This is a genomic window from Shewanella sp. 10N.286.52.A9, assembly GCF_041468985.1.
GTDB classification, from domain to species: domain Bacteria; phylum Pseudomonadota; class Gammaproteobacteria; order Enterobacterales; family Shewanellaceae; genus Shewanella; species Shewanella japonica.
On sequence record NZ_JBFRJQ010000031.1, the window covers coordinates 1 to 57,671 of the forward strand.

The following is a 57,671-nucleotide window of genomic DNA, read 5'->3' on the forward strand; positions in this document are numbered from 1 at the left end:
TAGAGGCTTTTTTCGTTTTGAGTCGAAATTTACGTGCTGCGTTAAACTTAAATTCTATTACGCTTTAATTGAATGCTGTCATCGTTTGTTCTTGTTAGCTTAATAACGGGCTATTGTGTCGTGTCACTTTTTTCGCATATAGCTTAACTAACAGAAACATCATTGATAGTTAACGCCATATAGCGCCATCACAATGCATTGAATATCAGGTTATAATTTCTACGTAACTCTCATTTTTTACTTAAAGATGTATTTTGAGTGCGTTTTATAGAAAAGATGATTCTATATTAGCCATTAGTAAGATATATTGCTGCTTTAACACTTAGGTACTTTTATGGACTGCCGTCTTGGTTGTGGTGCTTGCTGCATCGCACCTTCTATTACAAGCCCAATTCCAGGAATGCCAGATGGTAAACCTGCTGGAGAACGTTGTATTCAGTTAAATGATGACAACCTTTGTAAACTGTTCGGCGACCCCTCTAGACCTAAAGTATGCTCGGATTTTACTGCCACAATCGATGTGTGTAGTACGTCAAATGAACAAGCGCTTTGGTTGATTACTGATCTTGAATCATCCACTTGTTGATTATGTATTTAAATGTTGGAACTAACTCATGCAACTAACTCGCTATACTGATTATGGCATTCGTATTCTAATGTACCTTGCTGCACAGCCAAAAAGAGAGACATTATTTCGTATTGCGGAAGTGACTACGGTGTTTGAGTTATCTTCAAACCATGTTGCGAAGATTATTCATCATTTAGGTAAGCTTGGCTACATCCAAACCATACGTGGTAAGAGTGGCGGATTTAAATTGGCAGTGGCGCCAGCTGACATTAATTTAGCTAAATTGGTCGGTGAATTAGAGCCGTCATTAGCGCCAGTTAATTGCACTGAGCCTTATTGCCGATTCACGCCGGCATGTAGCTTAAAAGGTATATTGGCTAAAGCGGTAGCGGCTTATATGGCGGTGCTTGCTGAATCAACGTTGGCTGACATTGTCGCAAATGCAGATGAATTACTTGAGACGTTACCTGATCTCTCTATCTCAGTACTTGAGTTGAGCTAGCCCCCTCGCTTTTTGCCATTGTGACAGGCAGTAATGTCGATGTATGAACTAGGTTAATGCCTTTTGCTTCTAATCGATGTAAGTTTTGATTTAAAAAGCGTACTGTTTCAGGATAAGGGTGCGCTATAACAACTAGACTTCCTTGCTGTTTTGCTTTCTCAATGATTTGTGAAAATTGCTCTTCAAGTGCAACTTCACTGACATCGTTATCTAAGAATATCTCTCTACGTAGCAGTGGAACACCGTGTTTCTCAGCCTTACTACTGGCTTTGCTGTAACGTGTAGTCACACTATCGACAAAATAAAGCTGTTTCTGTTTTAGGCTTTCCATTAACCAGTTCATCGGGTTGTCTAACTGAGTTAGCAAGCTGCCCATATGGTTATTTGCACCTTTGGCATATGGGATATTGGCAAGCGATGCCGTTAACTCTTGTTTGAGTTGTTGTTCGCTCATTTGATTAGTAAGTCCACCATTACCCAGTTTTTTACCGTTCAAGGCCTGCATAGGAATATGCAGCATGATTTCATTTCCTTGATGATGTCCTTGCTCGGCAAGTTTTTGACCTAATGGTGTATGAGGTAATACTGACAGTGTCACGCTATTTGGTAGTGACAACACGGCCTCATCTGATTGACGATAACCGATATCGTCAATGATGATTGCTATGTTGACTGCTTGAACTGGACCAATAAAAAGTAACGTTAATACAAAAAATAAGTAGCGCACTGAGTCTGCTTTTTAGTTATGTGTTGTTATCCATGCAATAGCTGAAGAAATCTGGCCATCCTGTGGCTCATCATATTGCGCAGTTGATTGCTCAATTATATCCAGATATTCAGAATTTAGAATAGCTTCGTTAGAAATTTTGATGTCAGGTTCAATTCCTTTGCTGTGGATATCATTACCATCTGGCGTACTATATTTGGCGATGGTGAGTTTAATGGCATTCCCCATTTCTAACATAGGGATCAGGCTTTGTACTGTGCCTTTACCAAAACTTGTTTCACCGACTAAAGTTGCGCGGTTATTTTCTTGTAGTGCCGCTGCAAGCACTTCTGATGCAGATGCTGAACCCTTATTAATTAATACCACCATAGGAACGTGCTTAAAAATGGCTGGCTGGGATGCGTAATACACTTCGTTGGCATCAAAAAATCTTCCTTCGGTAGAAACAATGAGTCCATTTTGTAAAAACAAGTCAGCGATACTGATGGCCTGTCCTAATAACCCACCAGGATTATTACGCACATCCAGAATAAGCCCTGTTAACTCAATGTCCTTCCAAAGTTTAGATTGTCTTATGATGGCGCTTGTTGCATCTTCTTGAAATGAGTTCAATTGGATATAACCAATATTACCTTTGAGTATTTTGGCATTGATAGATTCTATATGAATAAGTTCAGGGTTAAGTGACAACTCGAACGGCGCATTTTCTTCACGCTCGATGGTTAAATTAATGGTCTGTTTGGCGTTGCTGTTTTGTTTAATATCCATTAGCACATCAGTTAAATTTGCACTGTCAATGACAGTATCGTTTAGCTGAAGTACTTTATCACCAGGCTGCAAGTTGGCTCTAGCTGCAGGAGAGTTAGGATAAGGAGTAATAATCGTGATCTGGTCATCATCGGTGGCCACTTCGAAACCGTATCCAAAGTATTGACCACTATTATTGTCATTGATGCTTTGGTAATCGTTAGCGTCTAAAAAGCCTGAATATGGGTCGAGATTTGTAAAAATGCCATCAATGGCAAACTCGATCAGTTGTTCGCGATTGACGTCATTAAAGTAATAAGTGTGGATGGTATCTATCACATCAAGTAGCAGGCTGTAGCTGTACTCAGAATCTGATTTATAATGTTGCTCAGAGCTAGACAAGCTCATCGAAAGCGCAACCGAAATACCCAAGAAAAAACATAATAAATAGCGTGCAAATTGCATCATAACAGCCCCTTAATACCGTCAAGGTACATACAGGGCGTCGGTTAGTTCAGCGAGTTAGGCTTCCTAGCCAGTTGTTTATCGACAATATTTCGCTGGGTTAACGGCTTGCCCTTTGTGTCGTATTTCAAAGTATAGGCCAGATTCTGTCTGTCCGCCTGAACTCCCGACAAGAGCAATAGATTCTCCTTTCTGTACAGTTTCTCCAGGCTGAATTAACAGTGCTTGAGCGTGACCGTACAGGCTCATGTAGCCTTCACCATGATCGACAACCATGACCATGCCAAAACCACGTAGCCAATCAGCATAAATGACGGTACCTGGCGCAACAGCGGTAATACTCCGCCCTTCTGGTGCAGCGATAACGACGCCTTTCCAGCGTATTTGTCCTGAGCGGCGACTGCCAAATTTAGATGCTAAATGCCCTTTTGTAGGCCAGTTTAATTTGCCTCGTCGTTTAGCAAGGCCGTCCATTTCAGGATTGTCTTTAGCTGCAAGTAACGCTTGCTCGATAAGCCGCTTTAAGCTGGCTTCTTCGATTTGCATTTGCTCAAGTTCAGCCCCTTTACTCGTTAAGGTTCGCTGAATTTGTGCCAACGTTTGTTTACGTTGGCTTTGCTCTTTACTCAGTTGTTCAGCTTGTTGCTTTTGCTCAATAATAAGTGCATTAAGCTTTTGTTGTTCTGTGACTTGCTGCTGCTTGACTGTGTCTAATTGCTCTATGGTCGCCTTTAAATCTGTAATGGCTTTAATTCGAGCATTATTAAGGTACTGATAGTAAGCCAGCATACGTTCAACAGTCGCTGGATTCTGCTGGTTTAACATCATTTTTGAGTAGTCATGATTACCAGCTAAATAGGCACTAGATAATTGCTTTGATAAGGTTTTTTGTTGCGTAGTTCGTCGCTTGTCTAATTGAATCGTTTCAGTCTCTAACTCACTAAGTTTACTGTTAACTTGAGTTAGTGAAGATTGGGTTTGATTGACTTTTTGAGCTGCATTTGAAATAGCTTGCTCATCACGCTTAAGCAGCGAGATGAGCTTTTCTCGTTGACGACTGGTGTCTTTCAAAGAGTTTTGTTGTTGATTGATCTGCGCTTGAATGGCTTTAAGCTCTGACTGACGCTTATTCAGATCGGCACTTTGAACTGATGATGAAATTATCAGAAAGCCAGCAAATATGCTGGCTTTGAACTGTTGTCGTCTATTCACGAGTGGCTATTTACTCTTTGAGATTAATAATTGAGCGGCCTGTCATTTCTGATGGCACGTCTTGTTCCATCAAGGTTAACATAGTTGGCGCGATATCGCTCAATCGGCCACCATCTTCAATTGTCGCGTCACGACCGACGTAGATAAATGGCACTAACTCACTTGTGTGAGCAGTATGTGCTTGGCCTGTGGTTTCATCAGTCATTTGCTCAGCATTACCATGATCGGCTGTAATTAAGCATTCGCCGCCAACTTTTTGTAATGCATCAACAACTCGGCCAATACAAGCATCAACCGCTTCACATGCTTTTACTGCAGCATTGAAGTTGCCAGTATGACCAACCATATCGCCATTAGGGTAGTTACATATGATGACATCAAACTCGTTAGACTCAATTGCAGCAACCAATTTATCGGTTAGTTCAGTTGAGTTCATCTCTGGTTGAAGATCGTAAGTTGCTACGTCAGGAGACTTAATTAACTCGCGGCTTTCACCTTCAAATGGCTGCTCTTTGCCGCCATTAAAGAAAAATGTTACGTGAGCATATTTTTCGGTTTCAGATATACGTAACTGAGTCTTGCCTAGGTTTTGTAATGTTTCACCTAAGGTATTTACTAAGTCAGTAGATGGGAAAGCGACGGGAGCTTTAATGTCGTTGGCATAGTTCGTCAACATGACAAAGTTCACACTAGGCGTGACCTGGCGCTTAAAACCGTCAAAATCGGCATTAACAAAACTGCGAGTGATTTGGCGAGCTCGGTCAGCACGGAAATTCATAAATATCAGTGCGTCATTGTCTTCTAATGACACAGTATCACCGATGGTCGTAGCAGCTACAAACTCATCGTTTTCATCACGCGCATATGCCGCCTCTAATGCATCGACAGCACTTGAGAAGTTAAATTCAGCTTGGCCTTGGGTGATAAGGTTATAAGCCTTCTCAACACGATCCCAGCGGTTATCACGGTCCATTGCATAATAGCGACCAAGTAGTGAGGCTATTTTACCGTGACCTAGTGATTTAAACAGTTCGTCAAAGTGCTCTAGTGAGCCTTTAGCGCTGCGTGGAGGCGTATCACGGCCATCTAAAAATGCATGCAAGTACACTTTTGTGGCACCACGCTCTACAGCCATACGACACATAGCTTCAATATGCTCTTCATGGCTATGTACACCACCTGGCGACATTAACCCCATGATATGCACAGCGCCATCTTTACTGATGGCTTTATCAATGGATTCGCACAGTGCAGTGTTTTGTGCAAACTCATTGTCAGCAATAGACTTACTGATACGAGTCAGCTCTTGATAGACAATGCGGCCAGAACCAATATTGATATGGCCGACTTCTGAATTACCCATTTGACCGTCAGGTAGGCCAACATCCATACCTGAACCAGAAATCAGGCTATGGGGGTAAGTAGCATTAAGTTTATCTAGAACAGGGGTGTTGGCATGATAAATCGCATTATTATGCGTATTTTCACGGTAGCCCCAGCCATCTAAGATAAGTAATGCCAGTGGACGCTTTTGAGTCGCCATGGAAGTACCTCTATTTTTAAAGTTAAAGTGTAAAGTTTATGAGAAAGTAAAATTTAATTGATATGGATATTACTACTTATGCTGGCGCTGAAAAAGATATTTACCTTATATAGCCTGTTCTTCATGCCGATTTATATAGCAATATCGGAGCTGGTATACCGGTTAGCCAAGATGAATTTTTTGCAATGAAAGCGAAATCATCATGATTTTGGCGCTGGCTTGTTAATTTTATGCAACCTTTAATGTGTAAAGTGTCACTAATAAGCCCCCATCGGTGATGATTAAGCGTGAACTTGCTGCATTATAAAGACGCAGTCGGTATACTCTGTGGCTTATTAATTTTAGCCAATCTAAAAGTAGGCAGAGAAGATGCAAGAATATATTGAATTTTTTCAGGCGAACCCAGTTTTAAGTATCGCTTGGGTTGGTTTGTTCATCGCTGTAGTTGTGACGACAATTAAGACAGCAACATCTAAAGTTATCAACGTCAACACACAAGAATTGACCATGCTGATGAACAAGCAAGGCGGTAAAGTAATTGATGTTCGTTCGCAAGAAGAGTTCCGTAAAGGGCATATCGTAGATGCGTTAAACGTGCCTTTGTCTGAAATTAAAAATAATAAAGCCACAGCCCTTGAAAAGTATAAAAGCAGTCCCATTATTACTGTATGTAATGCTGGAATGACATCTGCGCAAGCAGCTCAACTTCTTGTTACACAAGGCTTTGAAAATGTCAGCAACTTAAAAGGCGGTATGGGCGACTGGACTGCTGCAAACTTACCAACAGTAAAAGGTAAGAAGTAAATATATCCAGCGACTTGCTAATGAATGTTAGCGGGTCCAACAAGATCCTACTTGTATAAAGGGCTTTAAGGCGTTTTGTTAACTAGTTAGATCAACTTTAATCGGGATGGACTAATATCTAGGCTTTGGCTAGGTTTTAGGAATAAAAGCCCAAATTTAAAATTAGCCTCACAGAAGAGCTAAAACACATTTGAAGGTAGGAAATCATGGCTGAAGTAGCAAACAACGAAGAACAAGCACCACAATTCAACATTCAACGCGTATTCACTAAAGATGTTTCATTTGAAACGCCAAACAGCCCAGCTGTTTTCCAAAAAGAATGGAACCCAGAAGTTAAGCTAGATCTTGATACTCGTAGCAACAAACTTTCTGACGACGTGTATGAAGTTGTTCTTTCGTTAACCGTCACTGCACAAAATGGCGACGAAACCGCTTTCTTATGTGAAGTACAACAAGCTGGTATTTTCTCTATCACAGGTTTAACTGAGCAGCAATTGGCTCACTCTTTAGGTGCATACTGCCCTAACGTTTTATTCCCATACGCACGTGAAACAGTAGGTAACTTAGTTTCTCGTGGTACGTTCCCACAGCTTAACCTTGCTCCAGTGAACTTTGACGCGTTATTCGCTCAATACGTTCAACAGCGCCAGCAAGAAGCTGCTGCAGCACCAGCTGCTGAAGAAAACGCTTAATATTTATGAGTAACGCTACCGAAATTACGGTATTAGGGGCGGGGTCTTATGGCACCGCCCTTGCCATTTCTCTCGCCAGCAGTGGTCATAAGACCTTGCTATGGGGTCATGAGCCTGAGCACATGGAAGCCCTTGCTAAAGACAGAGCCAACAGCGCATTTTTACCAGGGATCGCTTTCCCTGATACGCTTGAGCTAGAGTCTGACTTAAGTAAAGCATTAGCAGCGAGTAAAAATGTGTTGGTTGTAGTACCAAGCCATGTATTTGGTTTAGTTCTCAGTCAAGCTAAACCATTGCTTCGAGATGATGCTCGCATTGTCTGGGCAACTAAAGGTTTAGAGCCAGAAACAGGTCGATTATTGCAAGATGTTGCTCGAGAACAATTAGGGGATGATATTCCTCTCGCTGTGTTATCTGGGCCAACATTCGCTAAAGAGCTTGCTGCAGGAATGCCAACAGCAATCTCAGTTGCAGGTACCTGTGCCGACTTTACCAGTGATTTAGTAGAGTTATTGCATAGTCCTAAACGCTTACGTGTTTATGCAAATGATGACTTTACCGGTTTACAATTAGGTGGCGCGGTAAAAAACGTTATCGCAATTGGTGCTGGCATGTCTGATGGTATTGGCTTTGGTGCCAATGCGCGTACAGCATTAATCACTCGTGGTTTGGTTGAATTGACTCGTCTTGGTGTGGCACTGGGTGCCGACAGTAACACCTTTATGGGAATGGCAGGTTTAGGTGACCTAGTGTTGACCTGTACCGATAACCAATCACGTAACCGCCGTTTTGGTTTAGCATTAGGTAAAGGCAGTGATGTCGATACTGCGCAAACAGAAATTGGCCAAGTGGTTGAAGGTTATCGTAATACCAAAGAAGTTTACACATTAGCGAAACGACTTGGTGTTGAAATGCCGATAACTGAGCAAATTTACCAAGTGCTTTATCAAGGTAAAACGCCAGTTGAAGCGGCTAAAGAGCTACTAGGGCGAGACCAAAAGTCTGAGACCATCTCTGAGTAGCGTGAGTGTGAATACGACTGAAAGGGTGCTAATATAGCGCCCTTTTTTGTGTCTGATGATAAAGTAGTCTGTTATGAATAGCGCTTTATTTTCGGCAGATAGTTAACCCGGCTTGTTGGCCAATGCCTTATTAGCAACACCCAAAGTGAGAGAGTAAACAAGTGATACATCATGACGTAATTATTATTGGTGCAGGAGCTGCGGGCTTAATGTGTGCGGCAACTGCAGGCTATCGAGGTCGTGACGTACTGGTATTGGATAATGCTAAACAAGCGGGTAAAAAAATTCTGATTAGTGGTGGTGGGCGTTGTAACTTTACCAACCAAAAAGTTGAACCGCACAATTTTATCTGTGGTAACAGCCACTTTGTAAAGTCTGCACTGGCAAGGTATCGTTCTTCAGATTTTATCGAACTTGTGGAACGTCATGGTATTGATTATCACGAGCGAGATCATGGTCAACTGTTTTGTAATGACTCAGCGAAAGACATCGTCAATATGCTCATGACGGAATGTGAATGGGCTGGCGCCAAAGTGCAATTACGTACAGAAATGACCAAAGTGAGCAAGAATGCTCAAGGCCAATTTGAAGTGCTGACGTCAAATGGTGACTTTAGCTGTGACTCACTGGTTATCGCAACGGGTGGGTTATCTATGCCGAAACTTGGTGCGTCGCCATATGGCTATAAGCTTGCTGAACAATTTGGATTATCGGTGCTGCCAACCCAAGCGGGTTTAGTACCTTTTACATGGCATAGTGATCAAAAGGCACGTTTTGAGCCGCTATCAGGTATTGCAGTACCGTCAACGATTACAGCAGAAGACGGCACGCAGTTTAGTGAAGCGTTGTTGTTTACCCACCGTGGTTTATCAGGGCCAGCTATTTTACAAATTTCAAATTATTGGCAAGCGGGTCAAGCTATTAGTATTGATTTATTGCCTAATGAAAGCGCGGCTGAAAAGCTTGAAATTGCTTTAGCTAATAGCCCTAAACAAAGCTTACGCAATACCATTAGCCAATGGTTACCAAAGCGTTTGGTTGAGGCGTTATTTGATGCCGCACAACTTGATAAAGCCCTAAATCAATTAGGCCATGGCGAACGAGAGCAAATAGCTAAAGACTTAAATGAGTGGTCAATTGTGATGAATGGCACAGAAGGTTATCGCACTGCAGAAGTGACGTTAGGTGGCGTTGATACGAATGAATTGTCATCGAAAACCATGGAAGCGAAATCGGTTGCTGGTTTGTATTTTATCGGTGAAGTCATGGATGTCAGTGGCTGGCTCGGAGGGTTCAACTTTCAATGGGCTTGGTCATCTGGTGTTGCAGCAGGAATGGCTGTTTAGTTATTTCAATCGAAAAATCACCATTATTTCAATGAGTAATGACTAAACAGCTATTGATTTTATGATGCTGGTTTTAAGATTATGGGTATTTATTTCCATAACATTAACGTTTGATTCATCGTTATTTCCTTGGTTTTTAATATCGACATTTGATGGACTCAAGTGCGTTAATACAGCTAAGTGTCATGAATAAAATTGAATCGTTAAGTGATTAGTCAAGCTTTGCTAATCGCTCAATATGGATTGGTTTTAATATTAATGATTAAAAAATAACATGGGGGATGTGGAAGAAAAGTGATTGAAATTGATCGTGATTACTTAATCGAACCTGTGTCAATGACTGGTATGAAGAGTGTTTAGTCGTAGCTATCATCTCGAAAATTGGTTTTAATGAATAGTCGGTTAACTCGCTATTAATCTTTATGGTCTATGAGCTGGTTAGCTGATATGTACGCTTTATGCATTGAAATTGACAAAGATACTGGCTGTAGTCTGAATTAAGTTACTGCTGCCACAAAAGGATTTGGAGCGTGGTCATGGAATTAGAAATATATGTCGTAGATGCTTTCACTGACAAACAATTTAAAGGTAATTCAGCCGCGGTCGTCCCTTTAACCGATTGGCTTGATGATGAGTTAATGCAACATATTGCAGCAGAAAATAACTTATCAGAAACGGCTTTTATTAAATTCTTTTCTCACAATCGCTATGAGATCCGCTGGTTTTCTCCATTAACAGAAATAGACTTCTGCGGTCATGCTACTTTGGCTGCCTCCTTTGTTTTATTTGACCATTTAGGTTGTGAAGGCGAGCTGCAGTTTATGACGACCCATGCTGGCAGTTTATCCGTGACGCAATTGGCTGATGGTCGAATTCAAATGAGCTTTCCTAACAGGGCGCCCGCACCGCTTAATAAAGTCCCTGAAGCATTAATTGCTGGTTTGTCTATTACGCCGCGAGCTGTGTTAAAAAGCGGACAGGCTTATTTTGCGATCATGTCATCAGTTGATGAGGTAGAGCGGCTGCAATATCAATCTGACATTCTAAAAACGCTTGCGCCCTTAGATGTTGTGGTAACAGCACAAGTCGATGTTGCTGAGTCCGAGTATGACTTTGTTTCTCGTTACTTTTGGCCTGCAAACGGCGGTGATGAAGATCCTGTCACAGGGTCTATTCACGCTGGTTTAGTTCCATATTGGGGCGCTATTTTAGAGAAGCAAACCTTAGTCGCAAGACAAGCCTCTGCACGAGGAGGAGTGCTTTATTGTCAGCTTGAAGGTCAGCGAGTATTGGTATCAGGTTACGGGGTGTTATACCTGTTAGGTACCATTTATGTTTAGTATGAGCTTGTCGATGAATTGATATTGAGTGTCGCCGTAGTTATATGAGGCCAATGCTGGTGGTAGTAAGGTGTGGGCTCTACAACAGTTGATTGAATTGATATTAAAAAGGCCATCACAAGATGGCCTTTTTTGATTGTATAGCGTTATTGCATCAAGCCGATAAAATAAGGAATGATTAACGCATTAGCGAGATCGATAAAGAATGCACAAACCAGTGGCACAATAATAAAGGCTTGAGCTGAATAGCCGTAACGCATAGATACGGCTGACATGTTTGCCATTGCGGTAGGAGTAGAACCTAATGAAATACCGCCAAAGCCAGAACAAATAACGGCAGCGTCGTAGTTTTTACCCATTGCAGGAAATACGACAAATAGATTCACTAAAATAGCGACAATAAACTGCATACCTAGAATGGCGAAGATAGGGCCTGCTAAATCAACAAGCGTCCACAATTGCATACTCATTAATGACATAGCTAAGAAAGTACCTAATGCCATATCTGCGATTAAATCGACAGCCGCAGTACGTGTAGGCCAAGCTGTACCTGTCAGTCTTGGGTAACTTTTTGGGGTTAAGTTGGTGACCACAATACCTGCAAATAAGCAGGTAACAAATAAAGGTAAATCTAGACCAAAATTACTGACGACTTCATTAAGGATAAAGCCGAGGATGACACAAATATGAATAGCAAGCAGGGCGTCTAAAAAATCAAAAGATGTCATTTTGACAGGTGTTTCGGTTTCTTTACCTTGCGTGTTTGATGCATCTAAATCAACCGAAGGTTTTAATTGGTGCTTATTAATTAGGTATTTAGCAATTGGACCACCCATTAAACTGGCTAATATCAGGCCGAATGTTGCACTAGCGATACCGATTTCCATTGCGCTGGTTAGGCCGAACTGTTCTTGAATTTTGGGCGCCCAGGCGATAGCCGTGCCGTGACCACCAATTAACGAGACACTGCCTCCTAATAAGCCAACAACTGGTTCTTGGTTAAACAATGTGGCAACGCCAATACCTGTTAAGTTTTGCAAAATCATGTAGCCAATGGTCACTACCAGTAAAATGGCTAAGGGTTTTCCACCTTTCTTTAAATCCCCTAAGCTTGCATTAATCCCAATCGTGGTAAAAAAGTACACCAAGAGAATATCTCGAGCCATTAAATCAAAAGTCACCTCAACACTGGCGATGGCGTAAATGAGGGTAAACATTATCGAGAAAACAATACCGCCAGAAACAGGCTCCGGAATACTGAACTCTTTTAAAAAACCTACGACCTGATTTAAGCGTCTGCCAACAAACAGCACGATAATACCGATAGTGACGGTAAAAAATGAATTCAGCTGTAAAATGCCGTCAGAAAAGTCCATATAACTTCCTTGTGATTTATGTGTGGTGTGTCAGTGACTAACGTATAACAGCACCAATACTCAATGTAATTCTGGCTCAGTTGCTCAATCCTGAATTACAGCCAGTAAGGTGAAACAATATTTTTACATACCTTGGTAATCAATTGATACCACGATTGATTATTAATCAATAAAAAAGCTTCACCCTTACAAGGTTTCATTAAAATGAAGCTTTGTAAGGGTGAAGCTCAAAAGGGTGACTCCTCAAAGGTTTGTATATCAATGACAACCAATGAGGCTGTTGTTTACGTTAGCAAATGCTTACTGAGAGCTAAGACTTCAACAGCTGTTTTACCTAAGGTATAACGACCAGCAATCGCATATTGATGGTTATAGCGGTTGAGCCATTTTTGCAGTTGGGTATTGAGCTCTTCGATATCGGTAATGCGATGATTTTTTAAAAAAGGCGCATAAAATTCATCGTAAGCGAGCTGTTGAAAACGTGCCGCTAAACCATTAACTACAGGTCCGTTGTATGCACGCATTTGAATATGGTTTATCTCGGTTTGTTCAAGCAGCTGCTTAAACGGCGCCGCCGACTGTTTGCCTGAAAACTCCGCCCCTCTATCGGTCAGTAGACTATTGATGGGGATCTTGTGTTCTTGATACCAAGGCATAACCGTGGTTGATAAAAATTCAGCCGCAGTCGCAGACTCTTTATTATCAGTCACAATTGCAATGGCATATTGGCTGTAGGCATCGATAAAGGTGTGCTGAAATAGCTGACCGATAGGCTCAACAACTCCGATACTAAACGTATCTTGTACACAGACATCGCCAGGATATTTACAGTCTAAAGCCGTTTCATTTTGTTCAAGCTTGTAGAGCTGCTCCATATCATGCTGGCTTTTGAAGCTAAGCTGGTTTTGTTGTCGTAGGTGGCTGTTTAAAGCAACTAAGCGATTTTTTTTGGTTTCAAGATTATGCCTAACCCAAATAGTGCGAACGCCACTGGCTGAAATCGTACACCCTCGAGCAGTTAGCAGCTCAGCGGCTTTGGCTTGGCCGTAATTAGGATAATCGAGTGCAATCTCAATCACTTGATCTTCAACTTCTTGAGAGACTCGATTTTTAAGGGCTGGTTTTTTACGAGAGAGGTTTTTTAACCCTCGCTCACCAGCCTCTTCATATTGTTTTTTAAAGCGGTAATAGCTATCACGGCTATAACCCATAATATCGCAGGCTTTACTGATACTGCCAAGTTCAGTTGCTAGCTGAAGCAGAGCAAGTTTACTGCGAATTTCATTTTTATTTGAATTCATATCTGCTTATTATCATTAAGTATTTACCATCTAACAACATCTTACCAAAAAACGCCGTTAGGGGTATAACCTAACCACCTAAACCAGGTTTCACCCATTAGAATGCTGGTGGCCCAGCCTATCATTAACATCGTAAAGCCAAACTTAAAGCTATCGCTCAGACTGTACTGATCTGTTGAGTAAAGCAACAAGGCTGGTTTACTGTTAAAGGGAAGCACATATACATGCTCAATCAATAACGCGACAGGCAATGCCAAGCTCATGATTGGGAAATCAAATCGCTGTGCAATCCCAATTGCGATAGGCACAAACAACATGGTTCGCATCGTTTTAGACTGAAATACTAGCGAGCTCAGTAACATGGCGCCAGTGAGGGCAATGTAAAACACACTGAATGGGGTTGATTCATCCATGCCAAAATATTCTAGGCTAAAATTTACTGCCAGATTAGGTAAGTCAGTTTGTTTAAAACCTGCGCCTAAGGTGTAAGCACCTGCTGAGAATAGGAGTAAATGCCAAGGGACATCGACTTGGTTCCAGTTCACCACTCCAATACGTGGGCATAAGGCGACGATGGCACCAATAAATGCTATCGCTGTTGCGCTCACGCCATGATATTTATCCGTTGCCCAAAAAACCAAAATGGTGACGAAAATGACGATCGATTTTATCTCACGGAATGAGACTTTTCCCATTTTTTCTAGTTCTTCTTTTAAGCGCTCCATACCGCCTTCAATTTGCGGTAAGCGTTCTTCTGGTGCCAACGGAAAGAATATTTTAGTTGCTAGCAGCCAGCCAATAACAATCATACAAACCACAATGGGTAATGCGACAATCATCCAGTCAGCAAAGAAAAAACTTACCCCTATCGCGCCAGCAATTAAACTTGCTGCCAATAAGTTTGCTCCTGAGCCAGTAACAAATGCACCTGCACATAAGTTGATTTGTAGTAAGTTTTGTAGCACTAAGTTACGGCCAAAATTATTCTTATTGTCACCGCCTCTGGCACCATACACCGCAGCGATTACCATAAAAATGGGCATCAAGATGGCGGCTTTTGCTGTGGTGGCTGAAATGAATGCTGATAGCACTAGGTTGATCACCATAAAACTATAAAAAATGGGTGTAGCGCTTGTGCCAAAGCGGCATATAAACCATAAGGCGAAACGCTTGGCTGCGCCTGAGGAGACCAACATAGATGCCAAGATGAAAGAGAGAATGTTAAGCCACATAATAGGGTGGCCTAATTGAGCGTATGCTTGACGCTCGGGCAGAACGCCAGTTAACACTAAGGCGATAATGACCATTAGCGAAGTAAGGTAGTTAGGAATAGGCTCGGTAATCCATAGAATCACCGCCGCACAAAAGATAGCTAACATGGCTTGGCCGTGCCAACTAAACTCCGTTAAGCCCACTTCATGAAAGTGTTCTGCTGCCGAATGACTTAGCATAGCGGGATCAAATTGAGTTAAAAATGAGGCTGGAGCACCGGTTAATATCGCAACAAAAACCACCAAGGCAATCCATATACCGCTTCGTGCTAGCCACAACTCAAAGTTTGATTTTGATCTGACAGGCAACCTTTCCATTCGATATTGATTCATGTCTAGGGGGTCTATCCGTTCCGTAACTTCTTTGCTCATTTTCTTATGACCTTTAGCTGAAATCCTTATGGGCTAACCATACCCCTTAACGTGAGGATAAAACTGGATCAAGATCAATAAAATAACCAATTAGTTTTTAATTAATATTTTTTGATTTTGTTTGAGGTAACTCTAGTGTCATTCTAATACGTTGATTTTATTGAGTTATATTTGTTGGGTGTTATTTTGTTTTTGTTATCGTGTAAGATTAGGTTGAAACTAAAATTGATAAAAGTTGATCTAGATCTGTTTTTTTTGTCAATCACAGGAGTACTGTAAAAGGGTACTCAATAACAACGACTTGATATGAAAGGAAACAGTATGTCTGAATTAACAATTGGTGAAATTTCGAAACCACGCTTTGAGTTCCGTACGTTTGGGCAGGACTTTACTGAAGCAGCAGAACGTATGGCGCGTTTATCTGTACCGGTTCCAGAAAAGGTATGGCGTCGTGAAAGTGATGAGATTTACATTATGTCTCGCACCAATGATTTGAATAACACCAAAATTCGCGATGGCAAAATGGATGTTAAAAGTTATGTGCAAACGGTAGATGGTCTAGAACAGTGGGATCCTAAGTTAAAAGCAGAATTCCCGATTGCTAAATCTCAGCTTGTAGAAGAGATTTTCCCTGCATTTATGGTAGAACAACCTGCATTAGCGAAAGAAACCTATAGCTTTGAAGAGTTTATCGATATCATCGATGCCCACCCAGATCTTCAAGCAGTAAAAATTCACAAAGAACGTTTTGGTTACATGGTCAATAACACCATTTGTGAGGTCGCCAATGTATTAGTGAACGGTGCGCGCTTAGTCAGTGTAAACAGTGAATCTACGGAGCTTGATGATATCCAAACAACAGTAAAAGATTTGCGTTTAGAAGGGGTTGAAAACATTAACTACCTTCAAGCTATTAAGCGTGTTATCGGCATGAAAAACTTGCCATTAGCGAATTAATTCACTTGGGCAACTTAATAGGCAAAAGTGGTAACAGCGACAAATTCATTTTTAGGGAATAGCTATCATGGCACAAGAAATTGAACGTAAATATTTAGTCTCAAGTGACGAATTTAAAGCTCAAGCAGCTAAGTCTGTGCGCATTATTCAAGGTTATTTAAGTAGTGTGCCGCAACGTACTGTGCGAGTTCGGGTAAAAGGCGATAAAGGGTTTTTAACCATTAAGGGAATTGGTAATGAGTCAGGTGCGTCGCGTTATGAATGGGAAAAAGAAATCACTGTTGAAGAGGCGCAAGAACTACTGAAAATCTGTGAACCAGGCGTCATCGACAAAACTCGTTATCTTGTCGATTTCGAAGGACACATCTTCGAGGTTGATGAGTTCTACGGCAGCAACCAAGGGCTGACTGTCGCAGAGGTTGAATTGACAGATGAAGCGCAAACCGTTCATAAACCAAGTTGGTTAGCAGAAGAAGTCACTGGTGATGCGCGTTACTATAACTCAATGCTAATGAAGCAACCTTTCACTCAATGGTAGGGTGAATGTCATGTTGTCGCTATCGATAGCCGATGAGTACCACTTAACGATTCAGCTGGAAATTCCACCTGAGTTAAGTCGAGTGCAATTGCAGGTGTATTTCTTCTATCCTGCTAAATTGGCTGACAATAGCGACGTCATGAATAAAAGTAGTTTTTATCATAATCTCCTACAGCAACAGCAGCTTATTAAAGTTGACCCCATCAGCTGTAATACTATTGATCGTGATTTATTGATCATTAAGCAAACTGCTTATGCTACAGCTAAGGCCAACCAACGTCGTTATGTGTTGGCCTTATCTGAATTTGTTTGCGGGTTACTCGATTTACAACCTGAAGACTTTTTACCTACCCATCAAATGACAGAGCAAGATCTTACCATTGGCAGTGCTCGGCGATTACGGTTTATGGGGGACAGAATAGAGCAGTTCTCACAGGTTCATGACAATGAAGCGGGTGTTACCCAAAGTAAATTATTTAAATTGGCATTGCATGTCATTAGCTACCACTATCACCAGTGTTTACTAGAAGCGAAACATAAGGCATCTAAAGAAGAAAAAGCTTGGCTTAATACTCACATTCATCGGTTAACCGAAGAGACTGAACTGCGTAATCTGACGTTAATGCCTAAATCAGAAGCTGGCAGAGAAAAGTTACTTAACCGCTTACATATTGCAAAACGAGTCATTCATAGACCTTATCAATTATCTCGTAAGCGACTTAAAAACGGCGAAGTGGCAGAGCAACTTATTTTTGGTTTTGCTGCAGCATTAGCAATGGCGTTTGCCACGGGAGTGGCTTTTGCAACCCAAAGGGCTTTTGGCAATTTCTCGACTCCTTTTTTCTTTTCATTGGTGTTGTCATATATTTTTAAAGACCGCATCAAGGAATTGGGGCGTAACTATTTTATGGAGAAGTATTTTTCTAAATACTCTCAGCATCATTATCGTTTTCATCAAGCCGACTCTGGTCAACTTGTTTTTGATGCCAAAGAAACCTTGTATCGACAAAAGGCTGAGGCCTTACCTGCCAAAATTAATCAGCTTCGTAAACGTTTCTACCGTGCAGATAGCCATAGCTCCCAAGAAGCGTTGGTATATAAACGCTTATATCAATCACATTTAAAAAACGGTGAAGAACCTTTATTTAAGTTTAGAGACAAACTGACACTTAATTTAAGTAAGCGTTTACGTTTTTTACCAAGAACCATTCGTTGTCACTGGCAAGAAACAGATAACAACATAAAACAATACAATGTGCACAGTGTGTATCCCATAAACGTTATTGTAGAAATTAAAACCGATGCTGATAGCGTTTATCAACGCTATAAACTCACGACCAGCCGTAAAGGGATCCATAGATTAGAACAGGTTAAATAATTACTTTCTGATTTTATCGGCTGGTACGGCGCTCAAATCGCTTCTCATATAAAGCCTAAAACCATACAGGTAATTTAACCTAAAAGACCGGGAATCGTTGCGTTTGAATTGAGACAATTCTAATGCGGGATTCGGCTGCCTAATATAAAAAAACACCCGACAATGAACAAGTTGCACCCAGATCTCATTAGTTAATAATTGTCAGATTAAGTTGTAATTAGTTGATGTTGATCATGTTTTTTCTTCTACTGTAGATCTACTCTATGCCTAACAGGATAGAAACATTTTTGTTCCACATTAGTCTTAAAATAAATCTAAGGAAGAGAAAGATGAGCAAAGAAAATGTGTTTTCAGTTTCGGGCGTAGCTAAGGCTGTCGCGATATCGTTATTTTGTTTTTCAGGTGCTGCAATGGCAGCTGATAGCGACCGTGTGACAGAACTAGAAGAACGCTTAGATGCACTAGAAATGGAATTAATTGAAGCAAAAGATGCCGCTAATCAAACTGACCGATTAACGTTCTCAAGCAGCAGCCCGTCACCAGAGTTTATATCGAAAGACGGCAAGTCGACCATGGAGTTTTCTGGTCGTATTCAATTGGACTATGTGAACTCTGATGATTTCTACACTGGCAGTAAACGTGAATTTGAAGGCGGAGCAAACACGGTCGACTTCCGACGAGTCCGCTTTGGCGTAGAAGGCTACTTTTCAAATGTTTGGAAGTACTCGTTAGAGTTTGATTTTGATGGAGAATCAGAAGTAGAAGTCAAAGATGCCAACGTGAGTTACCGTGGCTGGGAGAACCAAGAGCTTGAAATTGGTTTTCAAAAATTTGGCTTCGGCTTAGAGGCGACAGGCAGTTCTGCTCACCTTGCTTTTTTAGAGCGTGCGAGCACGGATACCTTCTCACCAGATCGTAATGTGGGTGTGCAATGGTTGTATAAAGGTAATGATTACAACTTGATGCTGGGCTTAGGTACAACCGCTAACATCAATGATGATGATTTAAACTTCAAACAAGATGTCTACAACGGCCGCTTTACTATGGCGCCGATTAATACCAGTGATCATTTATTGCATATTGGTGTGAGTGGTATGTACACCAACAATAATAGTGAAGCTGAAGAAATGCGTTACCGTGCAAGACCTAGCAGCAAACCGGTTAGCCGCACTATTGATACTGGTAAGTTTGATGCTGAATCAGTGCAAAGTTATGGCTTAGAGCTGGCTTATCAGCACCGTAATTTACTGATCCAAGGTGAATATGTAACGTCAAAAGCGGATCAGGTTGACGATGAGTCGGTAAGCGTTGATGCCTATTACTTACAAGCTGTGTATACCTTAACGGGCGAGCAATGGAACTATGGTAGTAAGAAAGGCACCTTTAAATCAGTAAAACCTGAAAATGCGATTTCTGCTGGTGGCTATGGTGCTTGGGAAGTCGCCGCACGTGTGGATGTTGCTAACTTCGATGATACCGATGCCGATATCTATGGCGGAGAAAAAACCGATTACATCGTGGGGGTAAACTGGTACTTAGAAAATAACCTAAAAGCGCAGTTTAACTATGTTCGCAGTCAGTCGGATTATAAGCAGCCATATACCGACATTAACGGTGTCGAAATGTACGATCAAGATGGCAATATTTTCCAAGCCAGATTGCAATTTGCATTTTAATTTAAGGGGATATGTTGATGCGAAATAATCTATTTTTAATTGGCTTGGTGAATGTGTGTTTAAGCTCTAGTGCCTATGCATTATCGCCAGATGCGTTTACTTCACTTGAATATCACGTGAATACGGGTACAGCGAAAACGATGCCTTATGCAGCGACTAAGCAAACCGATGAATTTAAAGAGGCATTTAACTTTATCGATTTAGAAGAGCGCCTTAAAGTCAAATTGGTGACTTACTTAGATACGCCAAATCGCGCTTTCAAAGCCAAGGATATTAATATCCGTGTGCGTGAAGATGTGAGTAAGCCTCGCAAAAGTAAAATTACCGTGAAACTACGTGCAGCCGACCCAGAAAGTTTTGGTGAACTGTCTAATTACCGTAAAGCGGAAATTGACTATACCGATGGTAAAGCGGCATATAGTGTGAGTTATGACGTGCCATATTCTCCAGCAGATATTGATGTCAGAAACGTGGATATCGACTCGGTATTTAAGGTGTTAAAGCGCCATTCTGTGTTGTGGGACATCGTTGGCGACATCTATGAAGCTCATCAAGATGAGATTATTCAAACAATGGTCATGCGCACCCATGGCTGGGAAGGGGCGGTAAAAGATAAGCGTTTTGATAATGTAGAAGTGGACTTTCAAGTATGGACTCCATACTACCGTAAGCCACGTATCAGCTTTAATGAGTTCTCGTTTAAAGGGCATGTTAAAGACAAAGAGCAATTAGAAAAAATGTACCAATACTTATACCAACAAGTTGAATCTGTCGGTTATGAGCATGGTCATAGTGGTTCGAAAACAAGTTCCACTTTTAAAATGAGTAAAGGATTCAACTAGTTTCCCGCACTCACCCATGACTGGGTATTATCACCCTCACTCCCATTGGTAGTGCCCGGTCATGTTTTCGCTTTACCTTCCATTATCAATACTACAAGGAGATGCCAATGTTTGGCTTTTCTCGGATTTCTACGCTTCTTTCTCAGAGTCAGTCTACCGAAACCAATGTTTTTTTATTTCTAGATCAAGTGACCTTAGCGCAACATAAATTTGTTTATATGTGGCAAATGTATCTCACCCATGGCGCTAATAGTGATGAGTTTTCCAATGCGTTAGCTGAATTACAAGCTATTGAACATGAAGCCGATGTGCTCAAACGAGAAATTGAACAAACCTTATATCGAAAGACGCTTATTCCAGATTTACGGGGAGATGTAGCGTCACTTATCGATTTAACTGACCGCCTAATCAATCGCCAAGAGACTATAGGTTTGCACCTGCAAATTGAAAAGCCATTAATCCCTCAGGCGGTTGAGGCTGATTTGATGGTGTTACTTAAGGCTGTAGGCAATACCATTGACCACACTTTATTGTGCGCCAAAAGCTTTTTTACCGATTTACAGCGGGTGCAGGAATATCATCAAAAAGTGATCATGTTTGAGTCTGATGCAGATAAAGCCTGTACTCGAGCTAAAACGATTTTATTTGATACAGACTTGCCACTTATTAACAAAGTGCAGCTGCGTTATTTCTTTGACCGAATTGATCAAGTGGCTAATTTAGCCGAAGACATCAGTGACAGGGTAGCCATTTTCACGTTAAAACGCGTTCAATAAGGAGTGCAAATGGATATTGCGATTTGGGTGTTTCTATCAAGTGGCTTGTTTTTAGGTTGGTCACTGGGTGCAAACGATGCTGCGAATGTCTTTGGTACCGCTGTTGGCTCAAGGATGGTGAAGTTCTCCACTGCCGCGATGATTTGTTCGGTGATGGTCATTTTAGGCGCTGTGATAAGTGGTGCTGGTGCGTCACATACGTTAGGCGCGCTGGGTAAAGTGTCAGCTATTGGTGGTGCTTTTACTGTGGCATTATCTGCAGCGACAACCGTGTACTTAATGACAAAATCAGGTTTACCGGTATCCACAGGGCAAGCCATTGTGGGGGCGATTATTGGCTGGAACCTATTCAGTGGCATGGCGACTGATCCCGAAGTGCTCACTAAAATTTTAAGCACATGGGTGATGTGTCCAATCTTAGCGGCAATTACGGCAGTTTTGTTGTATAAGGCGGTGACCAAGGCAATTAACTGGTGGCGTCCTGGGTTATTCCAGCTTGACCAATGGACTCGAGTTGGTTTGATTCTAGCTGGCGCTTTTGGTGCCTACAGTTTAGGAGCGAATAACATTGCCAATGTGATGGGGGTGTTTGTATTAAGCGCGCCTATCGATACCATCGAGCTGGCTGGAATAGAGTTTACCGGGGCGATGCAGTTGTTTTTCTTAGGGGCTGTTGCTATCAGTATTGGGGTATTTACTTACTCTAAAAAAGTGATGATGACTGTGGGTGGTAACTTGATTTCAATGACACCTGTAACCGCATGGGTCGTAGTAATGGCGCATTCCATCGTGCTATTTATTTTCTCGTCGCAGTCATTGTCAAATGGCTTTGTAAATATGGGCTTACCAGCGATTCCATTGGTGCCGGTATCGAGCTCGCAAGCCGTGATTGGTGCCGTGATAGGCATTGCTTTTTTAAAGCGATTGCCAATTCAATGGCCTGTATTAGGTAAGATATTAGTGGGCTGGGTTATCACACCAATATTATCGGCCGTAGCGTGCTTTATTGGCTTGTTTATCGTGCAAAACTTGTTTAAGCAAGTGGTGGTTTAAGCCTAGTTACTCAAGGTTTCTGTATTGGTTTTGCATTTCAATTGGCGTCATCGAAAAGTACTTTTTGAATGCCGAAGAAAAGTTAGAAACATGGTTGTATCCTGAGTGATATGCCACTTCCCCCACTGATTGATTGTCAAAAATAAGGCGTCTTCTGGCATGCTCAAGGATCTGATTGCGGATGTACTCTTTGAGTGTCAGTTGATGATGTGACTTAAAATAACGTTGTAAGGTACTAACACTCGCGCCAAGTTTGTCAGCGATTTGTTTGAGAGATAATGATTCAAATAGTAAGGATTCAATTTTTGCCTCAAAATCAAACTGACTTACTGGTAAAGGGGAGTTGTTAATGTCAGGCTCTTTTGGGGGAGTCGCATCTCGATCGAGGTTGTCACTCAGTAGCGTAAAACTGTCACAAAAAAATTGTAATGCCAGTTGCTCTAATTCCCATTGAAAGTTAAGCGTTTCATCGAGGCTTTTTTGATACAGCTCAGCGGCTAATGTTAGTTGTTTTTCAGTGCATGGCCACTGAAAAACAGACTGAGCCGAGGCAAATATTTTCTCAATATGCAGCCTGTCAGCCACACTGCCACAGCGGGTTAATAACCATTGTTTGGTAATGCTTAAATTGACTTTTTTGACCTGCTGTTGCTGAGTAAAAAACCGAGTAAATATCTGCTGTGAATTGATAATGTTGATGAATAACACAGGCGAACTTTGCGCTTGAATATCATAGCGCTGATGTTCCAGTGCAAAGCTAACCTTACCGGCGAGTAATACATTAATGCTAATGCAGGCATCAATCTGCGAGTTGCTATAACCCTCAGTATGTTCAGTCATATTAACGCAATGAACATCAATACCACTGGGCAGTTTTTTAAAATACACCTTACCGGTAATCAGCTCCTTTGAAGCAATATCTTTTGCTTCAATAAAAGCATCTTCATAGCCTGCATCTTTGATTTTTCTTGATAACTCAACCTTTGATAAGCGTGTATTCATACCTAAGTTGCCTTTTCATAATAAATGGCGATTACGCATAACAGCTTGGCGATTTCGCATAACAATGAGTGAAACAAACACCATAACACAGTGGTAACATAATGATAATAATTCTCATTACAGTTGTTCGGAATAATTTTCATCCACAAGGAATCGTTATGTTACCCAAGCGCTTTAAAATAAGTTCGACAAGCTTAGCTGTTGTTACAGTGCTTACTTCTTCAGCGGTATTTTCGGCTGAGTCTGAAGACACTGAAATAGAACGTGTGACAGTATGGAGTACCACTGTAAATGCCTCTTCTATGTATTTAAAAGAAGAAGCCATTGCCAGTAAACAGGCTGATCATATCAGTGACTTATTACGCAGCATTCCTGGTGTGGATGTTGGCGGAGCACATTCATTAAATCAGCGTATTACGATTCGTAGCATGGATGATAAAGACTTAGACATATCGATTGATGGTGCTAAGCAAAATAACTACATGTATCACCACATGGGTAACCTGCAAATTCATGCTGATATTTTGAAGTCAGTTGATATTGATGTGGGTAACAACTCAGTCATTAACGGTGGCTTAGGTGGCTCGGTAAGATTTGAAACCAAACAAGCACGTGACTTATTGCAATCGGGTGAACGATTTGGTGGACGCGTGCAAGTGGGGGCTGGCGATAACTCTGGACAAACATACTCAGCCACAGCTTATGGTTTGATGACTGACAGTGTTGATTTTCTTGGCTATTACAATTTGGTCAATCGTGAAAATTACGAAGTGGGTGGCGGAGAAATTACCGATTCAAATGGCGATGTCATTGAAGGTACCGACGGCACGGTAAGAGGGCTTGAGGGCGAACTTGATGATGCACTGATTAAGTTCGGCTGGGAGCCGAGCGATAATCAGCGTATTCAACTTAGTTATGAAAAGTACACCGACGAAGGTGACTACAGCTACCGCCCTGATATGGGGCTTGCAACTGATATCGCTATTACCGAGTCATTAAATGTGCCACTGCTTTGGCCGACGAAATTTACACGTGACACCTTGGCGCTTAATTACGAGCTAAGTTTGGCGTCAAGCTTGATAAAAGCGGCAGCATACTCCAATACCAGCGAGCTGTGGCGTGATGAAACGGGCTATGCAGATAATCCTGATTACGCAGGGTGGGCTGCGATTGTCACCGGAGAGGCAAAGAATCAAGGCATAAACTTATTAGGTGAAACCACGCTGACAGCTCTGTGGGAGCATGACTTTACCTATGGTTTTGATTATGTGAAACATGATACAGATTACTCTGCTCGATACACTGCTAGCACGGATGAGTCTGCTGAAGAATCGTCAAACATTGCTATTTTTGTTCAAGATCGAATTGCCTTTAACGATTACATCAGTTTGATCCCAGGTTTACGTTATGACCAATATTCAGTGGATTCTAAGGTCGTTGATAACGACTTTGATAATACTGCATGGGCGTTAGCGTTAGCCATTCAGCCTACTGATGATTTAGTGTTTAATGTCAGTGCTACAGAGTTATTTAAGGGGCCTGAAATTGGTGAAGTGTTTGTCGGCGCAGGTTTATATGACACCACCAATCAAGAAATTGAAGCCGAAACTGGGGTTAACTATGAGCTAGCTTTTGCATATCAATTTGAAGCATTTGGTGATGATAATATTTCCCTAGGGGCGACCGTATTTAAAACCGAAATTAATGACTACATCTACGATTATGCTACAGCACCTGCTACTTCTGGAGGTCGTTATTGGAAAGACAATATCGGCGATATGGATATTGAAGGTTATGAGGCCTACATAAATTATCTCAATGGCGGTTTTTCAGGCTCGGTAACCTACTCAAGTGCTGAAAGTGAATTACAGGCGTTTGAACAATATAGTGAATTAGACGGTGCACGATTAGATAGACAACAAGGTGATACAGTCAGTGCAACCTTAGGTTATGCATTGGATGACATGGGATTGTCGTTTAATTGGGAACTGCTTTATGCCGATGACGTGCCTGCTGGACTTGATTTAGACGGTGCAAGTCTTGATAACAGTAAGCAAGGTTATACCGTGCATAACATCAATGCCAGATGGGATATTGCAGCGGTTGAAGGGTTAACCATTATTGCAGGTGTCGATAACTTATTTGATGAGTATTATGCTTCGCAATCTTCTCGTACTGGTGTGTCTTTCCATCCTCGATTTGGCGAGTTGTATCTGCAAGATTTTGAACCTGGCCGTAATATTAAGGCCACGGTGTCATATCAATTCTAATGGCAACTTCATGGCTACGCACGGCAAAAGCAAAACGCTTTTTTAGCTTTTGCCGTTGGTTACACATTTATGTGTCATGCACTTTATTTTCCCTGTTAGTCTTTTTTAGCCTTACGGGGATCACACTTAATCACCCCTCTTGGACTGCTCAGGCCACAAGCGAAATCCAAAGCTTACCTTTACCTGTGCAATTTGCTCAGTTTGAAGGAGAGTACCCGCTTAACGCGCTGCAAGCCTATATCGAACAAAAAACGGCACTGGCTTCTCCACGCAGTATTGATGTGCTGGTGGACATGGGCGAAATCACCTTTGACTACCCTTTGCCTGCAGGTTATGCCTTTGTCACCGTGTTACTTGATGACCAACTCATTGAAATTGAACGCAGTAGCCAAGGCTTACTGGGGTTAGTGAATGACCTGCATAAAGGCCGGCATAGCGGCAATGTGTGGTCTGTGGTGATTGATGTGTCCGCAGGGCTGATTTTACTGTTTTCGATTACAGGGTTGATTATTTTGCTTCAAAACGCCAAACACCGCCGTATGGGATTCATGGTGGTGGCATTGGGCAGCATTACACCTTTAGTGGTGTATTTGATAGCGGTACCAAGGTAATCGCAACAAGGAGAAATTCAATGAAAAATAATGCAACAAAACTCATGGTGCGGCTACAGATCGCGTTGTTGTTACTTATCGGCTTATTAATGACACCCACTTGGCTGCAAGCTCAGGAGTTTACGGTGTCGGTTGAGATTCCAGATATAAAAGCTGCGCCATACCATAAACCGTATGTGGCGATCTGGATTGAAACTCCGCAGCGTCAGGGAGTGCATACATTGGCTTTTTGGCGACAACAAGCTGACTGGTTTAAAGACTTACGCCAGTGGTGGCGAAAAATAGGTCGTAGTGGTTCACCTGATTATCAAGCCGTGAGTGGCGCTACGCGTAAGCCGGGAGTGTATAGCATTCATTGGGATGGTCGATTGGAAACTGGAGCAATGCTGCCAGCAGGCGATTATGTATTACACGTTGAGTCAGTCAGAGAGCAAGGGAGTCGCGAATATTTACGCCAAACGTTTTCATACCCCAGTAACAAACAAGAGCAGTTGGTTCTTGAAGGAAAACAAGAGCTAGGCACAGTTACATTACTTATCAAATAGGAAGATCAATATGTCAGTTAACGTTAAGCTTATTTCACGTGCAGTCGTGGTGATAGCAAGTGTATTTGCCGTATTTACTAGCACGGCACACGAACGGTTTATTCTGCCGTCTCATACCTTGTTATCAGGTGAAGCACCTCAATCAATTACCGTATTGGCGAGTATTTCTAATGATATTTTTCACCCTGATAGACCATTGGGCGACAGTGGTTCAGGACGAGATGTCGGTGAGCTAAAAGAATATTTTGCGAACCTTGAATACACGGTGATCGCGCCAGATGGCAAGGTGTCATTAGACACACAATGGGCGGCGTATTCACGTATGTCTGTTGCTGATGTGACCTTAGCTCACGAGGGAACGTATCGTGTCGGCTTGGTACAACCGGATGTGTTTATGACTACCTTTGTTAACGCTGAAGGTCAGCCTGCTCGTTTATGGGGGCCGTCACCTGAAATTCCTGCCGGAGCAACAAAGGTGGTTCGTCGAACAACAGCATCAAGGGTAGAAACGTTTGTGACGTTAAACAGTGCGACTCATCAGGCGATTGCGCCTACTGGGACTGGCGTTGAAATCGTGAGTAAAACAACCCACCCGAATGATTTATTTGCTAATGAAACTGCACAGTTTCAATTGCTTTTTAATGGAAAACCTTTAACGACAAACACTAAAGTGAAATTGATTAAAGCCGGAACACGTCACCGTAATGACCGAGATGAGCAAATTTTGGATGTGACCAAAAATGGTGATATTAGTTTTACCCCAAGCCAAGCAGGTTTTTACTTGTTGATTGCAGAAACCCATGTTGATGCTCCAGATGCAGCAGATATAGATGTGAAGCACTTTAGCCTTTATTTGACCTTAGAAGTGTTTCCAGAATAATAGGGAAATATAGGCCAATCGCTAAAAAAGCCACCCTTTAAAGGGTGGCGAACCCATTTGGAGGTTGGGTGCACTCACTTTGCATAAGGGGCAATACCTTTTGGCAAAGTACTTAGTTAACGTGCAATAGATACAAGTAAAATGGCATCCTGCCCAATGACTTCCTTGTTAATACGACGAAATGGCTAAAGTCATTTCTTCGATGGATTAGCCAATTACATGGCTATTAATCACTTTCAGTGCTTTGGGTAAGACTGAACAGTCACTTTTAAAAAGCTTAATGATACGATTTCTTAACAGTGACATTGTTTGCTGGTGGTTTAATTAACGCGCTTCGTGAATGGTTCGACGAAGCGCTTTATATGCTAATGACAGTCAGCACAAGTATCGTTTGGATCTTGAACTTCATGCACGATATGACAGGTTCCACAATCTAAAACGCCATCATGTTGTTGATGAATTTCACCATCAATACTATCTAATCCACCGTGACAATCGATACAGGTTTGGTTTTCATACGCCATATCTGCTGATGGTTCACCATCCATGTGGCAAGCTTCACATCCAGCCATGTCCGTATGAGTGTCTGCAATTGATTCAGCAAATGCAGCACCAGAGAAGCTCAGTAAAATCGATAGTCCTAAAACTTTAAGCATGGTTAACTCCTAAATAATGATTAAGCTACGGTCATTTGACCGGTATAAAGAATGAAATTACGAAGCAAGAGGACACCGAATAGGCTACAACTTGCTGTGATGGCGACATAAGAGAATTTGCGTTTTGCTGATGCTGTCATAAATAGGTTAAATGCAAGCGGCATAGCTAGACCGACAACGACAATCCCTGCCCAGAACACCCAGCCCCAGAAACCTTCACCAATGGCATTGAGTGCAGCAACCTGACTTTGACCACCGGTTAAAATTAACCCTACGAAGAAGGTAAATAATAAAGCGAGTTCAAGCAGGATAAGTGGGATCTCAATGTTATGGATAAAGTGCACTTCTTTACCGTCAGGGTTGCCTTTCATTAATACGCCACCTAGCAATGTGCCTGCTGCGCCAGAAGAGATACCCGATATTAAGAACAGCATTGGTAGTACAGGGTTATTCAGCATTGGGAATGTGGTTAATGCTGACAGTAAGAAGCCTGTGTAGGCGCCTAATGATAATGCCAAGATGACAAGTAACCCTGTAATCGTTGCTTCCATCTTTAACAAAATATCCAGCGCTTTATCGACGATAGGCCAACGGTCATTACACCAATGACGGATAGGCTCTTGGAATAAACAAGCCAACCACGAGAATAAAGCCACTTGATAAACCATCAGTACAGCAACGCCCACTGACATCACTGAAGTTGGGTTGTAGAAAACCAAAATTTTCCAGAAATCAAACGGCTTGGTTAAGTCAACGACCAGGATCCCAAGGCCAGCAAATACTGCAAGAGGAGCAATAAGACATGCTGCTCTTACAAAGCTAGACTTATAGGCGTTTTTACCCAACTTGAAGTGCTTTAGTAATACTGCAAAACAAATTGCCCCAGCAGAGATCCCTGCTAAAAATAAGTAAATGGCGATTGGCCAGTGCCAAATGAGGCTGTCAAAATGGAATGGGCTCATAACTTGATTTCTCCCTCTTGGGAAGCAATACGGAACACTTTAGGGCGTGTGCCCAGTTCGGTTTTACTTCGGTAGTTAGGCGTCGTTTTAAGGACTTCAACCACTTGTGAATGTGGATCTTTAAGGTCACCAAAGGTGAGCGCTTTTGTTGGACAAGCTTCAACACATGCTGGTAGGCGACCTTCTTTTAAGCGGGTCTCCTTACAGAAGTCACATTTATCTGCGGCTTTAGTGACAGGGTTAATAAAGCGAATTTGATATGGACAAGCAGCGATGCAATACAAGCAACCAACACATTTCCATTCATCAACGCTGACAATGCCAGTTTTAGGATCATGGTAGGCAGCGCCCGTTGGGCAAACGTTAACGCATGGTTTGCCTTCACATTGCTGACAGGACTTACGGGTGAAACGATAAAATTGATTGGGATATTCACCAAAAGGCCCTTCGCGCTCAATATCTAAACGGCTAACTCCTTCTGGTACATTGTTGGTTTCACGACAAGCGACGGAACAAGCGTCACAACCAATACATTTGTTTTCATCATGAATAAGGGCATATTTGCAATTTGTGCTGTTATCTTCTTTTTGACCGCCAGAGTTGGCGATACTTAGGCCAGATGCGCCTGCAGCGCCAACGGCTGCAACACATGCTCCTTTTAAAAATAGTCTTCTTTCTTTTTTCATCGTTTTATCCTCCTAATTATTTGCTTTCATGACAGCTAACACATGATGCGATGCGCTTGCTTTCAGTTATGCCAATAATTGGATCAACTTCTGGATGCAGTTGGTGACAGTCGGCGCAGTTAACCTTGTTAGAATGGACATTGTGGGTCCAATCTGCAGCAGCTAACTCTTCTTGACCGTGACAAGCCATACAGGCAGCTGTTTGTTGTGCTGCTGTAGCGGGGGAGTTTTCACCAAAACCAATGAGTTCTGATTCACCTCGTGGATGCTTACCTTTCTCGCCATGACAGTCCTGGCAGGTTTGACCTAGTGCGTCATTAGCATGCATGCCATACATGTTGCCGTTTTTCTTATGGCACATGATGCATTGGCGATTTTGATTCATTTTAAATTCAGGGGTGTCAGCCTTGGCGACAGGCGCGGTAAAACCGAGTACCACCATCAAAATAGAGGTCAACAAGGGAAGGGTGATTTTTGAAATTCTGGACATAATGAGCCCTCACATAATTCAGTGATACAGTAACGTCTAATAGGGATTTGAGTGCTGAAGCCTAGCTTCAGCACTCGATAGCACTAAGCTGCGAGAGAGTTGCGAATTAATGATTCATCACATTGTTGGTTTTTAGCTAAGTGAATCACTTTAATACCAACCTCTGCTAATGAATGGTCGATGAACTCATTATTTTCAGGTGTGTTGTGTTGAGGATCTGTAATCACCAGTTTGACTGCTGAGTTATCATCGACGACAACATAATCGAGGTGACAATGTTGTAGATGCTTGTGAGCATCTTCTGGCTTGTCTGTTTTATCAATATCTACAATATTATCCATCGTAGTACCGTATAAAATATTATATTTACCTTTAGCAATTGAATTGAGCTTATTGAAAAAACCAACGGGTTTATTCGCAATTTTTTCAGGATTCAATTTAATATTAACGCCCACATTCTCTACATTGCTGGTTTTGAAAAACTTTATACATGTCATTGTAAATGTTACTAGAACAAAAGGAACAACAAGGAATAATACAAAGTAGACAAAAGCATAGCTTAATATGACTGATGTGTTCATAAACGCCTCCAAACTTTCATTGATTATTAAATTTATTTTTAAAGCACATTCAGTATTTCCTTGTGAGGGTTTATAAACATTGATTTAAATCAATTAAATAATTGGATGGTTATTTTTATATTTAAATATCAAATTTGAGTTTGTTTATTATTATTTAGATTTTACAAATTTTAAAAGGTATATTTTGAATTGCGATTTTTGAATATTTAAATGTGATATTTTGATTTTCGAAATTAGCTTGTTTGTTATTCTGTTTGTTGAGATTTTACTTTATTAAAAAGTAGCAGCCACAAGGGGTTGGTGGCTTTTGTGAAGTTTTTATTTCACTGTTTATAGGTTTTTATATATAAAAAGGTGTTATGTTTTTTAGTATTCCGATATTTAAATATTTATTATTCATTTTCTGTATAACCAAATAAGTGACATAGCAAACATTTTCATAAAACAATTAAAATAAAATAACAAAAATAAATTTAAATTGGGTATTATTAAAATGAACTTATCATTGGGAGGTATTTAGATGAGAGATATTAGTTATAGTGACCTAGATTTATTGAGTATCAATATTCTAGTTAATCTGTATGAGAACAAGTCTGCGACATTTGTATCTAATAAATTGAATGTGCCAGCACCCAAGATAAGTCGTTGCCTTAAGCATGCACGAGAAATTTTTGGTAATGAGCTTTTTATTCGCAAAAAATATGGCTTGGTGCCTAATGAGTTTGCTGGCAAAGTTTATCCGATTGCTAAGCAGATACTTGAATGTTCAAACAGCCTGCAGCAGCTGAATGGTGAGGCGATAGCTGATAATATTCATAACTTTGAGATTGTTGCGCCAGATCTTGTTTCTTTTCCTTTTCCTAAGATGTTGCTTACGTCCATTAGAGATGCAGGAAAAGATGTCAATTTTAATATCTCTGCATGGAATAAGTCTTCACTTGATCATATTGTCTCTGGGGATATTGATATTGGTATCTGTTGTAGCAAAGCAATAGATAATTTGGAAAGCATAGATGATAATTTAGCAGTATTACCGTTAAAGAAATTGAATAAGCTATTTTTAATTTGTGATGAGAAACACCCAATTCTAAAAGAAGAAATAACATTAGAGTCAATTGCCAAATACCCTTACGTTAATAGTAATGTTGGTGATGCAGAACAGAGAATGAGTGCTTTTCAAGAGTATTGTTATCGTAGAAAAATACCGCTTAATACTGAAATGGATTTAAATGGTGTTTCCAGTTTATTTGAGTATTTAAGACAAACTAATGCGGTTGCTTTACTACCATATAGCTCGATATATAACATGATCAATACAACGCCAGGTTTACACGCATGTCGTTTAGCTGAAGTTGAATCTGATAGATTATATATGGAAGTAAAAGTACCGACGCTATATATGATTTATAATAAAAATAATCATGAAGCTAACTTGCAATGGTTAACTGAAAAAATTCAAGGTTTGGTACATTCAGCGCTTCACTAATTGCTCATATAAAACTGAATATTAAAGCCACTCAATTAATATTGAGAGGCTTTAATATTTTTAACTTTTTAAAATGAATAGAATCTAATTGTTATTGATTCTTATTTGTATTTATTCCGCAGCAACTATTTCATTAGTTGTCACTTCATCATTGTTAATATTACTGATATTCATATTTCGATATGTTTGTTGATATTTTTTCAAATTATCGGTCATGTTTTCTATTAATAACGCAGTGAACTCTGATGTTTTAGCTTCATGACATTGTAAGTAATGACAGGGGACAACGATATTTGCGGGGGTTTGAAGGTGAGTATAGTAAAACTCGGTCATATCAATGAGCTCAATGTCATCTCTTTGTTTACTTAATTCAAATGGGAAGACCGAAGGAGCCCAGCAAATATCATCTGAGTTAACGACACGTTCAAATGCCATGACAAGGCTTGATGTGATCAAGCTGATGTCTGCTTTCAAGTGAGTGATTTCACTACAACGACTCACGATTTCAGTAAGCGCTGATGTGGGACCATTGTGGATGAATACTAGGCGATTCTTAAGAATACTTTCAAGGGTTATTGGCTGCTGTAGGATTGGATGCCCTTTACGTACCGCTAAAAACCAGAACTCAATATCACCCAACTTATTATTGATTATATTGTCATGGCTAAAAGGAAAAGAAGAAATAGCATAGTCTATTTTTCCTTGTGCAATTTTTTGTTCAGCACTTTCTGTCCATGGGTGGATATCAACGATATGACTAACGCCTAACATCTCGCTGGTTTTATCAATCGATTCTAAAAGAAACATCGACATTTGCTCGGGAGCGCTGATATGGAGTACGAGATCATTTTCAGGCTGGGTCTTTGCGGCCGTAGCCATATCATCGTATGCACTGATGATATTTTTGGCTAAAGGGTATAAACGTTCAGCCATGGCGTTTGGTTGAAGACCGTATTGCTGGCGAATAAACAATTCATTATGAATAACTTCTCGCATTGTGCTGAGTGCACGGCTCACCTTTGGCTGGGTGCTGTTGAGTTTTTCAGCTACAACGCTACCATTTTTATATTCAAATAGGCCAATTAGAACTTTAAGCGTAAAGTAATCTAGCCTTGATAATTGTTTTTCCATGAGTTTTACCAAGCGTTTGAGTTATTCATCTTTTGCGAAGTTATCACATCACTATGGTGCTAAATCGAATGCAACTCACAGTTTACCTCTTTAGGGGTATTATTAGCTAAATATAATACTTAAATACTATATTATTCAGCAAGATAGGGAATACAATTGAGATTGTTGTATGTGTTGTTGTAACCATGTTGTTGACAGTTTGTATGTTAATTTTGCTGGTTTTTTGTTCAGCTGTAGTGTTTAGGTGCGAGATATTCGTAGCGAGTTTTATAAGATTTCATTTGAATCAATTACAATTAGACTAACCTAAATGGTTTGTACAAATAGTTATGCTGATATAAGGCGATAAACTAGATGGAAATGAATGTATGGTATTAAGAGCCGTTATCACATTTGTATGCTTTTTCCTGACCGCATGTGCTGCTCAAATCGATTCGCCTTTGCCGTCAGGCACTCAAGCATCAACTGACATTCCCAAAGCTGATGAACGCTTATGGAATGAAGCACGACTGCTGCAGTTTCATCAGCAATGGCAAGGGACACCTTATCGTTTAGGTGGGCTGACTAAAAAAGGGTTAGATTGTTCAGGGTTAGTGTATGTAGCTTATCAAGATCTCGTCGGCCCAAGTTTGCCACGCACAGTACAAGGGCAAACTCATCTGGGTACACGCATTAATAAGCGTGATCTTCAAAGCGGTGACTTAGTCTTTTTTAAAACCACAGGTTCAGGTCGCCATGTTGGTGTGTATTTAAGTGGACATCGTTTTTTGCATGTATCGACTAAAAAAGGCGTGATGATTTCGAGTATGGATAATGTCTATTGGAAACCCAGATATTGGTTTGCCAGCCGTTTATAGCTTTCATCGCTGTAACTCTTGATCAATCTCTCCGCTTCAGCGATAAAATTGTGGTATTTTAGCCGCATCTAAAGTCTAAAAATCCATTTAGTCTTACAGTAATTTTAATGATCAAGTTTAAGGACCTCGTCATGACCAAAGCTAAAATCGGTATTGTTACGGTAAGTGACCGTGCAAGTGCAGGTGTGTATGAAGATTTATCGGGAAAAGCCATTATTGATGTGCTAAATGAATATTTAACATCAGAGTGGGAACCTGTTTATAAGGTTATTCCTGACGAAACTGCAGTGATTGAAGCCACATTGATTGAAATGGCTGACGAACAAAATTGTAGTCTGATTGTGACCACCGGCGGAACAGGTCCTGCGAAGCGTGATGTGACACCTGAAGCGACAGAAGCAGTATGTGATCGCATGATGCCAGGCTTTGGCGAGCTAATGCGCGCTGAATCATTAAAGTTTGTGCCTACAGCTATTTTATCTCGCCAAACAGCTGGTTTACGAGGTGACTCACTGATTGTTAACTTACCTGGCAAGCCAAAATCAATTCGTGAATGTTTAGATGCGGTATTTCCAGCAATTCCATACTGCATTGATTTAATGGATGGTCCATTTTTAGAGTGTGATGAGTCTGTGATTAAGCCATTCAGACCGAAAGCGAAATAACTTTTTAAGCCGATTTCAGGTTATCTAGATTACTCACCTAGTAGTCATTATTAAGCGTATTGCGGGATGTTAGCCTGCAATGCGCTTTTTTATGGGCTTTCAATAACTGTTACAACCCTTTTCTAAAGATTAAGTGGGCGCTATAGCCAGTAAATATGGCGAGAAAGGGAATCGCTATCAGGTGAGTAAATACATTGGGCGGCGTATTGAAGTTTACTGATAGTAATAATCCCCAACTGACGGCGAGATAACTCAGACTGATAATTATATGCTGGCTGACTTTTTTCATGACTTGTGTCCTTACTGCTAATGACTCACTGTGATTAACAGTATAAAAACTAGACAAATCGATTTTAAGTGTCATTATTGACAAATATAAAGTCAAAAGTGACATTTTGGGGGCGTGATGAAAACAATTTATATTTTAGCGGCGGGTAACGTGGTGGCGAGTGGCCTAGTGAGCTTTTTAGATGTATTTAGTTTTTGTAATGCCTATTGGCGCCGTATTAATCAGGATGTCAAAGAAGACTTGTTTCACTGTCATGTGATTTCAGCTGACGGTCATAATGTAAAAACCAATCAAGGTTTTGAAGTGCCAGCCAAAGGGCTAGCGCATCCTGATGATATTTTGCAGGCTGATGCCGTCATACTCGCCTCTGCATTTGTGACTAACCGAACTGAATTTCAAGCATTTTTAACCGATTTTGAACCTTTAATAGCACCACTGTCGCGCTTTTCGGCTGCTGAAAAGCCCGTTGCAGCTTATTGTTCAGCAACATTATTACTTGCTGCATCTGGCTTATTAAACCAAAGGCGCGCAACAACGGTTTGGTGGCTTAGCGAGATGTTTGAGCGCAATTTTAAAGATGTGCAGTTATGTATGGATTCATTGGTGGTGTCTGATGGCCATATACATACCGCAGGTGCGACAACTTCCAATTTAAGCTTAGCGCTGCATCTTATTTCGATTTTAGCAGGTGAACAAATGGCGCAGCAGATGGCGAAAATATTGCTGATCGATCCTAATCGCAGCTCTCAACAACCCTTTATGACAATGGCGATTAATCCTGAACAGCATAAAGATGAATTAATACATAACGTACAGCGTTGGATGCAGGCTGATTTGAGCCGACATTGGCTACTAGATGATATTGCAGATAAATTTGCTGTAGGCAAACGCACGTTAATTAGGCGCTTTAAAAAAGCCGTGAATGAAACGCCAGCGAGCTATATGCAGCGCCTTCGAGTAGATGAAGCAAAAAGATTGCTAGAAACAACAGAATTGGCCATTGAGCAAATTGTCGAGCGGGTCGGGTATGAGGATGTTAGCTCATTTAGAAAACTATTCATCCAACTCACCACGTTAAGCCCGCGTGCTTATCGACAAAAATTTAATACTCATACCTGCTGCTAGCGATACTTTTTGGGCTTTGAGTGCCAATTAAAGTGAGTTAATTTGCTGCTTTAAATCATACTCTGGCTCAGTGACAATTTTCTCTAGCGTGGCAATACGTTGCTTGAGCTCGTTATTTTGCTGGCGTAGCGCGTCTAACTCATGGCTATGGTTATCCGCTAAGTTGCTCGTTTTTGACTTTACATAATGCTTAAACATTTCTGTGGCAGTGGTGCCCACGGTGATGATGATGACTAATGCTAAGATTGCGTATTCTTGTTCCATGATGGACTCCTTGTCTAGATTGAGTGGACTGGTTCAAGGTGGGTTGAACCAGTCCGAGGTCATAGGCTACAAACCAAATACCACTTTTTCACTTTTCAGCAGTTTTTCTAAACCAAATGCAAGTGCAATTGACAGTACCAGTGTGGCTGCAGATGACACCAGTAATTGCAGCATTGGGATTTCACGACCTTTAATAAAGGCCATTAGGGCTTGCTGCTGGCCTGAAACAGGTAACCATTCCAGTACATCGGGTGCAATGTTGTAGCTCGCTGCCATTGATAAGGCGAGCGGCACAAACAGTACCATGGTGAGATAGGACTGAGCCTCTTTAAATGTTTTGGCCATAAATGACACAAACAATTGTAGGGTCGCCGCCATAATGGCGAGTGGAATGCCAATAAATAGCATTAGCCCCATAAAGTCTGGCGAAATATTTACGCTAAAGCCAAGCTCTTGCCAAGGCACAAAGGTGTAGGCAAATTTAGACACGATTAAAATCAGCAATAAGCCCAGCAATGCAAAGCAGGTGACTGCAATGATTTTACCTAGTACTAATTGGCGCGTACTAATAGGGTGGCTTAACAGCAGTGCTAATGAATTACGTTCACGTTCACCCGCACTGGTATCAATAGCTAGATTCATGCCTGAGATAAACACCGAATAAATCATGGTGAAAATGGCAATTCCTAAAATAAAGCCGCCTTTAGAGTCTGGCGTTGCTCGATCTTCTACTACCACTTTAATTGGCTGCACAACAGCAGGGTTAATCCCACGTGCAATGAGGCGTAAGCTGCCCATTTCACCGCTGTAGGCTTGAAGTTGGTTTTCAACTCTGCGAATGGATTGCTGTAGCTTTTCATTTGAGTTATCGGCGATTAAGGTGATCTCAGCAGGCTTGGCTTTCGCCATGTGCGCTGCGTAATCGTCACTGATGATGAGCTCGATATCTTTGACATCTTTAGCTGCAACCCCTTCGTCAGTTGAAGCGTTAATGCCGCGATTATTTAAGAATCGGACTAGATCAGGCGCGTTGTCGGCATTGGTGATCTTGATATTAAGATCTTCAGGGGTCGACAGCTGTCCGATTAATACCATGAACATACCGCACATTAATAAAGGTGTACCGATTGCGTAGTAAAGACCCGCCATGACAGAGCGCTTATCACGCATGGCATCAATCAGTTCTTTGCGAACCATCGCTATAATTGTTTTCATGAGATTGAGATCCCTTCGTTAGTCGATAACACTTGACTAAACTTAGTCGTCAATGGGTATGGCAATGGTATCGACACCATTGCAGTTATAATGACAGGCTTATTCATTAGGCTGCGATCCCTTCGTCAGTACCGATGAGTTTAATAAAGGCTTCTTCCAGTGAGGTTTCACCCGTTTGTTGGCAAAGCTCTTCTGGACTACCTGTGGCAACCACTTTACCGTTGGCCATCACGATGACTTGGTCACATAAAGCGGCCACTTCTTGCATCACATGGCTTGAAAACAACACGCAATGGCCTGCTTTTTTAAGCTCAATCAAAATATCTCGCAGTAACCTGGTACTCATGACATCTAAGCCACGTGTTGGCTCGTCTAAAATGATGTTGGTTGGCTGGTGCACTATCGCTTGGGCTAATGCAGTTTTCATGCGTTGCCCTTGTGAGAAACCTTTACATCGGCGGTCGGCAATATCTTCGAGTTTTAATTGCGCGATGACATTGGCTGTTGCTTGTTTAGCGTCAGCCTTTGACATGCCGCTGAGTTCGGCAAAATAGCTAATGTATTCTCTTGGCGATAATCGCTCATATAAACCAAATGGGTCTGGGAATAAGCCCAATTGTGCTTTTGCTTTTGTTGGCTCTTTGGCAACATCAATACCATCGATTTCGGCGTGGCCTTCATCTGCCGCTAATAAGCCAAACACTGTTCGTAGACAGGTGGTTTTACCCGCGCCATTTGGGCCAAGTAGTCCAGTAATATGACCGTCATGAGCACTAAAGCTGAGGTTATCCAGTGCTTGTACGTCGCCAATTTTTTTCGATAAATTTGATACAGTAATCATGATTATTCTTCCTCAGCGGCAGCTGAAAGGGTTTCAACTGAGTTGGCATTTAAGTAAAAACTTCTACGAACATCCTTTTCTAAGCATTTACCGTCAATGTTATCTATCGAGCCACTGCTAACTAAATCTGCGATGAGATCGTTACCGCAGCTTTGATAAGCCACGCCATGGGTAGCAAATTCAGAGACAAAATGTTTAGCATTAGTGAGTTTTTCTGTGGCCATATCGCCCCAGCTTGGTGGCGTTGCAGGATCTAGCTCGCCTGAAAGCAAGAGGGTAGGAATGTCACTTGCGATAGCATCGCTAAAGCTGTTATCTACTTGCGGCATATTCCACACGCTGCACGTTGCCTCTAGTCCTTCTATCATGGTGCGTCCCATGTAAGAGTCTTGCGCTTGTTCGCGCATGCTTGTTGTGATGCGATGAATATCTTCGCCACAAACCACAGAGGCGTGCATTCCCATGGCGATACCTGTGCTATCTGAGGTTAAGGTGTAAATGCCTAATATGGGTTGGTAGTTCCCCAAAGCGGCTTGATGAATTGCATGGGGCGTTAACGAGCGAATGTTGGGCATGTATAGCGCCATTCTAATCGCACCGTTAAATTTACCTCGAGTCAGCAAAAAGCTGGTTAGCTCATCAGTTTGTGGATCGCGTACTTGTGTCTTGACTGGGGATTCAGCTAACTGATTATCGACAGAGATAAAATCTTGTTCAAGATCCGGGAATTGCTGACCGCATAAACTGTTTTGCTGACAGTCTTTAAAGAGAAGGCCGTAGCCTCTATCGATGGCTTCACCAATAGCGATAACACTTTGCTGCATTGGTACAACACCATCTAAAGTCACGGTGGCAATCGCATTTGGATGTTCACGCATATATAGCTGCGCCATGCGGGTACCGTAAGATACACCATATAAATGCAGTTTTTCATAACCTAAGTGTTGGCGAATCGCTTCAAAGTCAGTTAACGCCGTTAAGCTGCCATATTGCGTGACATCAGCATCTATTTCATCTAAGCAGGCTTGAGTGTCTTTCACATAGTCCATATCGTCATCATTAAACGATAGCACTGACATATCGTCATCATCACAGGCCAAGATATTAGATTGCCCAGTCCCACGTTGGTCAATCAATAAAATGTCGCGATCTTGACGGACTTTAGCCAGTACGCGGTCAAACCCTGCGGCATTTTCAATGGCTGATTGTCCTGGTCCGCCAGCAATGGCAAGCATGGCTTGTTTTTTAAAGCTGGGTTTAATCGCTGGTAATACAGCGTAATGAACGGTGATTTTCTTGCCACCAGGCTTGGCTGGATTTTCAGCCACTAATAATGAGCCGCACTGCACTTGCTCAGATAAACCATCAACATAACACGCTGAAAGTGATGCTTGTTCAATAGCAACAGTGCTTTCATCTGCCGCAGCAGATAAGCTCATCATAGACAGTAAACCAACTTGAACGGCGCTTATCAGCTTTGATTTTGTTGTCAGCCAACGGGCATTGCTTACCTTGTTATAGGTTCCTTGCAACATAACTTTTCCGATGTTCATTACATCTTTCCTTTTTGCATTTCAGGATGATTGTGGTAACTTAACATTAGTGTATCGGTGTATCAATGTATTAATACAGTAAGTAAAGGCTAATGCTAGAACTAATAAAAGTCAACCCCAGTAGTGGCGAACCCATTTACCGACAATTGCATGAGCAAATTGTACGGTTAATTGTGGGTGGCCAATTACAAGTGGACCAAGTGTTGCCTTCGGTGAGACAACTTGCTGAGCACCTAGCGGTTAATCCAATGACAGTGTCACGAGCGATTCAACAATTAGTAGAGCAAGGTTGGCTTGAACGTCGTCGTGGCCAACCTACTCGAGTCGCGAACAGGCAATCTAACGATGACACGTCGGGTCCGCAATTACTTGTCCCCCAAGCACTTGATCTAATCAATCAAGCAAAGCAATTAGGTATCAGCCTTGAGGAGTTGCAAGCGTTAGTGGCAACTCAGTGGAAACAATAATAAAAAAGCCATAACAGCAGTAAGTTAACAAGGAATACGTTAAATGGATATCAGTACTGAGGCAATTTTAGAATTCAACCAAGTCGACAAGTGTTTTGACGATAATGTGGTGCTTAAACAGTTAAGTTTTAGCTTGTCAGCTGGCATGGTCGTAGGCTTATTAGGTCAAAATGGTGCGGGTAAATCGACGTTAATGCGTGCTGCATTAGGCATTGTTGATATTGAGTCTGGTAGTATTTCAACTTTAGGCGAGCCTGCTGCATCCCTATCTATTCAAGCGAAAGCTAAAATTGGCTATGTACCTCAGCAACCATTTGGTTACGAAGGTTTTACTATTGCGAGCGCGTTAGAGTTACACAGTAGCTTTTATCCGCAATGGGATAAACGTTTACAAACAGAGTGGCTTGAGCGATTTGGCCTTGACCCTAAACAACAAGTGCAAAAGCTCTCGGTTGGGCAGCGACAATCATTAGCCTTGATTATGGCAATGGCTTACCGTCCGCAATTGCTTATGCTCGATGAACCAGTAGCGAGTTTAGATCCCATTGTACGTCGTCAATTCATGGGGGATTTATTCGAATTGGCCTTAGAGTCAGGTTCTGCTGTGTTATTTTCATCTCACATCACCTCAGATATAGAGCGAGTGGCAAGTCATGTTGCATTGATTAAACGCGGTGAGTTGGTGCTATTTAAAGAAATTGATGCATTGCGTGAAGAGGTGAGTTTAGTTCATCTAGGCGAAAACCAAACGCTGCCGCAAGGGGTTAAAGTATTAAACCGTCATCAACAACAGGTGCTGGTGGATAATAAAAATCAACTTGAAATACCCGGTTCAACTCAAGTTAGCTCCTTAAATTTGGATCAATTATTCATGGAATTACATCGATGAATCATTCCCATGTGAACTCGACAAAACGATCACCTGAATCCATCGGCGTAAAGCAGTGCCTTAATGGATTTTATTCATTGTGGTGTCGTGATTTTGGTAGTGTAAGCTTTTTGCTGGTAGCGCTATTGGGGATCGGTCTTGCTGTACTGGCAATCATTAGTAAACCTGAACAAGTTGACGTAATTAGTATTGCTCTAGGCATGTGTATTTTGTCTATTTCAGTGGCAATTGCCTGGCAGTTCATCAAACTGTCGGCCAATGAGCAAGGCGTGTTAATTCCTGGATATTACCAACGAGTAAAGCAGCAAGCCGCACTCGTGTTTATCGTGATGATGTTAACTTGCATCAGTGTTTTATTGCTTAGCCCGCAGCCAATCAATATTGGTTTTTTGTTAGCTTATCTTAGCGTTGGAATGGGTTTTATTCTTGCGTGTTTGAATCGACCTCAACGCTTTAACTTTTCCGTTTTTGTTTTTGTTTTTCTGCCTATCTTACCTGAGGTAATAGCCTCTTTACCTGTTGAGGTTGGCCACTTCTTAGCGTTATTGCCAGTGGTATTAGGGGCATTAATTTATAGAAAACTGCAACGCTTTAGTTGGACCCCTCATGCCCGCAGTATTTACTTAAATGGGTTAGAAACCGGTTGGATGATCGGCCCTATTGCAGGGCAGAATCGCTGGTTTATAAAATTAACCCAGTTATTGCACCCCGCCAGTTATTTTATTGGTCCTATGCTAGGGATGTTACTGCTGGTATTACCGATATTAAGCATTATCGCTATTTTACTGTCAGCTTATTTTAATGCAGAAGTCCCTGTGATTATGGTGTTATCGCAAATGTTGATTATGGTGTGCAGTTTAATTCACTGGACACGTGTGCAACGTTGGCGCGCAGCTGAAACCTTATTTATGCTACCGACCTTTAGCGGAAAACGTGGATTAGTTGATCAATTTTTTAAATCACAGCTTCATTTATTGGTCATTGTGCTGAGTATCATTACTGTCATCACATTGGTGTCGGCATTATTTAATGCACAGATGACCTTATTGGCAGGCTTACATATCGTCGCCAGTACGATTTGGGCTTCAGGTATGGCATTAGCATTGGGTGCAATGAGCCGCTCAGTATTACAAATTAGTTTAACCATGCTGATTGTGATTGTTCATTCAGTTTGGCTTTCGACCTCGTTAGTGGACTTGCGAGAACAAGGCATGATAACTGCCAGCTATTACTGGGGAGATCTCGGGTTACTGCTGTTAATGGGGCTTTTACTCGTTATCAGCAAACACAAACTATGGAAAAATGGTGTTGCCAGTTTGTAAAATGTAGCGATAATCTGTGAATTGACGCTAATTTAGACTAAAAACTCTTATTTTTCTGTATGGCTTAAAGTAGAATGCCAAAAAGCGGAACACTTGTAAGCTAAAAGGTAATTATTAATGTCTCTCGAACAATTTCATTTAGTCAGACTTCTACAGCAGCAAAGCACAGCATTAGAAGATAACATCGCACTCGAAGGATTTGAGATGGCAGCCCCTTGGAACAAAGTTTCATGGAGCCAATTTGATACTATTACTAATAAAGTGGCACAGCTGTTAATTGATTTCGGTCTGCAAGCCCAAGACAAAGTGGTTATCGTTGCGCAAAACAGCCCACAATGGACATGTGCAGATATTGGCGCACTTAAAGCACGAAACGTAGTCGTACCTGTTTACCCAACAAGCCCAATGGAACAAGCTGTTTTCATCGTTAATGATGCCCGCGCTAAAGTCATTTTTGCAGGTGATGAGAGTCAATACGCAACAGCATGTAAAATCCAAGCACAGTGTCCAACTGTTGAGCATGTCGTGGTATTTGACAGCAATGTTAAGTTGGCCTCAGATGAGCATTTCCATTTTGACGATATCCTGATTGCAGAGACAACGCCTGCAAGCGAAGCTGAACTTGAGCTGCGTTTATCGCAAACTAATCTTGATGACTTACTCACCCTTATTTATACCTCTGGTACGACTGGCGATCCTAAAGGTGTAATGCTGGATTATCGTAATATTGCCTCGATGATCGAACAACACGATACAGAAATTGCTTTTAAAGCGGGTGATGTCTCATTGGCATTCTTACCACTTAGCCATGTGTTTGAACGTGGTTGGAGTTTCTATGTATTGTGTCGTGGTGGTCATAATGTTTACCTTGCTGATACCAACCGCGTTAAAGAGGCGATTGCTGAAGTTCGCCCGCATACCTTATGTGTCGTGCCACGCTTTTTAGAAAAAGTGTATAGCGCTGTGCATGACAAAGTTAATAGTGCACCAGCCATTCGCCAAAAGTTATTTAACTGGGCTATTGGTGTAGGTTCGCGTCAATTTGAAGTGAATCAAGGCCGTAAAAAAGCCAGCACCGCATTATCTGTGCAGTGGAAGCTGGCCAACAAATTAGTATTCAGTAAATTACAGAATGTATTAGGCGGTCGCCTTAAGTTTATGCCTGTTGGCGGCGCTGCGTTAGATGTCAATGTTGGCGGCTTTTTCCACAGTATTGGCGTACCAATCCTTTGTGGATACGGCATGACAGAAACCTGTGCAACTGTTACCTGTAATACCCTTGATAACCGTGTATCAGGTTCAAACGGTAAACCACTGAGTGCTATGGAAGTGAAAATCGGTGCTAATAACGAAATTTTAGTACGTGGTGACACTGTGATGCGTGGTTACTTTAACCGTCCACAAGATACTGAAGAAGCGTTTGAAGATGGTTGGTTAAAAACTGGTGATGCAGGCATGTTAGATGCTGAAGGTAACCTATACATTACCGACCGCATTAAAGAGCTGATGAAAACCTCGAACGGTAAATACATCGCACCGCAACGTGTTGAAGGTAAAGTGAGCTGTTGTCCGTTCATCGAACAAGTGGCGATTGTGGCAGATGCCCGTAACTATGTATCGGCGTTAATTGTACCTGCGTTTGAATCACTTGAATCTTGGGCTAAAGAACATGAGATTAAGTTTGAAAACCCAATAGAACTGTTACGCCATAGCCAAGTGGTAGAGCATTTTGAGCAACGTTTGAAAGAGCTACAACACGAGCTAGCGGGATTTGAGAAAATTAAGAAATTTACCTTACTGCCAGAAGCCTTTTCGATGGAGTCGGGCTTAATTACCCCAACCATGAAACTGCGTCGTAAGAAGATTTACTCAAAGTATGAAACTGAAATTAACGCCATGTATGGCACTTCATACTAAGTGATATGTGAATTCATTAAACTTTATTATTAAATGTTGATGATTGATTGAATTTAAGGGCACCTCAGGGTGTCCTTTTTTATGGCGCTATTTTAAAAATCATTCTTGGTATTGGATAACCTTGAGCGTCATAATGGACGTATGAATCGTGCTAATTTTGAGTGGATAATGGAAAAAGTAGATTATAAAAAACAGTTAAAACACCTTTATCTTCCTTCTAAAAAGCAAGTGACGACAGTGGATGTGCCGTCTATGTATTATTTGATGGTCGATGGCAAAGGTGAACCTGGGAGTGAGCAATATCAGCAAGCAATTGAAGCACTGTACTCGGTTGCTTATACGATTAAGTTTATGATCAAAAAAGGAGCTACTGCGATTGATTATGGCGTGCTTCCGCTTGAAGGCTTGTGGTGGGCTGACGACATGGATGACTTTATCAATGATAATAAACATAACTGGCAATGGACTATGATGATCATGCAGCCAGAGCTTGTGGATAAAAAACTAGTGATTGAAGCAATAAGGAAAGTGAAGCAGAAAAAGTCATTAGCGGCGATTGATTTAGTGCGATATGAATCCTTTAGTGAAGGGCAATGCGCGCAAATTCTGCATGTTGGCCCCTTTTCAGAAGAAGGCCCAACCGTGGCTAAAGTACATGATTATATTGAATCAGCTGGCTTTACTTTGTCAGGGAAACATCACGAGATCTATTTATCCGATATTCGCCGTGCAGCGCCCGAGAATTGGAAAACAGTGATTAGACAGCCTTATTCTACATAACATGAAAAAGAACAGAATTTATTAATAGTCGTTTAGGCAATGTTACACCCATTGCGAGTATAAAGTTCAATTCCTAATACTTTATAATAATTGTCAATAAGAAGGCGGGCAGTACAATAGGCATTTCAAAATTCTAAATGGAAGGACCCATAAGAATGTCGGCAAATGGACAATCACTTTTTAAATCAAGCACCCAATCTTTTTATGAAAATCAGTTAAGCTCGCGACTTAATGCAGAAATTGATTTCAAAACCCTATTTGCCAGAATTGACGCAATACAAGGCCTTACCGGAGCAGGAGTTGTGTATATCGACAGTAAATTTAATATTGTCGAGCTGCGTAAATTTGAAGCGATATGCCAGATTAATCCTATCAAAATCATTTTGCGAGAGCCCCCAGCTCAAATGAACCAATCGTCTTTTGCTGCGCACCTAAAAGGGAGTCAAGGTAATATTCGAGAGTCTAGGCTGGTATCCGAAGTTGCAGGTACAGTATTAAGTTGTGGTGCAGCGGTTATTGGGTGGACTGTTGTATTAGGTAGCAGTGCAGCAGTACCTTTAACTGGTGGTACGAGCGCTGCTATTACTTATTTAGCTGTCGGCGCTTCAGCTGCTAGCTCTGCTCAATGTCTTAATGGTTTATATAGATCGCTTAATGAAGTAAACAATCCTGAAATGAACGATTATTTAGATTCGCAAGAATGGTATACAAATACAGCGACAGCGATTGATTTAGTATCTTTAGCTGGTGCTGGAGCAGCATCTGTAGCGACCATTAAAACTATTAAAATGATGAAGTTAAGTACTTCAAAGAGTTCTATAGAAATATTGAAAGGGCTATCTAGGCCTGAACGAAGAAGATTAAACCAAGAAATTGCTCGACTTAACATTCCAGGGGCTTCAGGACGCCTCATAAAGTCTTTAAGTAGAAAAGGTGTGGTTAAAAAGTATACAGGGATTCAAATTACAGATGCATTTCGATTGCAGTTAAGAGATGCTGTTGGTGCCTCATTAAGTTTTACTGGAAGTGCGATGTCAGGAACAATTAAAACTTTAGCTGTGGGAATATACGAAGAGGTTATGGACTGATGAAACCAAGTAATGTCCCTAAAAGTGATAATGATATCGTCGGGTTACTACCCCCTACCAAATCGATTTTAGCTTTTCTGTTATCAACAATGTCGATGTTGTTTTCGATTGGAACTCTTAATTATATTATTCTTAGGTTTTATTTGAACTTCTCAATAGAGGGAGAGTTACTTTACCTGCTTGTCACAACAATTATTTTTTGTGGGTTTAATTTTGCTGTTACCAGAGGCTCTTTCTTTGCAGCGACAATGTTCAAGTATTATCTTACAGTTCTATTCATTATCTTTTTACCGTCAGTTTTACTCATGGACTCACAAAAGCAATCAATTCCAATCTATTTTCTAGGCATGGCTTGTGCGCTATTAACTTTTTGGGCCCTAAATAACAAACACTACCAAATTTTTGTCCAGTACCAGTTTGATGCAGTAGAAGATCGTAAAGAAGCCTTAGCCGAGTTAGAAGCGGAGATAAAAGCATCTAATTCAAAGATGAAATAATTGCTTAAACCATAGATAACTTAATGAAAAGGAGTGGTAAGTTTTTTGTTCTCTTACTCTATATAGCTTTAACCTCTCAATTATCGCATCACAGTAGTGTCATAAAAGGGCTTTATCCTCAATTCAGTTTGCCTAACTGAACTTGCTACTTTGAAAAAACTTAAACGCTATCAATATGAACGTTATGCTGTGTTATGCAAAGTCACTTATCGAGATGACTTTTCGCCTGAAAAGCTAGGTTTTTCTCATGAGCATTATCGTGAAATTGCCAATCGCTGGGGTAACGTTTGCGCACGTATTTTGTGGCGTGAAGATAAAAAAGAAGTGCTGGTGGTATTTCGCGGTTCTCAAACCATGAATGAGTGGCTGATAAACTGCCAGTGCTGGCCTAAAGCCAAACAGTTTGCTGATACTAAGTATAATGTCCATGCTGGATATGATTATTTATTAGAGCAGAAAACCAATCCGAACCCGCCTCATTACGATCCCAATATCAGTTTGTTTTCTCAACTGCAGATGGTGTTATACCCATTGATTGTAGCGGGTAAAAGAATATCCCTGACAGGGCACTCTTCAGGCGGCTCAATGGCAATTTTAGCCGCTGACAGATTAGAGCGCTTATACCCGAACTCAATTAAACGTGTGGTGACCTTTGGCCAGCCTTCTCCTGGTTTTAAGAGTTTCCAAAAAGCGTATTTATTACAACGGCGTACTTATCGTATTTGCTGTGATATCGACGTAGTGACTTTTTTGCCGCCTCTTCCGGGTATTTTCTTTCATGTGGGTAAAATGCTCTGGCTGCATAACGAACGTATCTATGAAAATACGCCGCCGATAAAACGCTTTTTGATGAGCTTTGTAAGCTGGATTGTGTCGCCGTTTGCTTTTCATTACATGCATAAGTACATTCGTAATAAAGATTTTTTTGATGATATTTAAGGGTGACTCTGCTGGTGTGGTAGCTTAAGCTATTGCTGATCGTAGACGCCAACTTTAGCGATATTGCTGGCGAGATAATAACAATAATAAAAGGACTTCCTCTGTGTCAGACACCCAGTTTAGCCTAAACCTTACCCCAAGGTTTTGTGAAACCGATGCCTTAGGGCATATCAATAATACCGTCATTCCAGTGTGGTTTGAGGCCGCACGAGATCCTGTGTTTGATATTGTTAATCCAGGGCAAGATCTAACTAAATGGAACATGATTATTGCGGGATTTAATATTGTCTTTAATGCGCCGACTTTTTATGGCACTGACGTGACAGTCAAGACTCACATTAGCCGAGTAGGTAACAGTAGTTTTGAAATTGCACAAAGCTGTTGGCAAAATGGCCGCCAAACTGCAGAAGCGAAAACCACTATGGTGCATTACAACTATCAGACGGAAAAGAGTCAACCAATGTTGGATGAGGTTAAGGTGCAGCTTGCTGCCTTAACGGGTGAGTGATAACGCAATTGCAGATTTGATTTCTCGTTATCAGGTGTCACTGATCAATATCGTGGCAACACAAAGCTTGGGCAGTTACAGTGTTGGGTTGTTATAGCTAAAGCAAGTTGAATCAAATTTAAAGAGCCGCATTAACAGTGATGTTATGCGGCTTTTCTTCGCAATTTATTCGGTGACGATTGAAGCTTTACTCGATGATTACTCGATAAGTACCCAATAACTATCTAATAACCACCTAATAACGACCCAATAGCTACCCAATAGCTACTCACTCGGTTCAGCGTGCTGCTTGAGGGCATCTAATAGCTCAGGCGTTAAAGTGGCTTTTTGACCTGTTTTAAAGTTAAACATCACTACGTTAGCCGTTCCCGTTGTTGTCACTGCTTGTTGCGCTTTACTGAAAATACGGTAATGCATGACAAAACGATCTTGTTGAATATCACTGATGCTGACACTGACTAGCAAGGTGTCTGGAAAGGTGACTGGGCGTTTATAGCGAGCATGAGTCTCGCTGAGTACTGGGCCTATGGATGTCTTAGCAAGATCGTCCATCATATTAATTTGGCTGAAAAAATCGATTCTTGCGGTTTCAAAGTAACGAAAATACACCACGTTATTGACATGGTTTAATGCGTCCATTTCGCCCCATGCCACTGGAATTTCAGTGATAATTGAATGCTGCTGAATAAACTGTTCCATTGTATTGGCTGTCCCTTTTAAAGTTAAACGCTTGTTTGATTTTTATTCAGAGTAACAGGCAATGAAGGCTTCAACAAGCTGGGAATATTTTGCTATCAAAAGAGCAATATGTTTTGATGATGTTAAACAATGTTTTGCTATGGAATGCATCGATTGAAATCAATAAATTATCCTCGCCTTATGCAGCTTTTGTATAAACCGGGAATCACATTAGCAAGTTTGCCAAGCGCAATATTGGGCTATCTTAAATCCGTCATCAATAAGTTAACAGTGGCACAAAAGCTGTACTTCATCGCCTTCCTTTTGATGTTTACCACCGATGGAGTGACTATGGTGGGGATCATTGCCATGATTGCAATGATGATTGAGTTTTGGCCATTGTTTTCTAAGACTTGGCATAGCTTGGCAGGGAAAGCCTTTCTGCTGCTGTTTTACGCCATTATTGCTAACTTTTCGTTGGTGTGGGCAGCCTCTGTCGTTAATGAAGTTTCAGGTGTTGATGCGGATCATTTAACTTATACCCACAATTTAGTGATTTTGTTGTATATGCCTGTATGGTTCGTATTGGTGAGCGGCGTCGCCTTAATGCTGCTGCAAGCTGTCATCCCAATTTATTTTGTATTGATGCCAGTACTTAGCTTGCTTGGCGTTAAATCTATACGTTTTACTAATAGTGAGCATTATCGAAAACGCACGATATTGCTACGAATGATATTGGCGTATGTGGTGTTAGCTAACCTGTATTTATTAAGTGATATTGAAAACACCTTTGAAAGTAGTGATCCCAGAGCAAAAATGATCAAATTGTTAGAAGAGGAAACAGGTGAAAAACCTGAAGATATTGATGCGGGTTTGCAAAAGCTCTCAGCCGTTGGTGCGAAAATTGTCGAAGCTAATGCTGAGGGAGAGGCTAAGGGAGAGGCTAAGGGAGAGGCTGAAACAACTTTAGCTGCTGAGAATAATGACATAGAAAACCTTAGCTCTACTGAGCCAGCACCTATGCCTGATTCTGTGACTGCAACTTCTAACGAAGATACTCCTCCAGATATGGCCTCGAGCACTCAAAAGGTGATTGAGGATGCGGTTCAACAATCAATTAAACAAGTGCAGCAAAACGAAGTGAAGCGTTTGAGTGTTGGGGCAGATGAAGCGGCTGAGCGACGTTACGATATTATTCGAGAGAGTTATCGCTTGATGGTAAGAATGACGATTGCCAATTTTATTTATTATTTTGAGGGTAATCAATTTTCTCGCTGTGAGTCTCAATTGAATAGTAAAGTGATTGAGTTAAATGACTATGAGATTTTAGAAATTACCCCCACTGACGCAAAAGCTAGTCGTTATGGTTACGAGTTTTTGGTTAAAGCTTGTGTTTCACCCGCATTTCCAGCAAAGAGTTAGCCATGAAAATGTTCAGCACCAGTAATTCGCCTATGGTTATTCGCTGGGGCTTTAGTTGCTTTCTTGCACTCATAAGTCATTTAGCTTTTGCCAATACGGATATCACAGTGGATCAAAGTTTAAGTGACATCACTAAAGGCAACATTGCAACTGCGATTGTGTTGTCGGATGCGGGCTTAGTGACCTTAGGGGTTGTCAATTTTGATCCCAGTAACATTGTGGATCTGGATAATATCGATACTGGGTCTAAAGAATCCATTCAACGCCGCAAGGAATTAAGTGTTTACTCAATCCCTTGGGAAAGCAATTGGCTTGAGCTATCACCTGATTGGCAAACGGCCAGCTTTGTGAAGTTATCATTTATTAATTCGAAACAATCTTTACAGCTCTCTGATCAAGCGAACATGACTGAAAAGCTCGATGAAAAGAGTTATCTATTATCTGCTGAGCAGCGCTGGCGGTATGAGTTATCTTCGAATTGGTGGTTGCAGCTTGGCCTAGGTGGTCATTATATTTGGTATCGAAATCATTTTGACTATAGCCCAGCACTTGAGGGACTGCGTCAAGACTTTGATGGTGAGGTATTTAATACTTCTTACGATGCCTGGATGGTAGATCCTACGCTTGAATTACATTATCAAGGTACGCTTTGGGAAAATAAGTGGCAGTTTATAAGCCGTGTTAATTACGCTTTTGGCAATATCGTCAATGCAGACTCACCTGAACAAACAGGTACTCCCCATGTTGGCCGTTTTAGTAATACATTTATTTATCATTACCCACTGCCTGAGCTGATGAGTTATCGCAATGAAATGCGCTTTTTATTTAAGCGAATAGACTTGACCGGTGATGCAGTCGATAGCATGGGAACCAATCATTATTATGAAACGGGTTTAGGTTGGCTCGTTGAAACGCCGTCTTTATCATCATGGTTAACCAACATTGGTATTGGTGTGACGGTGAATATTGATAGCGTGTTAAGTGGCGGCAGTGTGGTGTTGCTTTTTAATGAAGAGATTTAACCCACTAGAGTTATGTGCCAGATAATAAAAAACGACCTTTGGGTCGTTTTTTATTAGGCGTTAAGCGCGTATGGGTTACAACGCTGAATTTGCAGGCTTAGCAATCAATAGGTAAAGCCGAGAAATCGCTAATTTGTGCAAACTTAGCGGTTTTTTGATTGTCAAAACGCACCATTTGGCAAGTATGTAACCCTGCTGCGTCAGCGGCTTTTAACTCTTCAATCACATCAGAGATAAACAAGACTTGTTTAGGACTTAAGCTCACGGTATTAAGAATATTACAGTAAGCTTGTTTATCTAACTTGTTACCCGTACGGGTATCAAAATGACCGCTGAATTTAGGTGTTAAATCACCTGCATCGCTGTGACTGAATAGCATTTTTTGCGCTTCAGCTGAGCCAGAAGAGAAACTGTAAATACGGATGTTTGCCGCTTCAATTCGTGGAATCGCATCGATAAAATCCGGGTAGATATGACCAGTAAATTCACCACTAGCGTATCCCTGTTTCCAAATTAGCCCTTGAAGGGTCTTAAGTGGTGTCGCTTTACGGTCTTCATCAATCCACTGTGACAGGATTTCTGTAACACGTTCGATAGAGGCGTCTTGTTCTAAAGCAAGATCACGTACGTCACTAATACAGTATTCAACCAATGGGTTATGTTGATTCTTACTCAGAAAATCGCCCATGGCTTTTTTTGAATAAGGGAATAGTACATCGTGAATAAAATCTAGATCAGTCGTGGTGCCAGCTGTATCTACGATAATCGCTCTAATACCCATAGTGTCTACGTACTCCAATCCTTAAATGTGCTTGCTCAAGATCCTAAGCTTTATTAGGTCTGATGGCTAGTCAATTTGTAATAACAAAGTAGAGGAATACTCAAATCAATGATATTCCACTGTAATTTGCTGCCAATGTTGCTAACTTTAGGTATTATGAATAGATAAAAGCCAAGTTCACACTCAGCAAGCAAAAGGGGAGCCGCTATGATTTCAAAATGGGCAAAACGATTTTTTCAGATGGCTGAGCTTGTAGGATCATGGAGTAAAGATCCGTCAACTCAAGTGGGTGCGGTGATCACTAAGCATAATCGGATTGTTTCTGTCGGTTTTAATGGTTATCCCCATGGGATTTCTGACAGCGCTGAAACTGATGATCGTGATATGAAGTTACTCAAGACCTTGCACGCAGAAGAGAATGCGATTTTATTTGCTAAGCGTGATCTTGATGGCTGCGATATTTGGGTGACCCATTTCCCGTGTCCTAATTGTGCTGCAAAGATCATTCAAACAGGGATTACTGGGGTATATTGCCCAGAGCAAAGCCAAGATTTCTTATCTCGCTGGGGCGATAAAATTAAAATTAGCCAAGATATGTTTTTGCAAGCAGGTGTTAAAGTGAATTGGTTACCTGTTGATGCATTAAAAGACGAGTAATCAATTTGGCTTGTAGCGTTTTTAGATGATTAATGCCGACAAATGTCGGCATTTTATTAGGCTTTAAAGCAAGCTCAAGTGTTAATATCTATACTGATTAACAGCCGATATCGGCGCTAATCCCTCCCAATTTTGATTCAACAGCGTAAGCTTTACTGTTCGACATCCCAGGCAATATATTGAGTCCAGTTCTTGATTCAACTTGGTCTATCGTGACTTCTTTATTGCAGTAATAATCATTACGCCCACTATTTTGCTCCATGATAAATCCGCTTGCTTTGACGTATCCTGAATGACTAATCGTTGCGACAACTTTAAAGTACCCCGAAGGGATTCGATGGTTTTCGTCGGCTTGAGGCAGCGTACCAAAGTAATATTCATATAATGGACCAGTGACGACATAAACTTGCTTTCCACTTCGGGCTAAGTTGCGAACCGCTGTTTCCAGTCTGACCCATGGGCCTTGGTTTAAATTAGAACTTTGCGGAGTGATATTTGATAAATAATTTGTTTGGCTCCACGAACTGGTATTACTAAAGCTTGCTAGAGGCACTTGATGGCCTCTGTCAGTCTGTAATATTGCATGCGCATCTTTGTAATCACTGGCTTCTAGCGTATAAGCGCTAGCTATATTGGGGTCTGATTTCCAACTGCGTGAGCGACTTGGTCCATCAATACTGTTTGGGGTGACTTTATAAGCTACCCAGTCGGCAAATTTAGTCGTGCGGTTATTACTCATTGTATATATAGCACGATTAATCAGATCGTTATTTGATGCAGCACCACTGGGACAACCGTAGCGACTGCAATTATCAGCCGCGAATGCTGTATGACTAATCAGTAATGCACCAAGTAAGAAAAATATCCTCATTTTTAGTCCTTTTAAAATAGTAGATAAGTTGACGCTAATGTTCTGTGCAGATAGGTATGACAAAGGTGTGACGTTTTTAAGAAAGTGAGTGCTAGGGGTTAAGCTGTGAATTTATGAATCGTAAAGTAACCCGTTATTTTACGTGTCTATTTATGGTTAATGGTTAAGCAAAAAATGTATTAGCATCGACTTTTTCATTAGAAAAAAATCAGAAAATTATGACGATTTTATTACTTAGGTCGCATTAATTTTGATTATTTTTAAAACTGTGAACTACCTCCTTAGATATATCTTTTCAAAAAGTATTTACAAATGTATATATATGAATAGTTATATATATGGTTCATCATATGTGTTGTGTTCAAAGGGGATTGAGATGAGCAATAAAGTAGATACAGGTAGAAGAGCGTTATTAAAAACCTCGGTGGCAGGTGCTGCACTGTCTGGGATCGGATGTAGTAGTTCGAGTTCAATTGAACCTGTGATGAAGGGAATTGAGCATGAGTTACCAGCTGCTGATACAGTGACTGGTACAGGTCAGTGGGTCGGCACAACCTGCCAAGGCTGTACTTCTTGGTGTGCTAAACAAGTGTATGTAATGGATGGCAGAGCAGTAAAAATACGAGGAAATGTTAATTCAAAAGTACATGGTGAAGCGAGTTGCCCTAGACAGCATTTAAGTCTTCAACAAGTGTATGACCCAGATCGGGTAAAAACACCACTTATGCGAACCAACCCTAAAAAGGGTAAAGAGCATGATCCAATGTTTAAGCCTATTTCGTGGGATAAGGCATTAGATTTACTTGCAGATAAAATCCTTGCTCTAAGAGCCGCAGATGAATCTCATAAATACGCCTTACTTCGTGGACGCTATTCTCATATCAATGAACTGATGTATAAGCATCTTACTCAGATGATTGGTTCACCGAATAATATCTCTCACAGTTCAATTTGTGCAGAAGCCCATAAAATGGGGCCTTACTATCAAGATGGTAACTGGGGCTACAACCAGTACGATGTTGAAAATACCAAATTTATTCTTTCATTTGGTGCTGACCCCATTGCGAGTAACCGTCAAGTTTCATACTACTCAAAGACATGGGGCGCAGCATTAGATAGCGCTAAAGTTGTGGTCGTCGATCCTCGTTTGTCAGTATCAGCCAGTAAGGCACATAAGTGGATCCCAATTGAACCTGCCCAAGACAGTGTACTAGCCTTAGCCATTGCCCATGTTGCCTTGGTTGAAGGTCTGTGGCATAAGCCGTTTGTGGGGGATTTTGCTAATAAGCAAAACCAGTTTATTGCGGGTCAATACGTTGATGCTGCATTTAATGAGCTACATACTCATGGCGTGGTTGATTGGTGGAACATCAGCTTAAAAGATTACACTCCTGAGTGGGCAGAGTCTGTCACTAATATTCCTGCTGATACCATTATCAATATTGCGCGCGATATGGGTAAAGCGGCCCCCGCAGTACAAGTGTGGACATCTCGTGGTGCTGTTATGCACACCCGTGGTACTTACACTTCACTTGCTTGTCATGCATTAAATGGTTTATTTGGTGGTATTGATAATAAAGGCGGTTTATTCCCTGCTAATAAAATCAAGCTGAATAAGAGCTTCCCTGATTCGAAACCTTACCTTGATGCGGTGGCAAAAAAAGGGGTTAAGCACCCTAAAATTGACCAGCGTGGCACCTTAGCGTTTCCTGCGCTTAAAAAAGGTAAGCCAGGCGGTGGTGTTGTCACCAGCAATACGCCTAACGGCATGCTAAGTGCTGATCCGTATGACATTAAAGTCATGTTGGCATACTTCAACAACTTTAATTTCTCATCACCTGAAGGCCAGCGTTGGAATGAAGCATTAAGCCAACTCGACTTTATGGCTCATGTGACCACCAATATTTCAGAATTCAGTTGGTTTGCAGACATCATATTACCTGCTAACCATCATATGTTTGAAAAGTGGGGCGTATTGGATTCTATTGGTAATGGTGTCCATCAAGTATCGGTACAGCAACCGTCGATAGATCGTTTATGGAATACCAAAGACGATGAGTCAGAAATCCCTTATTTATTAGCAAAAAAACTGGCTGATAAAGGGTTTGATATGCCTTGGCGTTATATCAACGAGCAGTTACTGGACCCAGAAACGAAGCAGCCTGCAAAAACTGAAAAAGACTTTGGTGAGCTATTGGTGAAATACGTGACGTCACCATTATGGACTGACGGTGCTGCCAAATATGGTGACAACATGACGTCTTGGAAAGAATTCACCGATAAAGGCGTGTGGAATAGTCACCCTTATGAACTGAAAAGCCGCTGGGGTAAGTTTAAAACTGAAACCCATAAGTTTGAGTTTTACAGTAAAACCCTTGAGAAAGCCCTCAACAAGCATGCAAAAAATCATCACGTCAGTGTTGATGACGTAATGAAAGCGTGTGACTACCATGCCAGAGGAAAAGAGGTATTTGTACCGCATTACGAAGATCCTTATCGCTTTGGTGACGAGAAACAATATCCATTACTGCTAGTGGATCAAAAATCTCGTTTAAGCAAAGAAGGCCGCTCAGCTAATACATCATGGTTCCATGAATTTAAAGATGTCGATCCTGGGGATATTGCCAACGAGGACACGGCAAAGATTAACCCGATAGATGGTGAAAAGCTCGGCCTTAAAACCGGTGATGCGATTGTGGTTACCAGCCCTGTAGGTGAACTGACATGTACCGTCGCGCTTTGGGAAGGAGTGAGACCTGGCACTGTGGCTAAATGTTTTGGTCAAGGGCATTGGGCTTATGGCCGCCATGCGAGCAAAACATTTGGTAAAGAAGCGAGAGGTGGTTCAAACAACGACATCATCGCAGATAGATATGACAGATTAAGTGGGGCATCTGCTTTCTATGGTCATATTCGCATTAACGTAAAAAAAGCCTGAGGTAAGAGATTATGAGACTCGGAATGGTAATTGACCTACAAAAATGCGTAGGTTGCGGTGGCTGTGATTTAGCCTGTAAAACCGAAAATAACACTGCTGATGGCGTCAAATGGTCGGATCATATTACTAAAACAGAAGGGCGCTTCCCTGATGTGAAGTACAGCTATATTCCAACTATGTGTAATCACTGTACTAATGCTGCCTGTGTTGAAGTGTGTCCAACAGGTGCAATGTATAAAGACAAGCGTGGATTAACGCTGCAAGATAATGATAAATGT

Annotated in this window: 57 protein-coding genes (1 of these 57 running past the window's edge); 36 read left to right on the forward strand and 21 right to left on the reverse strand. The window is 41.3% G+C overall.

What is annotated here, in order from left to right; translation table 11 throughout:
* Positions 1–334: 334 nt before the first annotated feature.
* Together AB4128_RS18560 and AB4128_RS18565 are read left to right on the forward strand one after the other, a co-directional pair.
* On the forward strand, positions 335–586 hold the full coding sequence (locus AB4128_RS18560) for a YkgJ family cysteine cluster protein (protein WP_055024073.1): 252 nt from the start codon (positions 335–337) through the stop codon (positions 584–586).
* Between the two features lie 28 nt (positions 587–614).
* A complete protein-coding gene (locus AB4128_RS18565; protein ID WP_055024074.1) occupies positions 615–1,070 on the forward strand; it encodes an Rrf2 family transcriptional regulator in 456 nt (151 codons plus the stop codon).
* Here AB4128_RS18565 and AB4128_RS18570 read toward each other — a convergent pair.
* The 4 genes from AB4128_RS18570 to gpmM all read right to left on the reverse strand — a co-directional run bounded on the left by AB4128_RS18570 (position 1,045) and on the right by gpmM (position 5,764).
* Entirely contained in the window at positions 1,045–1,797 is a 753-nt protein-coding gene (locus tag AB4128_RS18570; protein ID WP_372038595.1) for a divergent polysaccharide deacetylase family protein, read from the reverse strand. The genes AB4128_RS18565 and AB4128_RS18570 overlap by 26 nt on opposite strands.
* 12 nt (positions 1,798–1,809) lie before the next feature.
* Entirely contained in the window at positions 1,810–3,012 is a 1,203-nt protein-coding gene (locus tag AB4128_RS18575; protein WP_055024076.1) for a S41 family peptidase, read from the reverse strand.
* Between the two features lie 75 nt (positions 3,013–3,087).
* Positions 3,088–4,221, reverse strand: a complete 1,134-nt coding sequence (locus AB4128_RS18580) for a murein hydrolase activator EnvC (protein WP_372038596.1) — start codon at positions 4,219–4,221, stop codon at positions 3,088–3,090.
* 10 nt (positions 4,222–4,231) lie between these two features.
* A complete protein-coding gene (gpmM, locus tag AB4128_RS18585; RefSeq protein ID WP_119969441.1) occupies positions 4,232–5,764 on the reverse strand; it encodes a 2,3-bisphosphoglycerate-independent phosphoglycerate mutase in 1,533 nt (510 codons plus the stop codon).
* Between the two features lie 369 nt (positions 5,765–6,133).
* Between gpmM and AB4128_RS18590 the strand changes: the two genes are divergently transcribed.
* The 5 genes from AB4128_RS18590 (at position 6,134) to AB4128_RS18610 (ending at position 10,968) form a co-directional block, all read left to right on the forward strand.
* Positions 6,134–6,568: a rhodanese-like domain-containing protein gene (locus AB4128_RS18590; RefSeq protein WP_055024079.1), complete on the forward strand. Its 435-nt coding sequence runs from the start codon at positions 6,134–6,136 to the stop codon at positions 6,566–6,568.
* A gap of 206 nt (positions 6,569–6,774) precedes the next feature.
* A complete protein-coding gene (gene secB, locus AB4128_RS18595) occupies positions 6,775–7,260 on the forward strand; it encodes a protein-export chaperone SecB (RefSeq protein ID WP_055024080.1) in 486 nt (161 codons plus the stop codon).
* 5 nt (positions 7,261–7,265) lie between these two features.
* Positions 7,266–8,282, forward strand: a complete 1,017-nt coding sequence (gene gpsA / locus AB4128_RS18600) for an NAD(P)H-dependent glycerol-3-phosphate dehydrogenase (protein WP_119969442.1) — start codon at positions 7,266–7,268, stop codon at positions 8,280–8,282.
* Positions 8,283–8,443: 161 nt separating this feature from the next.
* A complete protein-coding gene (locus AB4128_RS18605; RefSeq protein WP_372038597.1) occupies positions 8,444–9,628 on the forward strand; it encodes an NAD(P)/FAD-dependent oxidoreductase in 1,185 nt (394 codons plus the stop codon).
* Between the two features lie 536 nt (positions 9,629–10,164).
* A complete protein-coding gene (locus AB4128_RS18610) occupies positions 10,165–10,968 on the forward strand; it encodes a PhzF family phenazine biosynthesis protein (protein ID WP_065110470.1) in 804 nt (267 codons plus the stop codon).
* Between the two features lie 146 nt (positions 10,969–11,114).
* Here AB4128_RS18610 and gltS read toward each other — a convergent pair whose 3' ends face one another.
* The 3 genes from gltS to AB4128_RS18625 form a co-directional block, all read right to left on the reverse strand.
* Positions 11,115–12,344, reverse strand: a complete 1,230-nt coding sequence (gltS, locus tag AB4128_RS18615; protein WP_055024104.1) for a sodium/glutamate symporter — start codon at positions 12,342–12,344, stop codon at positions 11,115–11,117.
* Positions 12,345–12,628: 284 nt separating this feature from the next.
* Positions 12,629–13,645 carry a helix-turn-helix domain-containing protein gene (locus tag AB4128_RS18620; RefSeq protein ID WP_055024105.1) on the reverse strand — a complete coding sequence of 339 codons (1,017 nt, stop codon included), beginning with the start codon at positions 13,643–13,645 and terminating at the stop codon, positions 12,629–12,631.
* 41 nt (positions 13,646–13,686) lie between these two features.
* The gene (locus tag AB4128_RS18625) at positions 13,687–15,288 is read right to left on the reverse strand and encodes a DASS family sodium-coupled anion symporter (protein ID WP_372038598.1); all 1,602 of its coding nucleotides are present in this window, start codon (positions 15,286–15,288) and stop codon (positions 13,687–13,689) included.
* A 321-nt stretch (positions 15,289–15,609) separates the two neighbouring features.
* Here AB4128_RS18625 and AB4128_RS18630 point away from each other — a divergent pair, with 321 nt between their 5' ends.
* The 7 genes from AB4128_RS18630 (at position 15,610) to AB4128_RS18660 (ending at position 22,508) form a co-directional block, all read left to right on the forward strand.
* Positions 15,610–16,245: a hypothetical protein gene (locus tag AB4128_RS18630; protein ID WP_065110473.1), complete on the forward strand. Its 636-nt coding sequence runs from the start codon at positions 15,610–15,612 to the stop codon at positions 16,243–16,245.
* A 67-nt stretch (positions 16,246–16,312) separates the two neighbouring features.
* A complete protein-coding gene (locus AB4128_RS18635) occupies positions 16,313–16,783 on the forward strand; it encodes a CYTH domain-containing protein (protein WP_055024108.1) in 471 nt (156 codons plus the stop codon).
* 10 nt (positions 16,784–16,793) lie between these two features.
* Positions 16,794–18,161: a hypothetical protein gene (locus tag AB4128_RS18640; RefSeq protein WP_372038599.1), complete on the forward strand. Its 1,368-nt coding sequence runs from the start codon at positions 16,794–16,796 to the stop codon at positions 18,159–18,161.
* A 329-nt stretch (positions 18,162–18,490) separates the two neighbouring features.
* Complete coding sequence (locus tag AB4128_RS18645; RefSeq protein WP_282166988.1) at positions 18,491–19,837, forward strand: OprO/OprP family phosphate-selective porin; 1,347 nt, start codon at positions 18,491–18,493, stop codon at positions 19,835–19,837.
* Between the two features lie 17 nt (positions 19,838–19,854).
* Positions 19,855–20,679, forward strand: a complete 825-nt coding sequence (locus AB4128_RS18650; protein ID WP_055024111.1) for a hypothetical protein — start codon at positions 19,855–19,857, stop codon at positions 20,677–20,679.
* A gap of 107 nt (positions 20,680–20,786) precedes the next feature.
* Entirely contained in the window at positions 20,787–21,455 is a 669-nt protein-coding gene (locus AB4128_RS18655) for a DUF47 domain-containing protein (RefSeq protein ID WP_055024112.1), read from the forward strand.
* 9 nt (positions 21,456–21,464) lie between these two features.
* A complete protein-coding gene (locus AB4128_RS18660; RefSeq protein WP_080917260.1) occupies positions 21,465–22,508 on the forward strand; it encodes an inorganic phosphate transporter in 1,044 nt (347 codons plus the stop codon).
* A gap of 6 nt (positions 22,509–22,514) precedes the next feature.
* Here AB4128_RS18660 and AB4128_RS18665 read toward each other — a convergent pair whose 3' ends face one another.
* Positions 22,515–23,510: a helix-turn-helix domain-containing protein gene (locus tag AB4128_RS18665; RefSeq protein WP_372038600.1), complete on the reverse strand. Its 996-nt coding sequence runs from the start codon at positions 23,508–23,510 to the stop codon at positions 22,515–22,517.
* Between the two features lie 158 nt (positions 23,511–23,668).
* Between AB4128_RS18665 and AB4128_RS18670 the strand changes: the two genes are divergently transcribed.
* From AB4128_RS18670 to AB4128_RS18685, 4 genes are read left to right on the forward strand one after another with little or no spacing between them, the layout of a single operon-like run.
* On the forward strand, positions 23,669–25,780 hold the full coding sequence (locus AB4128_RS18670) for a TonB-dependent receptor domain-containing protein (RefSeq protein WP_372038601.1): 2,112 nt from the start codon (positions 23,669–23,671) through the stop codon (positions 25,778–25,780).
* On the forward strand, positions 25,780–26,391 hold the full coding sequence (locus AB4128_RS18675) for a PepSY-associated TM helix domain-containing protein (protein ID WP_282166985.1): 612 nt from the start codon (positions 25,780–25,782) through the stop codon (positions 26,389–26,391). The genes AB4128_RS18670 and AB4128_RS18675 overlap by 1 nt, the downstream gene beginning before the upstream one ends.
* 20 nt (positions 26,392–26,411) lie before the next feature.
* Positions 26,412–26,936: a DUF2271 domain-containing protein gene (locus AB4128_RS18680; protein ID WP_192021781.1), complete on the forward strand. Its 525-nt coding sequence runs from the start codon at positions 26,412–26,414 to the stop codon at positions 26,934–26,936.
* A gap of 10 nt (positions 26,937–26,946) precedes the next feature.
* Positions 26,947–27,816 (forward strand): DUF4198 domain-containing protein, encoded by an 870-nt coding sequence (locus AB4128_RS18685; protein WP_055024118.1) that lies wholly within the window; start codon positions 26,947–26,949, stop codon positions 27,814–27,816.
* A gap of 365 nt (positions 27,817–28,181) precedes the next feature.
* Here the strand turns inward: AB4128_RS18685 and AB4128_RS18690 are convergent, their stop codons facing one another.
* From AB4128_RS18690 to AB4128_RS18710, 5 genes are all read right to left on the reverse strand, one after another.
* Positions 28,182–28,472 (reverse strand): cytochrome c3 family protein, encoded by a 291-nt coding sequence (locus AB4128_RS18690; protein WP_055024119.1) that lies wholly within the window; start codon positions 28,470–28,472, stop codon positions 28,182–28,184.
* 20 nt (positions 28,473–28,492) lie between these two features.
* On the reverse strand, positions 28,493–29,434 hold the full coding sequence (gene nrfD, locus AB4128_RS18695) for a cytochrome c nitrite reductase subunit NrfD (RefSeq protein WP_080917252.1): 942 nt from the start codon (positions 29,432–29,434) through the stop codon (positions 28,493–28,495).
* A complete protein-coding gene (locus tag AB4128_RS18700) occupies positions 29,431–30,120 on the reverse strand; it encodes a 4Fe-4S dicluster domain-containing protein (protein WP_055024121.1) in 690 nt (229 codons plus the stop codon). Before AB4128_RS18700 ends, nrfD begins: the two co-directional genes overlap by 4 nt.
* A gap of 16 nt (positions 30,121–30,136) precedes the next feature.
* Complete coding sequence (locus tag AB4128_RS18705; RefSeq protein ID WP_055024122.1) at positions 30,137–30,610, reverse strand: nitrite reductase; 474 nt, start codon at positions 30,608–30,610, stop codon at positions 30,137–30,139.
* Positions 30,611–30,693: 83 nt separating this feature from the next.
* Positions 30,694–31,191: a DUF2726 domain-containing protein gene (locus AB4128_RS18710; protein ID WP_055024123.1), complete on the reverse strand. Its 498-nt coding sequence runs from the start codon at positions 31,189–31,191 to the stop codon at positions 30,694–30,696.
* Between the two features lie 520 nt (positions 31,192–31,711).
* Here AB4128_RS18710 and AB4128_RS18715 point away from each other — a divergent pair.
* Positions 31,712–32,677, forward strand: coding sequence for a LysR family transcriptional regulator (locus tag AB4128_RS18715; RefSeq protein WP_055024124.1), 966 nt, complete (start codon positions 31,712–31,714; stop codon positions 32,675–32,677).
* Positions 32,678–32,788: 111 nt separating this feature from the next.
* On the opposite strand, the gene AB4128_RS18720 is transcribed toward AB4128_RS18715, so the two are convergent.
* A complete protein-coding gene (locus tag AB4128_RS18720) occupies positions 32,789–33,808 on the reverse strand; it encodes a LysR family transcriptional regulator (protein ID WP_055024125.1) in 1,020 nt (339 codons plus the stop codon).
* Positions 33,809–34,176: 368 nt separating this feature from the next.
* Here AB4128_RS18720 and AB4128_RS18725 point away from each other — a divergent pair, with 368 nt between their 5' ends.
* From AB4128_RS18725 to AB4128_RS18735, 3 genes are all read left to right on the forward strand, one after another.
* The gene (locus AB4128_RS18725) at positions 34,177–34,665 is read left to right on the forward strand and encodes a C40 family peptidase (RefSeq protein ID WP_372038603.1); all 489 of its coding nucleotides are present in this window, start codon (positions 34,177–34,179) and stop codon (positions 34,663–34,665) included.
* A 131-nt stretch (positions 34,666–34,796) separates the two neighbouring features.
* A complete protein-coding gene (gene mog, locus AB4128_RS18730; RefSeq protein ID WP_055024127.1) occupies positions 34,797–35,330 on the forward strand; it encodes a molybdopterin adenylyltransferase in 534 nt (177 codons plus the stop codon).
* A 406-nt stretch (positions 35,331–35,736) separates the two neighbouring features.
* Entirely contained in the window at positions 35,737–36,744 is a 1,008-nt protein-coding gene (locus AB4128_RS18735; RefSeq protein WP_055024128.1) for a GlxA family transcriptional regulator, read from the forward strand.
* A gap of 27 nt (positions 36,745–36,771) precedes the next feature.
* On the opposite strand, the gene AB4128_RS18740 is transcribed toward AB4128_RS18735, so the two are convergent.
* The 4 genes from AB4128_RS18740 to AB4128_RS18755 form a co-directional block, all read right to left on the reverse strand.
* Positions 36,772–37,008: a hypothetical protein gene (locus AB4128_RS18740; RefSeq protein WP_055024129.1), complete on the reverse strand. Its 237-nt coding sequence runs from the start codon at positions 37,006–37,008 to the stop codon at positions 36,772–36,774.
* A 66-nt stretch (positions 37,009–37,074) separates the two neighbouring features.
* Entirely contained in the window at positions 37,075–38,223 is a 1,149-nt protein-coding gene (locus tag AB4128_RS18745; protein ID WP_372038605.1) for an ABC transporter permease, read from the reverse strand.
* A gap of 106 nt (positions 38,224–38,329) precedes the next feature.
* Entirely contained in the window at positions 38,330–39,064 is a 735-nt protein-coding gene (locus AB4128_RS18750) for an ATP-binding cassette domain-containing protein (RefSeq protein WP_055024131.1), read from the reverse strand.
* A 2-nt stretch (positions 39,065–39,066) separates the two neighbouring features.
* On the reverse strand, positions 39,067–40,617 hold the full coding sequence (locus tag AB4128_RS18755; RefSeq protein ID WP_372038606.1) for an alpha/beta hydrolase: 1,551 nt from the start codon (positions 40,615–40,617) through the stop codon (positions 39,067–39,069).
* Between the two features lie 92 nt (positions 40,618–40,709).
* Between AB4128_RS18755 and AB4128_RS18760 the strand changes: the two genes are divergently transcribed.
* The 9 genes from AB4128_RS18760 to AB4128_RS18800 all read left to right on the forward strand — a co-directional run bounded on the left by AB4128_RS18760 (position 40,710) and on the right by AB4128_RS18800 (position 49,024).
* Positions 40,710–41,084, forward strand: coding sequence for a GntR family transcriptional regulator (locus tag AB4128_RS18760; RefSeq protein WP_055024132.1), 375 nt, complete (start codon positions 40,710–40,712; stop codon positions 41,082–41,084).
* A 43-nt stretch (positions 41,085–41,127) separates the two neighbouring features.
* The gene (locus tag AB4128_RS18765; RefSeq protein ID WP_372038607.1) at positions 41,128–41,973 is read left to right on the forward strand and encodes an ABC transporter ATP-binding protein; all 846 of its coding nucleotides are present in this window, start codon (positions 41,128–41,130) and stop codon (positions 41,971–41,973) included.
* Entirely contained in the window at positions 41,970–43,295 is a 1,326-nt protein-coding gene (locus tag AB4128_RS18770; protein WP_372038608.1) for a hypothetical protein, read from the forward strand. Before AB4128_RS18765 ends, AB4128_RS18770 begins: the two co-directional genes overlap by 4 nt.
* A 117-nt stretch (positions 43,296–43,412) precedes the next feature.
* Positions 43,413–45,212 (forward strand): long-chain fatty acid--CoA ligase, encoded by a 1,800-nt coding sequence (locus AB4128_RS18775; RefSeq protein WP_372038609.1) that lies wholly within the window; start codon positions 43,413–43,415, stop codon positions 45,210–45,212.
* Positions 45,213–45,353: 141 nt separating this feature from the next.
* Positions 45,354–45,992 carry a GyrI-like domain-containing protein gene (locus tag AB4128_RS18780; RefSeq protein WP_372038610.1) on the forward strand — a complete coding sequence of 213 codons (639 nt, stop codon included), beginning with the start codon at positions 45,354–45,356 and terminating at the stop codon, positions 45,990–45,992.
* 155 nt (positions 45,993–46,147) lie between these two features.
* On the forward strand, positions 46,148–47,080 hold the full coding sequence (locus AB4128_RS18785) for a hypothetical protein (RefSeq protein ID WP_372038611.1): 933 nt from the start codon (positions 46,148–46,150) through the stop codon (positions 47,078–47,080).
* Positions 47,080–47,577, forward strand: a complete 498-nt coding sequence (locus AB4128_RS18790) for a hypothetical protein (protein ID WP_372038612.1) — start codon at positions 47,080–47,082, stop codon at positions 47,575–47,577. Before AB4128_RS18785 ends, AB4128_RS18790 begins: the two co-directional genes overlap by 1 nt.
* A 150-nt stretch (positions 47,578–47,727) precedes the next feature.
* Entirely contained in the window at positions 47,728–48,516 is a 789-nt protein-coding gene (locus AB4128_RS18795) for a lipase family protein (protein WP_372038613.1), read from the forward strand.
* 103 nt (positions 48,517–48,619) lie between these two features.
* Positions 48,620–49,024 (forward strand): acyl-CoA thioesterase, encoded by a 405-nt coding sequence (locus AB4128_RS18800; RefSeq protein ID WP_372038614.1) that lies wholly within the window; start codon positions 48,620–48,622, stop codon positions 49,022–49,024.
* 264 nt (positions 49,025–49,288) lie between these two features.
* Here the strand turns inward: AB4128_RS18800 and AB4128_RS18805 are convergent, their stop codons facing one another.
* Positions 49,289–49,723, reverse strand: coding sequence for a thioesterase family protein (locus AB4128_RS18805; RefSeq protein ID WP_055024138.1), 435 nt, complete (start codon positions 49,721–49,723; stop codon positions 49,289–49,291).
* Between the two features lie 153 nt (positions 49,724–49,876).
* Here AB4128_RS18805 and AB4128_RS18810 point away from each other — a divergent pair, with 153 nt between their 5' ends.
* Positions 49,877–51,124: a hypothetical protein gene (locus AB4128_RS18810; RefSeq protein WP_372038615.1), complete on the forward strand. Its 1,248-nt coding sequence runs from the start codon at positions 49,877–49,879 to the stop codon at positions 51,122–51,124.
* A 2-nt stretch (positions 51,125–51,126) separates the two neighbouring features.
* Complete coding sequence (locus AB4128_RS18815; RefSeq protein ID WP_372038616.1) at positions 51,127–52,146, forward strand: Solitary outer membrane autotransporter beta-barrel domain; 1,020 nt, start codon at positions 51,127–51,129, stop codon at positions 52,144–52,146.
* Between the two features lie 97 nt (positions 52,147–52,243).
* Here the strand turns inward: AB4128_RS18815 and mtnC are convergent, their stop codons facing one another.
* The gene (gene mtnC / locus AB4128_RS18820; protein ID WP_055024141.1) at positions 52,244–52,927 is read right to left on the reverse strand and encodes an acireductone synthase; all 684 of its coding nucleotides are present in this window, start codon (positions 52,925–52,927) and stop codon (positions 52,244–52,246) included.
* A gap of 207 nt (positions 52,928–53,134) precedes the next feature.
* On the opposite strand from mtnC, the gene AB4128_RS18825 reads away from it, so the two are divergent.
* Positions 53,135–53,584, forward strand: a complete 450-nt coding sequence (locus AB4128_RS18825) for a dCMP deaminase family protein (RefSeq protein ID WP_055024142.1) — start codon at positions 53,135–53,137, stop codon at positions 53,582–53,584.
* 97 nt (positions 53,585–53,681) lie between these two features.
* Here the strand turns inward: AB4128_RS18825 and AB4128_RS18830 are convergent, their stop codons facing one another.
* Positions 53,682–54,455 (reverse strand): DNA/RNA non-specific endonuclease, encoded by a 774-nt coding sequence (locus AB4128_RS18830; RefSeq protein WP_055024143.1) that lies wholly within the window; start codon positions 54,453–54,455, stop codon positions 53,682–53,684.
* Between the two features lie 376 nt (positions 54,456–54,831).
* Here AB4128_RS18830 and arrA point away from each other — a divergent pair, with 376 nt between their 5' ends.
* A complete protein-coding gene (gene arrA, locus AB4128_RS18835; RefSeq protein WP_372038617.1) occupies positions 54,832–57,393 on the forward strand; it encodes an arsenate respiratory reductase molybdopterin-containing subunit ArrA in 2,562 nt (853 codons plus the stop codon).
* An 11-nt stretch (positions 57,394–57,404) separates the two neighbouring features.
* On the forward strand, positions 57,405–57,671 hold the beginning of the coding sequence (gene arrB, locus AB4128_RS18840; protein WP_372038618.1) for an arsenate respiratory reductase iron-sulfur subunit ArrB. The gene runs 438 nt beyond the window's last position; the window shows 267 of its 705 coding nt (coding positions 1–267); it begins with the start codon at positions 57,405–57,407; its stop codon lies beyond the right edge, outside the window.

Excerpts from the sequence above, each read along its gene's own strand:
- AB4128_RS18815 (WP_372038616.1), top strand. The coding sequence starts at position 51,127 with ATGAAAATGTTCAGCACCAGTAATTCGCCTATGGTTATTCGCTGGGGC.
- AB4128_RS18705 (WP_055024122.1), bottom strand. The coding sequence starts at position 30,610 with ATGTCCAGAATTTCAAAAATCACCCTTCCCTTGTTGACCTCTATTTTG.
- AB4128_RS18640 (WP_372038599.1), top strand. The coding sequence starts at position 16,794 with ATGTTGTCGCTATCGATAGCCGATGAGTACCACTTAACGATTCAGCTG.
- AB4128_RS18780 (WP_372038610.1), top strand. The coding sequence starts at position 45,354 with ATGAATCGTGCTAATTTTGAGTGGATAATGGAAAAAGTAGATTATAAA.
- nrfD (WP_080917252.1), bottom strand. The coding sequence starts at position 29,434 with ATGAGCCCATTCCATTTTGACAGCCTCATTTGGCACTGGCCAATCGCC.
- mog (WP_055024127.1), top strand. The coding sequence starts at position 34,797 with ATGACCAAAGCTAAAATCGGTATTGTTACGGTAAGTGACCGTGCAAGT.
- AB4128_RS18720 (WP_055024125.1), bottom strand. The coding sequence starts at position 33,808 with ATGGAAAAACAATTATCAAGGCTAGATTACTTTACGCTTAAAGTTCTA.
- AB4128_RS18760 (WP_055024132.1), top strand. The coding sequence starts at position 40,710 with ATGCTAGAACTAATAAAAGTCAACCCCAGTAGTGGCGAACCCATTTAC.
- secB (WP_055024080.1), top strand. The coding sequence starts at position 6,775 with ATGGCTGAAGTAGCAAACAACGAAGAACAAGCACCACAATTCAACATT.
- AB4128_RS18770 (WP_372038608.1), top strand. The coding sequence starts at position 41,970 with ATGAATCATTCCCATGTGAACTCGACAAAACGATCACCTGAATCCATC.
- AB4128_RS18680 (WP_192021781.1), top strand. The coding sequence starts at position 26,412 with ATGAAAAATAATGCAACAAAACTCATGGTGCGGCTACAGATCGCGTTG.
- AB4128_RS18665 (WP_372038600.1), bottom strand. The coding sequence starts at position 23,510 with ATGAATACACGCTTATCAAAGGTTGAGTTATCAAGAAAAATCAAAGAT.
- AB4128_RS18785 (WP_372038611.1), top strand. The coding sequence starts at position 46,148 with ATGTCGGCAAATGGACAATCACTTTTTAAATCAAGCACCCAATCTTTT.
- AB4128_RS18735 (WP_055024128.1), top strand. The coding sequence starts at position 35,737 with ATGAAAACAATTTATATTTTAGCGGCGGGTAACGTGGTGGCGAGTGGC.
- AB4128_RS18790 (WP_372038612.1), top strand. The coding sequence starts at position 47,080 with ATGAAACCAAGTAATGTCCCTAAAAGTGATAATGATATCGTCGGGTTA.
- AB4128_RS18660 (WP_080917260.1), top strand. The coding sequence starts at position 21,465 with ATGGATATTGCGATTTGGGTGTTTCTATCAAGTGGCTTGTTTTTAGGT.
- AB4128_RS18655 (WP_055024112.1), top strand. The coding sequence starts at position 20,787 with ATGTTTGGCTTTTCTCGGATTTCTACGCTTCTTTCTCAGAGTCAGTCT.
- AB4128_RS18590 (WP_055024079.1), top strand. The coding sequence starts at position 6,134 with ATGCAAGAATATATTGAATTTTTTCAGGCGAACCCAGTTTTAAGTATC.
- AB4128_RS18625 (WP_372038598.1), bottom strand. The coding sequence starts at position 15,288 with ATGAGCAAAGAAGTTACGGAACGGATAGACCCCCTAGACATGAATCAA.
- AB4128_RS18745 (WP_372038605.1), bottom strand. The coding sequence starts at position 38,223 with ATGAAAACAATTATAGCGATGGTTCGCAAAGAACTGATTGATGCCATG.
- AB4128_RS18635 (WP_055024108.1), top strand. The coding sequence starts at position 16,313 with ATGGCACAAGAAATTGAACGTAAATATTTAGTCTCAAGTGACGAATTT.
- AB4128_RS18675 (WP_282166985.1), top strand. The coding sequence starts at position 25,780 with ATGGCAACTTCATGGCTACGCACGGCAAAAGCAAAACGCTTTTTTAGC.
- AB4128_RS18725 (WP_372038603.1), top strand. The coding sequence starts at position 34,177 with ATGGTATTAAGAGCCGTTATCACATTTGTATGCTTTTTCCTGACCGCA.
- AB4128_RS18650 (WP_055024111.1), top strand. The coding sequence starts at position 19,855 with ATGCGAAATAATCTATTTTTAATTGGCTTGGTGAATGTGTGTTTAAGC.
- AB4128_RS18670 (WP_372038601.1), top strand. The coding sequence starts at position 23,669 with ATGTTACCCAAGCGCTTTAAAATAAGTTCGACAAGCTTAGCTGTTGTT.
- AB4128_RS18685 (WP_055024118.1), top strand. The coding sequence starts at position 26,947 with ATGTCAGTTAACGTTAAGCTTATTTCACGTGCAGTCGTGGTGATAGCA.
- AB4128_RS18750 (WP_055024131.1), bottom strand. The coding sequence starts at position 39,064 with ATGATTACTGTATCAAATTTATCGAAAAAAATTGGCGACGTACAAGCA.
- arrA (WP_372038617.1), top strand. The coding sequence starts at position 54,832 with ATGAGCAATAAAGTAGATACAGGTAGAAGAGCGTTATTAAAAACCTCG.
- AB4128_RS18710 (WP_055024123.1), bottom strand. The coding sequence starts at position 31,191 with ATGAACACATCAGTCATATTAAGCTATGCTTTTGTCTACTTTGTATTA.
- AB4128_RS18825 (WP_055024142.1), top strand. The coding sequence starts at position 53,135 with ATGATTTCAAAATGGGCAAAACGATTTTTTCAGATGGCTGAGCTTGTA.
- AB4128_RS18630 (WP_065110473.1), top strand. The coding sequence starts at position 15,610 with ATGTCTGAATTAACAATTGGTGAAATTTCGAAACCACGCTTTGAGTTC.
- AB4128_RS18755 (WP_372038606.1), bottom strand. The coding sequence starts at position 40,617 with ATGAACATCGGAAAAGTTATGTTGCAAGGAACCTATAACAAGGTAAGC.
- AB4128_RS18775 (WP_372038609.1), top strand. The coding sequence starts at position 43,413 with ATGTCTCTCGAACAATTTCATTTAGTCAGACTTCTACAGCAGCAAAGC.
- AB4128_RS18620 (WP_055024105.1), bottom strand. The coding sequence starts at position 13,645 with ATGAATTCAAATAAAAATGAAATTCGCAGTAAACTTGCTCTGCTTCAG.
- gpmM (WP_119969441.1), bottom strand. The coding sequence starts at position 5,764 with ATGGCGACTCAAAAGCGTCCACTGGCATTACTTATCTTAGATGGCTGG.
- AB4128_RS18740 (WP_055024129.1), bottom strand. The coding sequence starts at position 37,008 with ATGGAACAAGAATACGCAATCTTAGCATTAGTCATCATCATCACCGTG.
- mtnC (WP_055024141.1), bottom strand. The coding sequence starts at position 52,927 with ATGGGTATTAGAGCGATTATCGTAGATACAGCTGGCACCACGACTGAT.
- AB4128_RS18610 (WP_065110470.1), top strand. The coding sequence starts at position 10,165 with ATGGAATTAGAAATATATGTCGTAGATGCTTTCACTGACAAACAATTT.
- AB4128_RS18805 (WP_055024138.1), bottom strand. The coding sequence starts at position 49,723 with ATGGAACAGTTTATTCAGCAGCATTCAATTATCACTGAAATTCCAGTG.
- AB4128_RS18690 (WP_055024119.1), bottom strand. The coding sequence starts at position 28,472 with ATGCTTAAAGTTTTAGGACTATCGATTTTACTGAGCTTCTCTGGTGCT.
- gltS (WP_055024104.1), bottom strand. The coding sequence starts at position 12,344 with ATGGACTTTTCTGACGGCATTTTACAGCTGAATTCATTTTTTACCGTC.
- AB4128_RS18830 (WP_055024143.1), bottom strand. The coding sequence starts at position 54,455 with ATGAGGATATTTTTCTTACTTGGTGCATTACTGATTAGTCATACAGCA.
- gpsA (WP_119969442.1), top strand. The coding sequence starts at position 7,266 with ATGAGTAACGCTACCGAAATTACGGTATTAGGGGCGGGGTCTTATGGC.
- AB4128_RS18565 (WP_055024074.1), top strand. The coding sequence starts at position 615 with ATGCAACTAACTCGCTATACTGATTATGGCATTCGTATTCTAATGTAC.
- AB4128_RS18575 (WP_055024076.1), bottom strand. The coding sequence starts at position 3,012 with ATGATGCAATTTGCACGCTATTTATTATGTTTTTTCTTGGGTATTTCG.
- AB4128_RS18645 (WP_282166988.1), top strand. The coding sequence starts at position 18,491 with ATGAGCAAAGAAAATGTGTTTTCAGTTTCGGGCGTAGCTAAGGCTGTC.
- AB4128_RS18560 (WP_055024073.1), top strand. The coding sequence starts at position 335 with ATGGACTGCCGTCTTGGTTGTGGTGCTTGCTGCATCGCACCTTCTATT.
- AB4128_RS18700 (WP_055024121.1), bottom strand. The coding sequence starts at position 30,120 with ATGAAAAAAGAAAGAAGACTATTTTTAAAAGGAGCATGTGTTGCAGCC.
- AB4128_RS18715 (WP_055024124.1), top strand. The coding sequence starts at position 31,712 with ATGAGAGATATTAGTTATAGTGACCTAGATTTATTGAGTATCAATATT.
- AB4128_RS18765 (WP_372038607.1), top strand. The coding sequence starts at position 41,128 with ATGGATATCAGTACTGAGGCAATTTTAGAATTCAACCAAGTCGACAAG.